The 55,484-nt window shown below is 64.1% G+C and carries 55 protein-coding genes and 1 tRNA gene (2 of these 56 cut by a window edge); 25 read left to right on the top strand and 31 right to left on the bottom strand.

From position 1 onward, the window contains the following. Positions 1-1,051, top strand: the 3' portion of a protein-coding gene (prfA, locus tag AC0X69_RS17400) for a peptide chain release factor 1 (protein ID WP_482609227.1). Its footprint begins 20 nt before the window's first position; only the last 1,051 of its 1,071 coding nucleotides appear in the window; the start codon falls outside the window, past its left edge; it ends in the stop codon at positions 1,049-1,051. 70 nt (positions 1,052-1,121) lie between these two features. On the opposite strand, the gene AC0X69_RS17395 is transcribed toward prfA, so the two are convergent. Next, entirely contained in the window at positions 1,122-1,451 is a 330-nt protein-coding gene (locus AC0X69_RS17395) for a cellulose-binding protein (RefSeq protein WP_482609225.1), read from the bottom strand. Positions 1,452-1,588: 137 nt separating this feature from the next. On the opposite strand from AC0X69_RS17395, the gene AC0X69_RS17390 reads away from it, so the two are divergent. Next, a complete protein-coding gene (locus AC0X69_RS17390) occupies positions 1,589-2,716 on the top strand; it encodes an IS630 family transposase (RefSeq protein ID WP_482607591.1) in 1,128 nt (375 codons plus the stop codon). A gap of 19 nt (positions 2,717-2,735) precedes the next feature. Here AC0X69_RS17390 and purH read toward each other — a convergent pair whose 3' ends face one another. Further along, positions 2,736-4,328 carry a bifunctional phosphoribosylaminoimidazolecarboxamide formyltransferase/IMP cyclohydrolase gene (gene purH / locus AC0X69_RS17385; protein ID WP_482609223.1) on the bottom strand — a complete coding sequence of 531 codons (1,593 nt, stop codon included), beginning with the start codon at positions 4,326-4,328 and terminating at the stop codon, positions 2,736-2,738. A 31-nt stretch (positions 4,329-4,359) separates the two neighbouring features. Further along, positions 4,360-6,075 (bottom strand): heparinase II/III family protein, encoded by a 1,716-nt coding sequence (locus AC0X69_RS17380; RefSeq protein ID WP_482609221.1) that lies wholly within the window; start codon positions 6,073-6,075, stop codon positions 4,360-4,362. Positions 6,076-6,289: 214 nt separating this feature from the next. On the opposite strand from AC0X69_RS17380, the gene AC0X69_RS17375 reads away from it, so the two are divergent. Next, positions 6,290-6,820: a gamma carbonic anhydrase family protein gene (locus AC0X69_RS17375; protein ID WP_482609219.1), complete on the top strand. Its 531-nt coding sequence runs from the start codon at positions 6,290-6,292 to the stop codon at positions 6,818-6,820. 7 nt (positions 6,821-6,827) lie between these two features. Here AC0X69_RS17375 and AC0X69_RS17370 read toward each other — a convergent pair whose 3' ends face one another. From AC0X69_RS17370 to ccmI, 8 genes are all read right to left on the bottom strand, one after another. Further along, positions 6,828-7,451: a transglutaminase-like cysteine peptidase gene (locus tag AC0X69_RS17370; protein ID WP_482609217.1), complete on the bottom strand. Its 624-nt coding sequence runs from the start codon at positions 7,449-7,451 to the stop codon at positions 6,828-6,830. A gap of 377 nt (positions 7,452-7,828) precedes the next feature. Continuing rightward, a complete protein-coding gene (locus tag AC0X69_RS17365) occupies positions 7,829-9,013 on the bottom strand; it encodes an FAD-dependent monooxygenase (RefSeq protein ID WP_482609215.1) in 1,185 nt (394 codons plus the stop codon). A 12-nt stretch (positions 9,014-9,025) separates the two neighbouring features. Next, positions 9,026-9,277: a zinc-finger domain-containing protein gene (locus tag AC0X69_RS17360; protein WP_482609213.1), complete on the bottom strand. Its 252-nt coding sequence runs from the start codon at positions 9,275-9,277 to the stop codon at positions 9,026-9,028. 120 nt (positions 9,278-9,397) lie between these two features. Then, positions 9,398-10,492, bottom strand: coding sequence for a lipase family protein (locus tag AC0X69_RS17355; RefSeq protein ID WP_482609211.1), 1,095 nt, complete (start codon positions 10,490-10,492; stop codon positions 9,398-9,400). A gap of 219 nt (positions 10,493-10,711) precedes the next feature. Beyond that, positions 10,712-11,242 (bottom strand): cytochrome c-type biogenesis protein, encoded by a 531-nt coding sequence (locus AC0X69_RS17350; RefSeq protein WP_482613432.1) that lies wholly within the window; start codon positions 11,240-11,242, stop codon positions 10,712-10,714. A 116-nt stretch (positions 11,243-11,358) separates the two neighbouring features. Next, positions 11,359-13,326, bottom strand: a complete 1,968-nt coding sequence (locus AC0X69_RS17345) for a heme lyase CcmF/NrfE family subunit (RefSeq protein WP_482609209.1) — start codon at positions 13,324-13,326, stop codon at positions 11,359-11,361. 217 nt (positions 13,327-13,543) lie between these two features. Then, the gene (gene ccmE, locus AC0X69_RS17340; protein ID WP_482609207.1) at positions 13,544-13,981 is read right to left on the bottom strand and encodes a cytochrome c maturation protein CcmE; all 438 of its coding nucleotides are present in this window, start codon (positions 13,979-13,981) and stop codon (positions 13,544-13,546) included. Positions 13,982-14,046: 65 nt separating this feature from the next. After that, the gene (gene ccmI, locus AC0X69_RS17335) at positions 14,047-15,162 is read right to left on the bottom strand and encodes a c-type cytochrome biogenesis protein CcmI (RefSeq protein ID WP_482609205.1); all 1,116 of its coding nucleotides are present in this window, start codon (positions 15,160-15,162) and stop codon (positions 14,047-14,049) included. A gap of 90 nt (positions 15,163-15,252) precedes the next feature. Between ccmI and AC0X69_RS17330 the strand changes: the two genes are divergently transcribed. Both AC0X69_RS17330 and AC0X69_RS17325 read left to right on the top strand, forming a co-directional pair. Beyond that, the gene (locus AC0X69_RS17330; RefSeq protein ID WP_482609203.1) at positions 15,253-16,407 is read left to right on the top strand and encodes an AAA family ATPase; all 1,155 of its coding nucleotides are present in this window, start codon (positions 15,253-15,255) and stop codon (positions 16,405-16,407) included. A gap of 70 nt (positions 16,408-16,477) precedes the next feature. Beyond that, positions 16,478-16,954, top strand: a complete 477-nt coding sequence (locus tag AC0X69_RS17325; RefSeq protein WP_482609201.1) for a DUF2721 domain-containing protein — start codon at positions 16,478-16,480, stop codon at positions 16,952-16,954. Here AC0X69_RS17325 and purB read toward each other — a convergent pair. Next, entirely contained in the window at positions 16,896-18,251 is a 1,356-nt protein-coding gene (gene purB, locus AC0X69_RS17320) for an adenylosuccinate lyase (RefSeq protein ID WP_482609199.1), read from the bottom strand. The two genes, AC0X69_RS17325 and purB, sit on opposite strands and share 59 nt — an antisense overlap. Positions 18,252-18,342: 91 nt before the next feature. Here purB and AC0X69_RS17315 point away from each other — a divergent pair, with 91 nt between their 5' ends. Next, positions 18,343-19,587, top strand: coding sequence for an NAD(P)/FAD-dependent oxidoreductase (locus tag AC0X69_RS17315; RefSeq protein WP_482609197.1), 1,245 nt, complete (start codon positions 18,343-18,345; stop codon positions 19,585-19,587). Between the two features lie 34 nt (positions 19,588-19,621). On the opposite strand, the gene AC0X69_RS17310 is transcribed toward AC0X69_RS17315, so the two are convergent. After that, entirely contained in the window at positions 19,622-20,029 is a 408-nt protein-coding gene (locus AC0X69_RS17310) for a DUF2794 domain-containing protein (protein ID WP_482609195.1), read from the bottom strand. A gap of 438 nt (positions 20,030-20,467) precedes the next feature. Here AC0X69_RS17310 and htpG point away from each other — a divergent pair, with 438 nt between their 5' ends. The 3 genes from htpG (at position 20,468) to AC0X69_RS17295 (ending at position 24,665) form a co-directional block, all read left to right on the top strand. Then, positions 20,468-22,366 carry a molecular chaperone HtpG gene (gene htpG, locus AC0X69_RS17305; protein WP_482609193.1) on the top strand — a complete coding sequence of 633 codons (1,899 nt, stop codon included), beginning with the start codon at positions 20,468-20,470 and terminating at the stop codon, positions 22,364-22,366. Between the two features lie 3 nt (positions 22,367-22,369). Continuing rightward, complete coding sequence (gene prmC, locus AC0X69_RS17300; protein WP_482613431.1) at positions 22,370-23,278, top strand: peptide chain release factor N(5)-glutamine methyltransferase; 909 nt, start codon at positions 22,370-22,372, stop codon at positions 23,276-23,278. Between the two features lie 526 nt (positions 23,279-23,804). Then, a complete protein-coding gene (locus AC0X69_RS17295; protein WP_482609191.1) occupies positions 23,805-24,665 on the top strand; it encodes a DUF4167 domain-containing protein in 861 nt (286 codons plus the stop codon). Here the strand turns inward: AC0X69_RS17295 and AC0X69_RS17290 are convergent. Beyond that, positions 24,662-25,423 carry an MOSC domain-containing protein gene (locus tag AC0X69_RS17290; RefSeq protein ID WP_482609189.1) on the bottom strand — a complete coding sequence of 254 codons (762 nt, stop codon included), beginning with the start codon at positions 25,421-25,423 and terminating at the stop codon, positions 24,662-24,664. The two genes, AC0X69_RS17295 and AC0X69_RS17290, sit on opposite strands and share 4 nt — an antisense overlap. Before the next feature lie 91 nt (positions 25,424-25,514). Between AC0X69_RS17290 and AC0X69_RS17285 the strand changes: the two genes are divergently transcribed. Further along, positions 25,515-25,919, top strand: coding sequence for a hypothetical protein (locus tag AC0X69_RS17285; RefSeq protein ID WP_482609187.1), 405 nt, complete (start codon positions 25,515-25,517; stop codon positions 25,917-25,919). A gap of 214 nt (positions 25,920-26,133) precedes the next feature. Beyond that, entirely contained in the window at positions 26,134-28,755 is a 2,622-nt protein-coding gene (clpB, locus tag AC0X69_RS17280) for an ATP-dependent chaperone ClpB (protein ID WP_482609185.1), read from the top strand. Between the two features lie 172 nt (positions 28,756-28,927). Here clpB and AC0X69_RS17275 read toward each other — a convergent pair whose 3' ends face one another. From AC0X69_RS17275 to hisB, 8 genes are all read right to left on the bottom strand, one after another. Beyond that, positions 28,928-30,538, bottom strand: coding sequence for a Na+/H+ antiporter (locus tag AC0X69_RS17275; RefSeq protein ID WP_482609183.1), 1,611 nt, complete (start codon positions 30,536-30,538; stop codon positions 28,928-28,930). Positions 30,539-30,601: 63 nt separating this feature from the next. Continuing rightward, the gene (gene coaA / locus AC0X69_RS17270) at positions 30,602-31,570 is read right to left on the bottom strand and encodes a type I pantothenate kinase (protein WP_482609181.1); all 969 of its coding nucleotides are present in this window, start codon (positions 31,568-31,570) and stop codon (positions 30,602-30,604) included. Next, positions 31,567-31,893, bottom strand: coding sequence for a phosphoribosyl-ATP diphosphatase (locus AC0X69_RS17265; protein WP_482609179.1), 327 nt, complete (start codon positions 31,891-31,893; stop codon positions 31,567-31,569). The genes coaA and AC0X69_RS17265 overlap by 4 nt, the downstream gene beginning before the upstream one ends. After that, the gene (gene hisF / locus AC0X69_RS17260; protein WP_482609177.1) at positions 31,890-32,669 is read right to left on the bottom strand and encodes an imidazole glycerol phosphate synthase subunit HisF; all 780 of its coding nucleotides are present in this window, start codon (positions 32,667-32,669) and stop codon (positions 31,890-31,892) included. The genes AC0X69_RS17265 and hisF overlap by 4 nt, the downstream gene beginning before the upstream one ends. Then, on the bottom strand, positions 32,669-33,418 hold the full coding sequence (hisA, locus tag AC0X69_RS17255; RefSeq protein ID WP_482613430.1) for a 1-(5-phosphoribosyl)-5-[(5-phosphoribosylamino)methylideneamino]imidazole-4-carboxamide isomerase: 750 nt from the start codon (positions 33,416-33,418) through the stop codon (positions 32,669-32,671). Before hisA ends, hisF begins: the two co-directional genes overlap by 1 nt. Then, complete coding sequence (hisH, locus tag AC0X69_RS17250; RefSeq protein WP_482609175.1) at positions 33,415-34,065, bottom strand: imidazole glycerol phosphate synthase subunit HisH; 651 nt, start codon at positions 34,063-34,065, stop codon at positions 33,415-33,417. The genes hisA and hisH overlap by 4 nt, the downstream gene beginning before the upstream one ends. Then, positions 34,062-34,484 (bottom strand): DUF2628 domain-containing protein, encoded by a 423-nt coding sequence (locus AC0X69_RS17245; RefSeq protein ID WP_482609173.1) that lies wholly within the window; start codon positions 34,482-34,484, stop codon positions 34,062-34,064. Before AC0X69_RS17245 ends, hisH begins: the two co-directional genes overlap by 4 nt. A 32-nt stretch (positions 34,485-34,516) precedes the next feature. Continuing rightward, complete coding sequence (hisB, locus tag AC0X69_RS17240; protein ID WP_482609171.1) at positions 34,517-35,113, bottom strand: imidazoleglycerol-phosphate dehydratase HisB; 597 nt, start codon at positions 35,111-35,113, stop codon at positions 34,517-34,519. A 351-nt stretch (positions 35,114-35,464) separates the two neighbouring features. Here hisB and AC0X69_RS17235 point away from each other — a divergent pair, with 351 nt between their 5' ends. From AC0X69_RS17235 to hslU, 3 genes are all read left to right on the top strand, one after another. Further along, positions 35,465-36,151, top strand: coding sequence for a hypothetical protein (locus AC0X69_RS17235; protein ID WP_482609169.1), 687 nt, complete (start codon positions 35,465-35,467; stop codon positions 36,149-36,151). 116 nt (positions 36,152-36,267) lie between these two features. Next, positions 36,268-36,831 (top strand): ATP-dependent protease subunit HslV, encoded by a 564-nt coding sequence (gene hslV, locus AC0X69_RS17230; protein WP_482609167.1) that lies wholly within the window; start codon positions 36,268-36,270, stop codon positions 36,829-36,831. 82 nt (positions 36,832-36,913) lie between these two features. Further along, positions 36,914-38,218 (top strand): ATP-dependent protease ATPase subunit HslU, encoded by a 1,305-nt coding sequence (gene hslU, locus AC0X69_RS17225; protein ID WP_482609165.1) that lies wholly within the window; start codon positions 36,914-36,916, stop codon positions 38,216-38,218. Here the strand turns inward: hslU and AC0X69_RS17220 are convergent, their stop codons facing one another. Both AC0X69_RS17220 and AC0X69_RS17215 read right to left on the bottom strand, forming a co-directional pair. After that, entirely contained in the window at positions 38,219-38,704 is a 486-nt protein-coding gene (locus AC0X69_RS17220; protein WP_482609163.1) for a GNAT family N-acetyltransferase, read from the bottom strand. Continuing rightward, positions 38,701-38,997 (bottom strand): type II toxin-antitoxin system TacA family antitoxin, encoded by a 297-nt coding sequence (locus AC0X69_RS17215; RefSeq protein ID WP_482609161.1) that lies wholly within the window; start codon positions 38,995-38,997, stop codon positions 38,701-38,703. The genes AC0X69_RS17220 and AC0X69_RS17215 overlap by 4 nt, the downstream gene beginning before the upstream one ends. Before the next feature lie 147 nt (positions 38,998-39,144). On the opposite strand from AC0X69_RS17215, the gene trpS reads away from it, so the two are divergent. Next, a complete protein-coding gene (gene trpS / locus AC0X69_RS17210) occupies positions 39,145-40,179 on the top strand; it encodes a tryptophan--tRNA ligase (protein ID WP_482609159.1) in 1,035 nt (344 codons plus the stop codon). Positions 40,180-40,183: 4 nt separating this feature from the next. Here the strand turns inward: trpS and AC0X69_RS17205 are convergent, their stop codons facing one another. From AC0X69_RS17205 to AC0X69_RS17185, 5 genes are read right to left on the bottom strand one after another with little or no spacing between them, the layout of a single operon-like run. After that, positions 40,184-40,522 (bottom strand): HepT-like ribonuclease domain-containing protein, encoded by a 339-nt coding sequence (locus AC0X69_RS17205; RefSeq protein ID WP_482609158.1) that lies wholly within the window; start codon positions 40,520-40,522, stop codon positions 40,184-40,186. Next, positions 40,519-40,809 carry a nucleotidyltransferase family protein gene (locus AC0X69_RS17200; protein ID WP_482609157.1) on the bottom strand — a complete coding sequence of 97 codons (291 nt, stop codon included), beginning with the start codon at positions 40,807-40,809 and terminating at the stop codon, positions 40,519-40,521. The genes AC0X69_RS17205 and AC0X69_RS17200 overlap by 4 nt, the downstream gene beginning before the upstream one ends. 25 nt (positions 40,810-40,834) lie before the next feature. Next, a complete protein-coding gene (gene glcF, locus AC0X69_RS17195) occupies positions 40,835-42,130 on the bottom strand; it encodes a glycolate oxidase subunit GlcF (RefSeq protein WP_482609156.1) in 1,296 nt (431 codons plus the stop codon). 5 nt (positions 42,131-42,135) lie between these two features. Beyond that, positions 42,136-43,350, bottom strand: coding sequence for a glycolate oxidase subunit GlcE (gene glcE / locus AC0X69_RS17190; protein ID WP_482609154.1), 1,215 nt, complete (start codon positions 43,348-43,350; stop codon positions 42,136-42,138). A 2-nt stretch (positions 43,351-43,352) separates the two neighbouring features. After that, entirely contained in the window at positions 43,353-44,846 is a 1,494-nt protein-coding gene (locus AC0X69_RS17185; RefSeq protein ID WP_482609152.1) for an FAD-linked oxidase C-terminal domain-containing protein, read from the bottom strand. Between the two features lie 473 nt (positions 44,847-45,319). Between AC0X69_RS17185 and AC0X69_RS17180 the strand changes: the two genes are divergently transcribed. The 9 genes from AC0X69_RS17180 (at position 45,320) to aqpZ (ending at position 53,087) form a co-directional block, all read left to right on the top strand. Continuing rightward, complete coding sequence (locus tag AC0X69_RS17180; RefSeq protein WP_482609150.1) at positions 45,320-45,694, top strand: response regulator; 375 nt, start codon at positions 45,320-45,322, stop codon at positions 45,692-45,694. Between the two features lie 14 nt (positions 45,695-45,708). Further along, positions 45,709-47,184 (top strand): PleD family two-component system response regulator, encoded by a 1,476-nt coding sequence (locus tag AC0X69_RS17175; RefSeq protein ID WP_482609148.1) that lies wholly within the window; start codon positions 45,709-45,711, stop codon positions 47,182-47,184. Positions 47,185-47,186: 2 nt separating this feature from the next. Beyond that, positions 47,187-47,262 (top strand) — tRNA-Ala (locus AC0X69_RS17170). A gap of 311 nt (positions 47,263-47,573) precedes the next feature. Then, on the top strand, positions 47,574-47,936 hold the full coding sequence (locus AC0X69_RS17165; protein WP_482609146.1) for a hypothetical protein: 363 nt from the start codon (positions 47,574-47,576) through the stop codon (positions 47,934-47,936). 198 nt (positions 47,937-48,134) lie between these two features. Then, on the top strand, positions 48,135-48,851 hold the full coding sequence (locus AC0X69_RS17160; RefSeq protein WP_482609144.1) for a glutathione S-transferase: 717 nt from the start codon (positions 48,135-48,137) through the stop codon (positions 48,849-48,851). A gap of 106 nt (positions 48,852-48,957) precedes the next feature. Continuing rightward, on the top strand, positions 48,958-50,256 hold the full coding sequence (gene egtB, locus AC0X69_RS17155; RefSeq protein ID WP_482609142.1) for an ergothioneine biosynthesis protein EgtB: 1,299 nt from the start codon (positions 48,958-48,960) through the stop codon (positions 50,254-50,256). Continuing rightward, the gene (gene egtD, locus AC0X69_RS17150) at positions 50,256-51,218 is read left to right on the top strand and encodes an L-histidine N(alpha)-methyltransferase (protein ID WP_482609140.1); all 963 of its coding nucleotides are present in this window, start codon (positions 50,256-50,258) and stop codon (positions 51,216-51,218) included. Before egtB ends, egtD begins: the two co-directional genes overlap by 1 nt. A 34-nt stretch (positions 51,219-51,252) precedes the next feature. Further along, positions 51,253-52,221 carry a DUF5996 family protein gene (locus AC0X69_RS17145; RefSeq protein WP_482609138.1) on the top strand — a complete coding sequence of 323 codons (969 nt, stop codon included), beginning with the start codon at positions 51,253-51,255 and terminating at the stop codon, positions 52,219-52,221. Positions 52,222-52,385: 164 nt separating this feature from the next. Next, complete coding sequence (aqpZ, locus tag AC0X69_RS17140) at positions 52,386-53,087, top strand: aquaporin Z (RefSeq protein WP_482609136.1); 702 nt, start codon at positions 52,386-52,388, stop codon at positions 53,085-53,087. Between the two features lie 233 nt (positions 53,088-53,320). Here aqpZ and AC0X69_RS17135 read toward each other — a convergent pair whose 3' ends face one another. Beyond that, a complete protein-coding gene (locus tag AC0X69_RS17135) occupies positions 53,321-53,530 on the bottom strand; it encodes a NepR family anti-sigma factor (protein ID WP_482609134.1) in 210 nt (69 codons plus the stop codon). Between the two features lie 424 nt (positions 53,531-53,954). Between AC0X69_RS17135 and AC0X69_RS17130 the strand changes: the two genes are divergently transcribed. Beyond that, entirely contained in the window at positions 53,955-54,722 is a 768-nt protein-coding gene (locus AC0X69_RS17130) for a carbonic anhydrase (RefSeq protein WP_482613429.1), read from the top strand. 78 nt (positions 54,723-54,800) lie between these two features. On the opposite strand, the gene lldD is transcribed toward AC0X69_RS17130, so the two are convergent. Beyond that, positions 54,801-55,484, bottom strand: the 3' portion of a protein-coding gene (lldD, locus tag AC0X69_RS17125) for an FMN-dependent L-lactate dehydrogenase LldD (protein ID WP_482609132.1). 447 nt of this gene lie beyond the right edge of the window; only the last 684 of its 1,131 coding nucleotides appear in the window; the start codon falls outside the window, past its right edge; it ends in the stop codon at positions 54,801-54,803.

Below are 55,484 nucleotides of genomic sequence, written 5' to 3'. Positions count from 1 at the left end.
CGACCTCATCCTGCGCCGCTATGACGAGATCGGCGACAAGCTCGCCGTCGGCGCGGACGGACAGGCGTTCGTCGCGCTATCGCGCGAACGCGCGACGCTCGACGAGGTCGTCGACAGGATCCGCGCCTACCGCGCCGCGCAGAAAGAATCCAACGACCTTTCCGCGATGCTCGCCGACGCCTCGCTCGACGCCGAAATGCGCGCGCTGGCCGAGAGCGAGACGGACGCCGCGCATGAACGCTTGGAGGCGGCGGAAAGCGCGCTGCGCCTTGCGCTCCTGCCGAAAGACGAGGCGGATGAGAAGGGCGTCATCCTTGAAGTCCGCGCCGGCACGGGCGGCGACGAGGCGGCGCTTTTCGCCGGCGATCTCTTTCGCGCGTATCAGAAATATGCCGCGCTCAAAGGCTGGCGCGTCGAGGTCGTCTCCGAAAGCCCCGGCGCGCTCGGCGGGTTCAAGGAAATCGTCGGCGAGATCATCGGCCGCGGCGTCTATGGCCGCCTGAAATTCGAATCCGGCGTGCATCGCGTTCAGCGCGTGCCGGAAACCGAAACTCAAGGCCGCATCCATACATCGGCCGCGACGGTGGCGGTGCTGCCCCAGGCGGAGGACGTCGACGTCGCCATCGACGACAAGGATTTGCAGATCGACACCATGCGCGCACAAGGCGCCGGCGGTCAGCACGTCAATAAGACAGAGTCGGCGATCCGCATCACCCATATTCCGAGCGGCATCGTCGTGATGATGCAGGAGGAGCGCTCGCAGCATCGCAACAAGGCCAAGGCGATGAACGTTCTTCGGTCGCGTCTTTACGACGCCGAGCGGCAGCGGCTCGATAAGGAACGATCAGACGATCGCAAGCAGCAAGTCGGCTCGGGCGACCGTTCGGAGCGAATCCGCACCTATAATTTTCCGCAGGGCCGCGTCACCGATCACCGCATCAATCTGACGCTCTACAAGCTCGACCGGGTGATGGAAGGCGAATTTGACGAGATCGTCGACGCGCTGACGACCGATCATCAGCAGAAGCTGCTCGCGCAAAGCGAGGCGTGAGAGCGCTTCGCGAACTCAGGAGAGCCATGAAGGCCGGCGCGCGCCCGCCTTCATTGAGCGCCAAAAACGCTCACCAGCCGTAATCGAAATACTGGCCGATCTCGTTGTAGCGCTGCGGATCCTGCAGCGTGAAATCCTGCTGCTCGAGGAAGTAATTGTCGTTGGCGTAACGGTTTGGCTGCAGATTTCCCTTCGCCGCCGAAGGCGCGGAGCCGTCGTCGAGCCAGTCCTTATTCGTCATCAAATTGTGCGGCAAGGGAACGGGAAAATCGTCGCCGGGGGCTGCGGTCACCTGGCCGGTCGCGGCCGGCGCGCGCTGCTTCGCCTTCGCCAACGCGTCGCTTGACGCCAGCGCGCAAATCAGGGCGAGACCCAACGACAGCTTCAAAGAATTACGCATTTTTGAACTCCATTTCCGCATTGGTGGGCAGTCTAGCCGGATCGCTCGCCGCTTTGCTAGTGTCCTGTCCCAGAAATTACTAGCCACGTTTTCGCGATTGTGATTCCTTCGGCCCAGGCGGGATTCGGGAGGGCGGCATGGCGAGGGACGGAGCGACCAAAGCGAGCAAGATTGAGCTCAGCGAGAACGAACGGGAATACCTCAAAAGGCTCGTCCGGCGACGCAAGGTGGCGCGTGGGCATGCGCAACGCGCGGAGATCGTGTTGCGGGCCGCTGACGGGCTCAACAACTGCGAGATCGCGGCTGCGGTCGGTGTAACGCGGCAGACCGTGCGCACATGGCGCGAGCGTTTCGCCAAGCACCGTCTCGATGGTCTCGACGATGAGCCGCGCTGTGGCGCGCCACGCAAGATCGGCGACGACCGCGTTGAGGAGATCGTGACCAGGACACTCGAAACGCAGCCCAAGAACGCGACGCACTGGAGCACGCGCGGCATGGCGAAAGCATCGGGCGTGTCGACTTCGTCGGTTCATCGCATTTGGCGTGCATTCTCCCTACAGCCGCATCGCACCGAGACTTTCAAGCTCTCGACCGACCCGCAGTTCGTCGAGAAAGTGCGCGACATCGTTGGCCTCTATCTCGATCCGCCCGACAAGGCGCTGGTGATATGCGTGGATGAAAAGAGCCAAATACAAGCGCTTGATCGAACGCAGCCGCTGCTGCCGATGCGCCCTGGACAAGTCGAGCGGCGCACGCACGACTACGACCGCCACGGCACTACGACGCTCTTTGCCGGCTTCATCGCTGCTGTCACGGCTGAGACGACCGTGAAGGCTGGCAGTGTGATCGGCACATGCATGCCGCGCCATCGCGCGCAGGAGTTCCGCAAGTTTCTCGACGAAGTGGAGAGCAACGTTCCCGCCGGCCTCGACATTCACGTCGTGATGGACAACGCTTCGAGCCATAAGACGCAAGTGATCCGCAACTGGTTCGCCAAGCGGCCCCACTGGCACATGCATTTCACGCCGACATCGTCGTCGTGGATCAATCAGGTCGAACGCTTCTTCGCGCTGCTGGCCGAAAAGCAGATCAAGCGAGGCGCGCACAAGTCCGTCAAAGACCTCATCGCCGCCATCAAGGCTTTCCTCGCCCAACAGAACGCTGATCCGAAGCCGCTGCGCTGGACCAAGTCAGCCGACGACATTCTGGCCTCCATCGAACGCTTCTGCCGTCGCACCCTCGACCTCCAAGCCAAAGCTGGATAGAAACTTCTGAATCAGGACACTAGTGCCGGAAGTGGCGCATCCCGGTTAAAACCATGGCGAGCCCCTGCGCGTTCGCCGCAGCGATGACGTCCTTATCGTTGATCGAGCCGCCGGGCTGAATGACGGCCGTCGCGCCCGCTTCCGCCGCGGCCAGCAAGCCGTCGGCGAAGGGAAAGAAGGCGTCGGAAGCGACGACGGCGCCTTTCGCGAGGCTTTCCGTTAACCCTTCCGCGCGCGCCGCCTCCATCGCCTTATGAGCGGCGATGCGGGAGGAATCGACGCGCGACATCTGACCGGCGCCAATGCCGACCGTCGCCCCATCCTTCGCGTAAACAATGGCGTTGGACTTCACGTGCTTCACGACGCGAAAGGCGAATTTGAGATCCGCGAGTTCCCCGGCCGTCGGCTGACGTTCCGTCACGACCTGCAGATCCATATCGTCGACGAGGGCGTTGTCGCGCGATTGCGCGAGAAACCCGCCCGACACCGACCGATAGGTCCATCCTGGCGCGCGAGGATCCGGAACGCCGCCCGTCAACAGCAGGCGCAAATTCTTCTTCGCGCCGATGATCGCGATCGACTCTTCGTCGGCGTCAGGCGCAATGATCACCTCGGTGAAAATCTTGACGATATCGCGCGCCGCCGCAGCGTCGAGCTTGCGATTGAGCGCGACGATGCCGCCAAAAGCCGAAACCGGATCGCAGCGCAGCGCCTTGGCGTAAGCTTCCGCAAGAGTTGGGCCTTCGGCGACGCCGCACGGATTGGCGTGCTTGACGATCACGACGGCCGCCGTTCGCGCCGGATCGAATTCCGCCACGCATTCGAAAGCCGCGTCCGTGTCGTTGACGTTGTTATAGGAGAGCTGCTTGCCCTGAAGCTGACGCGCGGTAGCGACGCCCGGGCGCTTCTCGCCGGTGAGATAGAAGCCGGCCGATTGATGCGGATTCTCGCCGTAGCGCATGGGCTCGGCGAGACGTCCCCCGAAAGCGCGCAGCGGCGGCGAGGCTTCGCCGAGCTCCTGCGCGAGCCAGTTCGAGATCGCGGCGTCATAGGCGGCGGTGCGCGCAAACGCCTTCTGCGCGAGTCGGCGACGCGTCGCGAGCCGGGTTGCGGCCTTCGTCTCGGCGAGCTCCTCGATGAGCGCGGCGTAATCGTCGGGATCGACGACGACGGCGACGTCGTCGTGATTCTTCGACGCTGCGCGGATCATCGCCGGCCCGCCGATGTCGATATTCTCGACGCATTCTTCGAAGGGCGCGCCCTTCGCAAGCGTAGATTCGAAGGGGTAGAGATTGACGACAAGAAGATCGATCGGCCTGATGTCATGCGCGAGCATCGCCGCTTCATGTTCCGGATTTTCGCGGATCGCCAAAAGCCCCCCGTGCACCTTGGGGTGCAGAGTCTTCAGCCTTCCGTCCATCATCTCGGGAAACTGCGTGAGGTCGGCGACGTCACGAACGGCGAGTCCCGCCTCTGCGAGCGCCTTACGGGTGCCGCCGGTGGAGACCAGCTCCACGCCATGCGTCGTCAGGACGCGCGCGAATTCGACAAGGCCTGTTTTGTCCGAAACCGAAATCAGCGCGCGCGCCACGCGGCGCAAATCGACGGGCATTGCATACTCCTGAAATGACGCCGCGCGCTTATCATACCTTGCGGTCGGGAGAAACCTGCTCGCCTGCGCGCCTGAAACGCCACCCGATCACAGCGCCCGAGGCCGCGGGCCCTCGAATAACGATCTGCGCGCATTTGCGCGCGCCGCCCGGCGCCGCGAAAAAAATGCTGTCTTCGATTTCGGGCGTCACGCCTTGGGCCTCGAAGATCAGGATTTCTCCATTGGCGAGATTGAGTTTGATCGCGCCGTCGGCCCGCAGCGCAACGCGCACGCGCGGATGAATATGAAATCGCAGGGCGAAATCGCCAGCTTCCGCATGTCTGCCGCCGCCCGGCGCAGCGACGAGCCGATCGACGCCCCGAAGCGCGGCGCCGTCGGCCGAAAGCGTCAATTCGCGCTCGTGGATGAGGCCGAAATCGCGCGCATAACCGTCGTGCGACAAGGCCAGCGTCGTCTCGCCTTCCAGACGGCGGCGCTCGACTTCCCTGTTTCGTGGGCCGGCGAGAATGCGCCCGGCGCGCCGGCGCGGCGCGCTTTGCGGCGCGATGCGGGCGCTGGAGCGGTCGCCGACAACGAGCGTCGAATGCGCGGCGGTGGCGCGCGCGAGTTCACGGGCGTCGAGATGCGGCGCGCAGGGGGCGCCGCAGTTGACGACGACCCGCTCGATTCCGAGCGAATATTCGAACGACAGGCAGCCCGCATGCGCGGACAGCGAGAACTCGAAAGGCGGCGGTCCGCCGGCGTCGACGATGACCAGCGCGTCGCCCGCCTCCATGCGCTGATAGCCGGCGTAAGGGGCGTTGACCGGCGGCGCGCCGCGCGTGTCCTCATGGGCGAGCGCGCTCGCGAGCCGATCCAGCGCCGTCGCGCCCATGCCGTTGAACAGCGCCAGCGAGCCGTCGCCATGCTGCAGCATCCGCAGCATCGGCATCATGCGGTCGATCGCGCGCAGCACCGCGGGCGGCGTTTGCAGGCCGCGCGCAGCGATCACCTGCCGCAGCGGCAGCAGATCGAGGAGCAGATCGACCGCGACTTGCGGATTGCGGCTGACGTGGCCGCCGTCGATGAGGATCTGGCGGTCGAGCTCGGCGCTGAGCGCGCGCGACACATGCGGCGCGATCTTGCGGCCGGTGTCGGCGCAAACGGCGAATTCGGCGAGCGCGATCGCGCAGAAGGCGCGGTCGACGCCGCGCGCGCCGTCGCCGGCCAGGGCCCGCCACAAGAGCCGCGCGTTGCGCGCCAGCGCGAGCATGAAGGCGTCGTAGAATTCGGCGTCCGCGCCGTCGAGCAGCATCGGCGATTGCGAAAGGAAAGAGAGCAGCCGTCGCGCGATGATCGCCGGCTCCATCGCCGGATCGTCGGCGGGCAGCTTGGGCAGCGACAGGAAATCGGCGACGAGCGCCTGCGCGGTCGCATGAGCCGCCTTCTTGTCCGACGCCTGCAGATGCCGCAGCCAGGCGAAGCCTGCGAGCGAGCGCCGCCAGCCCTCGGAAGGCGCCACGGCGAGAAAAGGGGACGCGCCCCGCGCCTGTATGGTCTTGCCTTCGAAGGAGAAATATCCGGCGAAAATCTGGTCGGCGACGGTCGAATCGGTCGTTCTGATGTCCGGAGGGGCGATGCGCAGCCGCTCCGGCGGCGCGATCGCCATCGACTTCACGAGGTGGTAGGGCGCGGCGGCGCCTCGCGCGAAGGCGCCCGCCGCCCGCGCCGCCGAGACGCCGGCCAACCGCACCCGATCCCGCAACATGATGGCGCTCAGTGGGCGTCCTCCGATAGCGGCTCGCGCGCGAATAAATCCGCGGCCGGCGGCGCGCCAGCCGGCAATATCAAACCCCGCCCTCCGCTTATAGTCCAAATTTCCGTGACTTCCGAATGAGATCCCGCCGGCTCCGGCGGCGGCGCCATTGCGCGCGAAAGGTTGGAAGTGGCAATGTCGCGCCTCATTTGAGGAGGCTTCGCCCATGCCGCTTTACACGATCGATGGAATCGCGCCGCGCCTGCCGGCCTTCGGCCGGTTCTATGTGGCTCCCGGCGCGCACATCATCGGCCGCGTCGAACTGAAGGAGGACGCCAACGTCTGGTTCGGCTGCGTCCTGCGCGGCGACAATGAATGGATCACGATCGGCGCGCGCACCAATATTCAGGAAAACAGCATCCTCCACACCGACATGGGCTTTCCGCTCGACATCGGCCCCGATTGCACGATCGGCCATGGCGTCATTCTGCATAGCTGCATCATCGGCGAAGCGACGCTGATCGGCATGGGCGCGACGATCCTCAACGGCGCGAAGATCGGGGCGAACTGCCTCGTCGGCGCCAATGCGCTGGTGACAGAAGGCAAGGAATTTCCCGACTATTCGCTGATCGTCGGCTCCCCCGCCAAGGCGATCCGCACGCTCGACGAGGCCGCGCGGGCGCGCCATCTCGAATCCGCGAAACATTACGTGGAGAACGGCGCGCGCTATGCAAAAGGACTGACGCCGATCGCCTGACAGCGCCCTACCGCGACACATAGAGCGGCGCGCTGGTCGGCGGGCCGATGGCCACCCAGGCGTTTTGATTCTGCTGCGACTGGCGCTTGACGAAGCGATAGGGGGCGCGCGTCCAGGGCCGCATCTCGTTAGACAGATTGTCGAGGATGAATTCGCCGCGGTTGGTCTTGACCGTCAGGACCGAATGGCCGTCGCCATTCTTCTCCTTCACCACCGTGAGCAGCAGCGCCTGCCGGGGAAAACCTTCCTCGATCAGCATGCGGCGCTTTAAAAGCGCGAAATCCTCGCAGTCGCCCTTGCCGTCGCTCGGGTAATCCCACTGATCGACGGAGCCCCAATGCTCCGTGTCGGCGACCGGGTCGATGTTCTCGTTCACCCAGGCGTTGATGCGCGCGATCTTGCGATAGACCGCGGCGGTAAGGTCGATCTCCTGAGCGGCGGTTTCATCGTTCCGGCATTCGCCGCGGTAGCGCTGGCAGAAGTCCACCCAGCCGTAGGGCACGCTGGTTTCCGCGCCGAGCGTCGCGAAGGTTGCCGTTTCCGGTCCGGCGAAGCTTTTCGCATTGACCGCGACGAGGGCCGCGCCCGCCATCCCGAGAGCCATAACCGCTTTGCCAACAACGCCCAACATGACCCGCCTCCGTGACATGAGGCGAGGTTAGTTTTCTTGTTTTGCTGTCCTTAAAAGTATTTCTGTCGGATTTTACGCGAAGTCGTTCAGATTTTCTGAGGTCTTCGGTAAGTATAATTTTGCGCTGTCGAAACGCATAAAATTTGATGCAATCTCGTAGCCTGTTGAATTTCCTCTGCTTTTCGCGCACGATCCTTTCGCCGCCGACGCCGGTTCGTTGCTTCTGCTTAAGCTTCCGGGAGCGAAGGTTAACTCATGCCCGATGCGGAGGTTAACGCGCCCGTTTCAGCGCGAAAAATTTTTTAGCGCGTGTGACGGCGCGCCTTTCTTGCAGCGCAAATTCGTCACAGAGGTTTACGCAGGCGCGCAGGGACTCTCTACCGATAGAGCCAGGCGTTGCGCGCCAGCATGCCGGGTCCGCCCAGAGCCCGGATCGCAAGATTGCGGGCGGCGGCCGGCAGGCCGCTCATATGGAAATAGCCGCCCTGGCGGCGCGAGGCGCGCACGACCTGCTCGGCGCGGGCCGAGCGGGCGTCTCCATAGGCGGCGAAGGCGGTCTCCACAGTCGCGCCCACGCGCATGAAGGCTTCCCCCAGCGCGTCGGCGTCTTCGATCGCCTGCGCCGCGCCCTGCGCGAGGAAGGGAACCATCGGATGCGCGGCGTCGCCAAGGAGCGTCACCGGTCCCCGCGACCATCGCTCCAGCGCCGGCCGCGTGAACAGCGGCCAGTGTCGCCACGCGTCGCCCGCTTCGATCAGCTCGCGCAACTCGCCAGCCGCGCGGCGCAGCGCGAACCGCCGGGCGAGCTCCGCGCCTGCCAGCGACAGGCTTGAATGGGCGTTCTCAGCCTCCGGCGGCTCTTCGATGATGACGACGGCGTTGATCAGCGAGGCGTCCCGCAGCGGATAATGCACCACATGCGCGCCCGGCAGCAGCCACAGGTTGGAGTCGCGCACGCGCAGCGCCGCGGGAACGCTGTCGGCGGGGAGCGTGGCGCGCCAGGCGACGCAGCCGGAATAGGCGGGCGCATCGCGCTCGGATGGAACGAGATGCCCGCGCACGCTCGAGCGCAGGCCGTCGGCGCCGATGAGGCCCGCCGCTTCGATCTCCTCGACGCCCTCCGGCGCGTGCACTCGGATGCGGACGCCGCGCGCGCTCGCTTCAAAATCGCCGACGCGGGCGCCGGCGCGGACATGGGTCTGCGGATTGTCCACCGCCGCCTGCAGCAGCGCGCCTTGCAGATCGGCGCGGTGGAAAAGCCGGAAGGGCGCGCCCCAGCGGGATCTGGCGTCGGAGAGATCGAGCCGCGCCAGCACGGCGCCGTCGCGCCCGCGGCGAATATTTATGGCCCGCGGCTCCAAAGCCACCGCGGCGAGCGCCGGCTCGAGCCCGAGCTTGGCGAGAATTCGCCCGGCGTTCGGCGCGATCTGCAGTCCGGCGCCGACCTCGTCGATCCGGGCGGCGCGCTCCAGCACCAGCGCGCGTTTGCCGGCGCGCGCCAGCGACAGGGCCGCAGCGAGGCCGCCAATGCCTGCGCCGGCGATGACGATCGGCGCGCTCACCGGCTACTTCTGTCAGGCGGCGGTGTCTTCAGAGACGCGGTAAACGCATTCGGCGGGGTCGGCGCCCCCGCGCAAGGCCGGATCGTAGACATAAAGCGTCGAGCAATAGGGGCAGATCGCCTCCGAGCCCGATCCCATGTCGAGGTAGACATGCGGATGGTCGAAGGGCGGGAGCGCGCCGATGCACATGAATTCCTTCGCGCCGATCCTGATCTGCGCGACGCCGGGCTGATTGTGGAAATGGGGCGTGTAATGCTGGGCCATAGTCCGCTCTTCAGTCACGCCGCGTTGAGCGGCTAGGAATTGCTCCGCTCCCTATATTGCAGCGCGAGCAATTTAGATAGGGGCGAACGCGGCGCCGGGGCCGCGGGCGCCCCACAACCCTCAGCGTTCCTTGAGCTTTAGCAGGAGATTTTCGGAACTCCTAATCTGCGACTGAAGGCGGTAGCGCGAGATGCGCCGCCGCCCGCGACCCCGCGCCAGCATGCTTGGGCCGATATCGATCGAGGTTCCGCCAAGGAGACGCATGTAAGTGCCGGTATGATGCTGCATCAAGGCCTGGGTGTACCAGTCGGCAGGATAGAGTTCGAAGCAGGTTCCTGGCAGCGGCGCGTTCATCGATTTTTGCTGGGAATAGCTCGCGCCCTCGACCCACATGGCGTCCGCCCAGGCGACGAGGAGCAAATAGGCTGCGTCGGGAATCGGAATGCCGCATGCGTCGTAGATCGTGGAGATCGCGTCGAGATCCCCCCAGGCTAATGGCGCGATGTCCAGCGTGTTGTAGTAGCGGGGGCAATAACCGAAAGTGGATGTGTAATAATCCGCGAAGGCGGCGTTGCCGGCCGTCGGAGCCGCGAAGGTCGCCGGCACGATCGGATTCGAAACGCCCGCCAGCGCCAGCGATGACTGTAGCCAGGGCGCCAGCACCGATGTCACGCATCCGCCGAGGCTGTGGCCCGTGCACACGAGAACCGGGTTCTGGTTCTCCGGCGCCTGGAGGAAGTTCGCGACGAAATCCAGAAGCGAGCCGTGGGTAGGGTCCGAAAAGCCCTGAATGGTCTCCAGCGCGTAAATCGTTCCGTCAGCGACAAGCGCGGAGCTTCCCGCGGGCAGCCATGGCGGAGACCGCGGGAAGATGACGTAAAAGTCCTCGAAGGCCTGCTGCAAAACGCCCCAGACGTCATCGACGTCAACGTCGGTGCCACGCGTGACGACAGCGGCGAATGTCGGCGGGAGATTGGGACCGTCATAATAGGCGGCCACGAAGACCAGATTGGCGAGATCATCGCTTTCGACCGGTCCCCAGACGCATTCCCATCTACCGTTAGCGCTCAAAGGCGGCATCTTGGTCTTGACGAGAGCCGGAATGGAGGACGGCAGCGCATAGGAAATCTGGCACAGCTGCAGATAGGCGACGCCGAAAATGTCTGTCGGGCCCGAAACAGGCTGCAACATGGCTTGGTTTAAGCGTTGGGACATATCGCTTCTCCTGAAATGATTTGAAAAGTCCGGCTGCGAAGGATGCCGGATCCCGTTATCGGCTCTCGCATCAGCGGCGCGCATTCACGCTAAATTCTTCAATTACGTCGCGAGGATAACACAATCTACACGGCAGAAGTAGCGTGTCTCTTAATTACGTCGCGGCTCGACCGGGCGCGCCCGATAGAAGCCTTCCAACCTTGAAAAAGGCGGCGCCAGTCAGCTCTCTTCGGACCGGCGCGCCACGCCCAGCGCTTCGAGCCGCGCGCGCTCCTCGGCCGTCAGCTCAGCCGGCGGCGCCGCGACAACCTCCCGGCGACGCCTGGCGGCCATCCAGACCGCGGCCGCGCCGGCGAGCAGCGCGATCAGCGGCGCGCTCCACAAGAGCAGCGTGCCCGGCTTCATGGGCGGGCGCAGCAGCACGAAATCGCCGTAGCGGGAATGAACGTATTCGCGCACCTGCGCATCGCTCATGCCTTCCTTGAGCTTTTCGCGGACCAGCACGCGCAGATCCTTGGCGAGCGAGGCGTCGGAATCGTCGATCGACTGATTCTGGCAGACGAGGCAGCGCAGCTCCATGGTGATGGCCCGGGCGCGGGCTTCGAGCGCCGGATCGGCGAGCATCTCGCCGGGCGTGAGGGCGTGGGCCGCGAGGGGCAAGAGGAGAGTCAAGAAAAACAAGACCAGCCGGAGCCTAAACCCCTGGCCCCTCACCTCACCTCTCCCCGTTTTCACGGGGAGAGGGGCCATCAGCGCATCGCCCCCGCGATGGGCGTTGAGCAGCGACGCCAGCCGCTCCCTCTCCCCGCTTGCGGGGAGAGGTGAGGTGAGGGGCTTGGGGGATTGGCCAAAGACGAAATCGACACTCATTCCGCCGGCTCCAGGGCTGGCGCCGCGGCCCGGCGCGCGACGCCGATGCGCAGCCGCCGGTCGGCGAGCGACAAGGCGCCGCCAAAGGCCATGATGAGCGCGCCGATCCAGATCAGCGTCACGAGCGGCTTCCAGTACAGCCGCGCGTCGATCGTGCCGTCCTCATGCGACTCGCCGATGGCCGCATAGACCTGTCCCAATCCCAGTGTGGCGATCCCCGCCTCCGAACGCGCCATGCGCCGCGCCTGATAGAAGCGCTTGGCCGGCTCGATCGTGGCGAGCGTCGCGCCGCCCTTGCGCACCGCCATTACGGCGTAGACTTCGGAATAGTTCGGCCCCTGGCGCGGCGACACGGATTCGATGCCGATCTGATATGGACCAACGTCATAGAAGCTCGACGGCTTCATCGCGACGATGGTTTCGACGCCCCAGCCGGTCGCGGCGAGGCCAAGCAGCGTCAGCCCCATGCCGGCGTGAGCGATCGACGTCCCGAAAGCCGAAAGCGGCAGGCCGGCGAGACGTTTGAAGCTCGGACGCCCTGATCTCCCTCGCGCACGGAAAACAAGATCGCTCAAGCCGCCGACGACGAGATAGATGGCGACGCCGCCGGTGAGGATAGAAAGAAACGGGGTTCCGTACCAGGCGCCGAAAACCGCCGCCGCCAGAACGCCGACAATGAAGGCGGCGCGCAGCCTCTGCAGCGCGGCGGCGAGATCGCCGCGCTTCCAGGCGAGCATCTGGCCGATCGGCATCAGCAAAGCGAGCGGCAGCGCGATCGGAATCAGCACGGTGTTGAAGAAAGGCGCGCCGACGGAAATCTTTTCCCCGGTGATCGCCTCCAGCGCCAGCGGATAGAGCGTCCCGACGACGACCGTGGCGCAGCACGCCGAAAGCAGCAGATTGTTGATAACGAGCGCGCCTTCGCGCGAGATCGGCGAAAACAGTCCGCCGACCGGCAGCGCGCCGGCCCGCAGCGCGAAGAGCGCGAGCGCCCCGCCGATGAAGAAGACGAGAATGGCGAGGATGAACACGCCGCGGTCGGGATCGCTCGCGAAGGCGTGCACAGAGGTGAGCACGCCGGAGCGCACGAGGAAGGTGCCGAGCAGAGAGAGCGAGAAGGCGAGGATCGAAAGAAAGATCGTCCAGACCTTGAGCGCCTCGCGCTTCTCCATGACGGCGGCGCTGTGCAGCAGCGCTGTGCCTGCGATCCAGGGCATCAGCGAGGCGTTTTCGACCGGGTCCCAGAACCAGAACCCGCCCCAGCCGAGCGTGTAATAGGCCCAGTAGGAGCCCATGGCGATGCCGAGCGTCAGCGCGATCCAGGCGAAGAGAGTCCAGGGGCGAATGACTCGCGCCCAGGCCGCGTCGATGCGTCCGCCGATGAGCGCGGCGGCGGCGAAAGAGAACACGATCGAAAAGCCGACATAGCCGAGATAGAGCAGCGGCGGATGAATCGCGAGGCCGGGGTCCTGCAGGATCGGGTTGAGATCGCGCCCTTCCCAGGGCGCCGGCGCGACGCGCGCGAAGGGGTTCGACGTCAGCAGAATGAAGAGAAGAAAGGCGGCGCCGAGCAGACCCTGAACGGCGAGCGCGTCGGAGCGCAGCCTGTCCGACATCGCGTTCGAGAACACTGCGATGAGCGCGCCGCAGAGCGAAAGCACCAGCACCCACAGCAGCATCGAGCCTTCGTGGTTTCCCCACACGCCGGAGATTTTATAGATGAACGGCTTCAGCGAATGCGAGTTCTCGATTACGTTGACGAGCGAGAAGTCGGAAACGACATGCGCATAGGTCAGCGCGCCGTAGGAAAGCGCGACGAAGAGGAATTGCGTGATCGCCGCGGGGCGCGCGACCCGCATCAGCGCCGCATCGTTCAGCCGCGCGCCGATCAACGGAATGGCGAATTGCGCCAGCGCGAGCGCCAGCGCCAGAACAAGCGCGTAATGTCCAGTTTCAACGATCATGCGGACCTTCCGAGGATTGCAAGAAAGGGCGCACATCCCTCCCCTTGACGGGGAGGGTCGAACCGCGAAGCGGTTCGGGGTGGGGTGAACTCACAGAGGGCTGAGATCTCCCCCCACCCGGTCGCCGCGCCGCCAAGTTTACGCAGGCTGCGCAAACTTGCCTGCGATGGCGACCGACCTCCCCGCAAGGGGGAGGTATGAACCCGGCAGCCGCCCCTCACTTCGTCTCTCCCTGCCAGACGCCCTGCTTCTTCAACGCGTCGGCGACGTCGCGCGGCATGTAGCGTTCGTCGTGCTTGGCGAGCACGCTGTCGGCCCGAAAGGCGCCGCCGGGCTGCAGCACGCCGTCGACGACGACGCCCTGCCCTTCGCGGAAAAGATCCGGCAGCAGGCCGGTATAGGAGACCGGAAGATCGCTCGTCTTGTCGGTGACGGTGAAGCGCACGTGCTGGCCGTCTTTCATCACCGTTCCTTCCTTCACCAGTCCGCCGATGCGCAGCCGCGCGCCAGGCGCCGTCTGCTTTTTTGCAAGCTCAGAGGGCGTGTAGAAGAACACGATATTGTCGCGCAGCGCGAACAGCATCAGCCCGGCGGCGACGCCGAGAACCGCCATCGCGCCGGCTATCAACGTCAGCCGCTTTCCCTTACGCGTCATCGTTTTTCAGAATGCTCCCATGCTGACCGCAGCGGTCCGTTCTCGTGAAGCGGCGAAGCTTCGCTTTACCCGCCGATATTCAGCTCCTTCGCCAGCGCCTCGATGCGCGCGACATCGCCCTGCTTGCTCGCGAGCGCCTTGCGCGCGTCGGTCACGGCCTGCTTGGCCTTTTCAGTTTCGGCGAGGACGCTGTAGGCGCGAATGAGCTTCAACCACCCCTCGACGTCGTCGCCCTTGGTCTCGAGCCGCGAAGCGAGGCGATCCACCATGCTGCGGATCATCGCCTGACGCTGATCGGCGGGCATCGCCGCGATCGCCTTCCCCTGCTCGCTTGACGGGCCGCTTGCGACCGCCGGCGCGCTCGCCTCGCCGCGGAGAATGGCGAGCTGCGCGTTGACCGCCTTCAGATAAGCGGCGTCAGCCGGCGCGTCAGCAGCCATTTTGGAAAAGATTTCGATCGCCTTGTCCTTCTCGCCGGCTTGAGCGGCGGCGACGCCAAGATAATACCGCGCCTCGGGCGCAGCAGGATCGAGCTCGAGCGCCGCCTCGAAATCCTTCCGGGCTTCCGGCGTCACTACGCCTTGAGCGAGGACGACGCGCGCTTCGCCAAGCGCCGCATGTCTCGCAGGGGTTGCGCCTAATAGTCGCAGCGCTTCGGCATAGGCGTGGAGGGCCTCTTCGCCACGGCCGGTGCGCAGCAGATAGGGGGCAATGACCTCGTAGCCCCGCCCGTCTTCCGGATGTTCGCGCAGGTGCTGCTCGATGCGCGCGACGGCGCCGGCGAGATCGTGGCGGTCCGGCGCGGATTCGAGTCGCGCCGTCAGCGGCATGTCCGGCATGTCGGAATTGCCGAGCCGCGCGTAGAGCGTCAGCGAAGTTGCGGGAATGGCGACAATCGCCGCGAGCGCCGACGCGAGCGCGAGGTTGCGCGAGGAGACGACCCTGCTCTTTGGCGCGGCTTCCGCGCGCAACAGTCGGCGCGCCGCCTCGGTCTTGGCGGCTTCGGCGTCAGCCGCGTCGAGCCGTCCTTCTGCGCGTTCGCGCTCGATTTCGACGATCTGCTCCTCGAAGAAGGCGACGTCGGCGGCGCTTTCATTCTCCGCCTGCCCACGCATGGCGAGCGGCGCCAGCACCGCCATGACCGCGGCCCCGGTAAGCAAGGCGAAGATGAGCCATATCATGGCTCGCTCTTTAAGGCTTTGCGCCCGCCATTGGAAGGGTGGCCGTTGCGCCGCGACGCCGATCCATCGATATTTCCGGCGGGAGGCTCCGTGATCACGCGGCTCGCGATTTACGGCTACCGATCGATTCGCGATCTGGTCCTTGCGCCGGGCCGACTGACGATCGTGACTGGCGCCAACGGCGCCGGCAAATCCAGCCTTTACCGCGCGCTGCGCCTGCTCGCCGATGTCGCGCAGGGACGTATCATCCAGTCCCTCGCCCTCGAGGGCGGACTGAATTCGACGCTCTGGGCCGGGCCCGAGAAATTCTCCCGCGCGATGATCGATGGCGAAACGCCAATCGAGCCGCTGGCGCGCCACTCGCACAAGGCGCTGAAGCTCGGCTTCGCTTCCAAGACTTATGGTTACGCGATCGACCTCGGCCCGTCTTCCAGCGCGACGAAAGCGTTCCCGCTCGACCCGCAGATCAAGCTCGAAGCGCAATGGACTGGAGAGCATCTCGACCGCGCCAGTCTTTTCGCCGAGCGACGCGGTCCGAGCGCGCGCATTCGCGGGGAGGATGGCGAATGGCGGCAGGCCGCGGCGTCGCTCGCCGGCGTCGACAGCATGATGACGCATTGCGCCGATCTGCGCGAAGCCCATGATCTTTCAATTTTGCGCGAGACGGTGCGGCGTTGGCGCTTCTATGACGATCTGCGGGCAGATCGTGAGGCGCCGGCGCGACGCCCGCAGATCGCCACTTTCACCCCGGCGCTGGCGGACGACGGCGCAGACCTCGCGGGGGCGATCGCAACCATTCTGGAAGTTGGCGACGCCGAGGGCCTGCGTGAGACGATCGCGGACGCCTTTCCCTCCAGCATGATCGATATTTCGATGTCCGACGGTTACGCGGAGGCTTTGATGCGCCAGCATGGGCTGCTCCGGCCGCTACGCGCCGCTGAGCTCTCCGAAGGCACGCTGCGCTATCTGCTGCTGGTCGCCGCGCTCCTGACGCCGCGTCCGCCGCCGCTGATGGTGTTCAACGAACCGGAATCGAGCCTGCATCCCAATCTGATAGGCGCGCTGGCGCGGCTGATGCGCAAGGTCTCGAAAGCAACGCAGCTTTTCGTCGTTTCGCATTCGGCAACGCTGCTTTCGGAACTGAGCAAGGACGATTGCTGCGTCGAAATCGCACTGGAGAAGCGTCTGGGCGAGACGCTTGCGCCCGATCACGAATCGCCTAAATGGCGCTGGCCGTCGCGGTAGCGCTTGACTAGGGAGCCCGCCAATCGGAATTGGACGGGTCCGCTTGCGAGCCCCATGCTTTGAGACCCTCATGCTCTTAGACACTCCCTCGATCGAACAGCTTTCCAATGTGATCTCGCAGGTCACCGGTCCGGCCTTTCTTCTGGCGGCGGAGGCGCAGCTCTTGTCCGTGCTCGTCTCACGTCTAGAGCGCATCGTCGATCGTTCGAGAACCATCGCCCGGGTGGAAGCGGACAACGTGGAATACGCCGACCTGCAGGCTGAGTTGCCGATTCTCAAAAGGCGCGGTTTTCTAATACATTACGCCATGTATTGGGGCGTAGCGAGCTGCATCGTGACGAGCGTTCTCGTCATCGTCAGCTTCACGGCGGCCTATCTTCACATGCGCCACGAGTATGGCGCGGCGATCCTGTTCGCCCTGGCGATGGCGCTCTTCACCGCCGCGCTCATCGCCTTCGCAAGAGAATTGCAGCTGGGATATTTGGAGATCAGCGGCGGCGCTCTGCCTCCCCGAAGACCCGCGCGAAAATCGTATCCACGTGTTTGAAGTGGTACGAAAGGTCGAAGAGCTCATCCAATTCGGCCGGCGATAATTTCGCGCTCACATCCTTGTCCTGACCGAGCAGCAAGCGGAAATCCCCCTCGCAATTTTCTTCTTGCGACGGGCGTCCTTCGAACGCCCTATGCCAGACCGGCATGGCGTTACGCTGCACCATGGCGTAGGCGTCTTCGCGCGAGACGCCTTTTTGCGTGAGCGCCAGTAGCACGCGCTGCGAATGGATGAGGCCGCCGAGCTTCTCCAGATTCTTGCGCATGTTTTCCGGATAGACGACGAGATTTTCGATTACGCCCGTCAGGCGCGCCAGCGCGAAATCGAGAGTCACCGTCGCGTCGGGGCCGATCATGCGCTCGACCGAAGAATGCGAAATGTCGCGCTCGTGCCAGAGCGCCACATTCTCCATGGCCGGAACCGCCATGCCGCGCACGAGCCGCGCGAGGCCCGTCAGATTTTCCGTCAGCACCGGATTGCGCTTATGCGGCATGGCGGAAGAGCCCTTCTGCCCAGCAGAAAAATACTCTTCCGCCTCAAGCACCTCGGTGCGCTGAAGATGGCGGATTTCGATGGCAAGCCGTTCGACCGACGACGCGACGACCGCGAGCGTCGCAAAATAGGCGGCGTGGCGGTCGCGCGGAATGACCTGCGTCGAGATCGGCTCGACGGTCAGGCCCATCTTATGCGCCACATATTCCTCGACGCGCGGATCGATGTTGGCGAAGGTGCCGACGGCGCCTGAAATCGCACAGGTCGAAATCTCTCGACGCGCGTCGACCAGCCGTTCGCGCGCGCGGGTGAATTCAGCATAGGCCTGCGCAAGTTTCAGCCCGAAGGTCGTAGGTTCGGCGTGAATTCCGTGCGAGCGTCCGATGGTGGGCGTATATTTGTACTCGAAGGCGCGCTTCTTCAGCGCAGAGAGCAGCGCGTCGACGTCGGCGATCAGGAGATCCGCCGCGCGCGATAGTTGCACGGCGAGACAGGTGTCGAGCACGTCCGAGGACGTCATGCCCTGGTGAACGAAGCGCGACTCGGCGCCGATGAATTCGGCGAGATGGGTCAAAAAAGCGATGACGTCATGCTTCGTCACCCGTTCGATCTCGTCGATCCGCGCGACGTCGAAAGTGACGAAATCCGCCTTGTCCCAGATCGCCTTGGCGCTCTCGCGCGGAATGACGCCGATCTCGGCGAGCGCGTCGCAGGCGTAGGCCTCGATCTCGAACCAGATGCGAAACCGCGTCTGCGGCTCCCAAATGACGGTCATCTCGGGTCTGGAATAGCGGGGGATCATCAGGCGCGCTCGGAATTTTCGGAAAGAGAGAGGCGCCTAGCATGCGCGTTGCATCAAAGTCCATATATGAGGCGGTCAGTCGGGAGGATCCATGAAATCGACGGATGTCGTCGTTCTTGGCGCGGGGATCGTCGGCGTCAGCGCCGCGCTGCATCTGCAGGCGCGCGGCCGCGAGGTCGCGCTCGTCGATCGCGCCGGCGCCGCGGGACAGGAGACGAGCTTCGGCAACGCCGGCCTGATCGAACGGTCTTCGCTTATCCCCTATCTCTTCCCGCGCGATCCCGCGAAGCTCATCAAATATGCGCTGAACCTGCTGCCGGAGGCGCATTATCACTTCTCGGCGCTGCCCGCGGTCGGGCCCTGGCTGCTGCGCTATTGGCGCGAGAGCGCGCCGGAGCGCGTGCAGCGAAACATTGAAGCGCGGCGGCCGCTGATCGAAAACAGCCTCAGCGAACATGAGGCGCTCATCCAGCAGGCCGGGGCCGGCGAACTCCTGCGCAGAAACGGCTGGCTCAAGCTCTTTCGCAGCGAGGCGACTCTCGCGCTCGGATTCGCCGAGGCGGAGCGACTGCGGGCCTATGGCCTGCATATCGACTCGCTCGATTCGGCCGGGGTCGCGGCGCTGGAGCCGGATCTCGCCCCCCTTGCCGGCGGCGTGCACTATCGGGACACCGCCGCGATCATCGACCCCGCCGCTCTCTCGAAAGCCTACGCCGATCTCTTCATCGCGCGCGGCGGGCAGTTTCTCTCCGGCGACGCGCGCAGCCTCTCGCAAGAGGTGGACGGGCGCTGGCGCGTCGAGACGACGCAGGGGCCGCTCGTCGCCGGCGCAGCGGCGGTGGCGCTCGGCCCCTGGTCGGACCTCGTCTATGGGCCGCTCGGCTACCGCATTCCGCTCGGCTGGAAGCGCGGCTACCACATGCATTACGCCGCCAAGGACGGCGCGCGGCTCAATCACCCGATTCTCGACGCAGACATCGGCTATCTGCTGGCGCCGATGCGCCGCGGCGTCAGGCTGACGAGCGGCGCGGAATTCGCTCGCCGCGACGCGCCCCAGACGCCGGTGCAGATCGAACTCTGCGAGCCGACGGCGCGCCGCCTGTTTCCGCTCGCCGAACGTCTCGACCCCGAGCCCTGGCGCGGCGCGCGGCCGTGCCTGCCCGACATGCTGCCGATCGTCGGGCCGGCGCCGCGTCATCGCGGTCTTTGGCTCGATTTCGGCCATGCGCATCACGGGCTGACGCTCGGGCCGGTGACCGGCCGGCTTCTCGCCGAGATGATGACCGGCGAGACGCCGTTCATCGATCCGACGCCCTATCGCGCCGATCGATTCTGATCTTGTGAAGACAGCTCGTGAGAATCTCGCGAGCCTATTCGGCGCCGACGAGCTTCAGCGCGCGATCCAACACGCGCACGACGCGCGCGAGATCATGGCCGCGACGAAGCACGAGCCCCGTCGCTGCGATGACGGCATAGGCGCCCTGACGGCGCGCCAGCGAAGGATTCTTCTCGATGCGGTAAAGCGGCGCCTCGCTGGCGCGGCGAAAGATCGAGAACACGGCCTTAGCGGGCGTGAAGTCGATCGCGTAGTCCCGCCATTCGCCCTGCGCGACTTTCGCGCCGTAGAGATTGAAGATGACGTTGAGTTCCGGCCGGCTGAATGAAACCGCCACGCCGCGCTTATCGCCCCGACCTCCCGCCGCGTCCGGCGGAGCGCCGTTCACGACGACGAGCGCGGGTCGAGCCCGGCTGGGCTCCGTCGCCTCCGACTCCGCCATGCGTTCGCTCTCCTCGATCTCTTATGAGCCATGTTGGCAAGCGCGGATGCGTGGGGCAAGACTTAATGATTGGTTTACGACGAGAATCTTTTCGAACCTGCGCTCAGACAAGACTTCGCTTGTAATAATCATACTTTCGCCGACATGGCGCCCCTTGCCAGCCAAACGCGCCGCCCAAAATGAAGTTCATTGCCTCGACAGCTCGGGGCTGCGTGTTTTCGGTTTCGTCAGCCCCCCAGCCCCCCGAAAGCGTGCGGTTCCGAGATATAGAGGTCGTGGCGATGGTCGGGCCGGCCGGGAGTTTCGCTCCCGCGCCGGCTCGTCTAGTTTTGGGCGCCGGCCAGGCGGCCCTTGCAAATTGCGCGACAATGACGAACTCAGATGCGCTGTCGCGAGGTCCGCGACGCCCATTCCCTTTTGCTATTCATTGGAGAGAACATGACCGACGACGCCGCGTCCGTCGAAACGGCGGCTCCCGCCGCCGAACCGCAAGCCGCCGCTGATTTCGGTTTCGAGGCCGATGTCGCGCGGCTGCTCGAACTGATGACGCATTCCGTCTATTCGGAGCGCGACGTATTTTTACGTGAGCTTGTCTCGAACGCCGCCGACGCCTGCGAAAAGCTGCGCTACGAGGCGCTTTCCGACGAAAAGCTCGCGGCTCAAGCGGGAGCGCCGCTCGTTACGATCGCGCTCGATAAGGACAAACGCACGCTGACCGTGGCGGACAATGGCGTCGGCATGTCGCGCGAGGAGCTGATCAGCGCGCTCGGCACGATCGCCAATTCCGGCACCCGCGCCTTTCTCGACAAGCTTGGAAAGGAAAAGGACGCCGGCTTCATCGGCCAGTTCGGCGTCGGATTCTATTCGGCCTTCATGGTCGCCGACCGCGTCGAGGTCGCAACGCGCCGCGCCGGCCAGGATGAGGCCTGGCTTTGGCGTTCAGAGGGCAAGGGCTCTTACCAGATCGCGCCCCTGCCGCTCGACGAGGCGCCCACGGTCGGCGCGCGGGTGACTCTGCACCTCAACGCCGAGAGCGACGAGTTTCTCGAAAGCTGGCGCGTCGAAAGCGTCGTGCGCGAGCACTCGGGCGCGATCGCGGCGCCGATCGACCTCGTCTCCGCGCCGGGCGAAGAGCCCCGCCGAATCGCCGAGGGCGTCGCGCTTTGGACGAAGCCGAAGTCTGACATCACGCATGAGCAATATGTCGACTTCTATCGGCAGCTGTCCGGGCAGTTGGACGAGCCTGCGCTGATCGCCCATTGGCGCGCCGAAGGACGCACCGAATATACGGTGCTCGCCTTTGTTCCCGGATCGCGGCCGTTCGATCTTTTCGACCCGGCGCGCAGGAGCAAATCCAAGCTTTACGTCCGCCGCGTGCTGATCTCGCGGGACATGGAGCTGCTCCCCGCCTGGCTGCGGTTCATGCGCATCGTCGTCGACAGCGCCGACATCCCGCTCAACGTGTCGCGGGAGATGGTGCAGAAAAGCCCGGTCGTCGCCGCGATCGGCAAGGCGATCGCGACGCGCATTCTGCAGGAGCTGAAAAAGCTCGCGGATTCGGAGCCGGAGAAATTCGCGGAAGTCTGGAAGAACTTCGGCGCCGTGCTCAAGGAAGGTCTGCACGAAGACCCGAGCCGCCGCGACGCGCTGTTCGAAATCGCGCGTTTCGCCTCGACCAAAACCGAGGAAAAGACCCGCACGCTCAAGGATTACGTCGCCGATCTGAGGGAAAATCAGACGGCCATCTATTATCTCGTCGGCGACGACATGAAGCGCCTGCGCGCCAGCCCGCAGCTCGAGGGATTCCGCGCGAGAGGCGTTGAGGTGCTCCTGCTCGACGACGCGGTGGACGCTTTCTGGGTGACGAGCGCGCTCGGCTATGAAGGCAAGCCGTTCAAATCCGTGACGCAGGGACAGGCGATCGCGCTCGTCGACGAGCCGAAGACAGAGGCCGAAGCGCCCGCCGACGTCGGCGACCTGCTGGCGACGCTCAAGGAGACCCTCGCCGAATATGTCGACGACGTGCGCGCCTCGACCCGACTCACCGACAGCGCCGTCTGCCTCGTCGCCCCTGACAGCGGGCTCGATCGCCAATTGTCCCGCCTTCTGGCCGAACATGGCCAAGAGGCGGCCTTCGGAAAGCCGGTTTTGGAGATCAACCCGAGGCATGAGGCGATCGTCGCGCTGACGACGTCGTTACGCGCGAAAGGGCGGGAAGCGACCCGCGACGACCAGCTGCTGCTGCTGGATCTGGCCCGAGTCGCCGACGGCGAGCATCCGATCGACGCGGCTGCTTTCGCGAGGAGACTGACGGCGCTGCTCGCCAGCCGGGAATAGGAAATTGCTTTGGGCGCCGAGAGCAAAACCGCAACGACCAGCGAGCCGCCGCTGACCCGCGCGCAGGCGATCGCGACCGTTGCGGATTGTCTCGAAGCCGCAGGGATCGGCGAGGCGCAGGACGACGCGCGCGCGCTGCTGCGCGCCGCCGCTGGCCTGACGCGGCTCGAACTGACGCTGGCGCCGCGCGCCCCGCTTTCGCAGGAGGAGGCGCGCGCGCTGTCCCGCTACGCGGCGCGGCGCGCCGCCCGCGAGCCGGTGTCGCGCATCATCGGAGAGCGCGGATTCTGGACGCTCGACCTTGCGGTCGCGCCGGACGTGCTCGATCCCCGCCCCGACACCGAAACGCTGGTCGAAACGGCGCTGAGACTCGTTGCGGAAAGACGCGACGCGGCCCTCTCGATTCTCGATCTCGGGGCGGGCTCGGGCGCCATCGTCTGCGCGCTTCTCAGCGAGCTTTCGGCGGCGCGGGCCGTCGCGGTGGATCTTTCGGCGCAAGCTTGCGCGGCGACCGCCGCGAACCTCGCGCGCTGCGGCCTCGCCGGTCGCGCGAGCGTCGTGCGAGGACGCTGGGCGCAGGCGCTTCAGGCGCGCTTCGACCTCGTGGTCTCTAACCCACCCTACGTGCGCACGGGCGATATCGAGGGGCTTGAACCCGAAGTGCGGCTCCATGATCCGGCGCTGGCGCTCGACGGCGGCGCGGATGGGCTCGACTGCTATCGAGAAATCATCGGCGATCTACCGAGGCTGCTCGCCGAAGACGCGGTCGTTCTGTTCGAAGTGGGCTTCGATCAGGCCGCCAGCGTCGCCGCGTTGCTTGGCGCCCAAGACTTCAACATCGAGCGCGTGACGCGCGACGCAGGCGGCCACGAGCGGGTCGTCGCGGCGCGTTTTTCCCCGCCAAGGCCGTGACATATTGGCTACAGTAACCCCTTTTTTGGCTCCCTGCCCGGCGCTCGGCCTTGTTGGGGGGCGCCCCCTCCACTATAGTCATCCTAGGTCCAGCCGATCGCCGCATTCGAGAGAGACCCTCGAACCTTTGGCTCCGCTTCGCGAACGGAAGCCCGAAACGACCGGCCAGGAGCAACGTCGAAATCGACATCAAAGCGCCGGAGTGAAGGCCACTTCGATTGTCGCGGACGTTGTGCGTCCGGTAGGCAGACGGCATGCAGTCGCGCTATGCGCCTTGCAGCCGCGCTGAAGGGGTTGGCGCAGAGCTAACTGGAGCCGCCGATTGCGGCCGACTTGAGGAACATCGACTCGCGCGCAGCGCTATCGACGCTCGCGGTCTGGAGACGGATCGCTGTCGGCTGTCCGTTCGGCGGTGGCGCAGTCGGCGAAGGCATTTAGCGGCGACGTTGTTGGAAACGCCGCGCAGGCGGGGATCGGGCGCAGCGAGATTTCGGGGAGTTTGATGAGACCAGGACAAAACAAAAGAATGCGTGGACGCAGCGGCCGCAAAGGCCCCAATCCGCTCACGCGATCCTACGAGTCGAATGGCCCCGACGTGAAGATCCGCGGCACGGCTCAGCATATCGCTGAGAAATATCTCCAGCTCGCGCGCGACGCGCAATCGTCCGGCGACACCATCATGGCCGAGAGCCTGCTGCAGCATGCGGAGCATTATTTCCGGTTGATCGCGGCCGCCCAGCAGCAGCAGCCGGTGAACGGCTATGGCCGTCCGCAGGTGGAAGCTGAAGTCGAGGCCGCAGAGGACGACGACGATTTCACCCCTCTGCCCGACCGCTTCGCCCCGTTGTCCGAGCGGCTGCCGGCCCCGGCCTACCAGCCGCCGCCGCAGCCCTTCGCCCCGCAACCCCATTTTGCCGCGCCGCAGCCGCAGCCCCAGCCGTTCGAAGAGCGCCCAATCGGCGAGATGCGGGTCAGCGATCGGGGGGAGCGTCCCGAACGCCCGCAGCGGCCTGATCGGCCATTCAACCGCGACCGCAACGCCGAGGGCGGCGACCGTCCGCGCCACCAGGGATATGAACGCGGCCGCGACCGCCGCTTCCCGCCGCGCGCCGAGGCCGCTGCGCCCGAGAGCGACTCGGGAGCAGCGCTCCCCTCGTTCATCACCGCGCCGCCGGCGACCCGCGCCGCGCCGACCGAGAGCGCCGCGGCGGAGCCCTTCGCCGAGCGCGAGAGCGCGCCGCGCGAGCATGAAGGCGGCGTCAATTACCATTTGAGTTCGCGGCGCCGCCGTCGCCCACGTCCGCCGATGGACGAGGTCAGCAGCGGATCGCGCGAGGGCGATGCGCCGCAGGTTGGCGAACTGCCGCTGGAGCCGGACCGGTTCTAGGCGCCGACGACGCGGATGGCGTCGCCGGCGGCGATTCGGCCCCCCTGCGTCACCCGCGCATAGACGCCGCAATCGATGTGGCCGAAGGCCTGGCGAAGGGTCTGGACCAGATCCATGTCGCGCCGGCCGGTTCCCGGCTCGACGCCCGTCGCCGCGCAGCGGTCAGTCATTTTCAGGATCTCCAGCCGCGCCCCGCCTATGGAGAGCGTGCGCCCGAGGAGCGCCGCCTCGGCCCAGGGCGCCATGTCCTCGATATAGAGATTGGCGCGAAATCTCAGCGGATCGATCGCGGCTCCTTGCGCCTGCGCGATGGCCCCGACGCTCGCCAGATTGACGAGCGATACGAAGCCCGACTTTGAGTCCGTGAAGCGGAACCCGTCGGGCGCAGCCAGGAGCCGCACGGGGCCCCGAATTTCTGACGAAAGAAAGCCGCAGAGGAAGGCCTCGATCGCTCCCCGCCCTTCCGCCGATCGCAGCTCTCCCCTGGCGACCTCGCGCCCGTCCTGAGCGATGGTCAGCGCGGTGGTCTCCGCGTCGTAGCGCGTCTTCAGGCCCGCGAGACTGGCGTTCTTCATCAGCATCAGGAATTTGATCTTGGGCTGATGCTCGGGCGCCGCCGGATCGAAGCCCGACGGCCCGTTCTCTAAGGCGAACAGCCGATCCCCGGGAAAGTAGCCGTCGACTTGAAGATTCGCGGCCTCCAGCAGCTCGGGCGAGAGCCCCTTGACGGGATAGCGGTAGAGAGCGGCGAGTCGCATGAATTCTCTGCTTCGGTGACAAGTCGAGGCGAAATGCCTACACCTGCTTCGCCGTCACGAAAACCGTCGCCGCTGTTCGAGGAGGCCCGCCATGCCGGACAAAACGCTCACGGTCCTTGTTTTTGTCGCGATCGCGTTTGCCGCCGCGCACGACCTCGACCATCTGTTGCGCGATGATTTGTCGTCGGCTTGGGCGTTCGCCGCCGCGTTCCTGACCATTAAATACGCGCTCATAGGCGCCGCGCTCTATTTCTATTTTCGCGGCAAGATCGGCGCCTCCTTTTGGGCCGTCATCGGTGGCCTTGGCGCCGTCGCGCTGTGGTTCGCGCACTTGAGCCCCGCCGCCGAGCAGCGGCCATCGGATATTTACGCCATGTATGGAAGTCCGATTGCAGGCCTTATCGCCGCGAGCCTCGTCTATGCGATGATGGCGTCGCTAATCCTTCTGGGGCTCTACGGGGGATGGCGAGCGTTCCGGCGGCGCGAAGCCGATTAGCGCTTTTCTGCATGCGCGCTGAGCGCTGTCGCCGAACCGCGATCGAGGCTAGGTGCGCCGGCCGAGTTCGCGCTTTCGAGCCGCACCCCCTTTAACCTTGCGCGGCCCTTCCCATATCGACCACGAGGGCGGCCGCAAGGGGCCTTCATGAAATTTTGGACGCGGGGCGCGCCGCTTAAATCAAAGGGCCGCCTCATGGTCAGAGGGGCTTTGAATGAACTTTGAGAAATACACCGAACGCGCGCGCGGATTCGTTCAGTCGGCGCAGTCGCTGGCGACGCGCGAAGGCCACCAGCAGTTTACGCCCGAACATATCCTGAAAGTCCTGCTCGACGACGATCAGGGCCTTTCCGCCGGGCTGATCGACCGCGCGGGCGGACGCTCGCGAGAGGCGCTGGCGAAAACCGAGGCCGCGCTCGCGAAAATGCCGAAAGTCGGCGGCTCAGGCGCTGGCCAGCTTTATCTCGCGCCGGCGACCGCGCGCCTCTTCGACAACGCCGAGAAGATCGCTCAGAAGGCGGGCGATTCCTACGTCACCGTCGAGCGACTGCTCCTCGCGCTGGCGATGGAGAAGGATTCCGAGGCCGCGCGCATCCTCAAGGACGCGGGCGTCACGCCGCAGACGCTGAACGCCGCGATCGAGGATCTGCGCAAGGGCCGCACCGCGGATTCGGCCTCCGCAGAAAACGCCTATGACGCGCTCAAGAAATACGCTCGCGACCTCACTGAAGCGGCGCGCGAGGGCAAGCTCGATCCGGTGATCGGCCGGGACGAGGAGATCCGCCGCACCGTGCAGGTGCTGTCGCGCCGCACCAAGAACAATCCGGTGCTCATCGGCGAGCCCGGCGTCGGCAAGACGGCGATCGTCGAAGGCCTGGCGCTGCGCATCGTCAATGGCGACGTGCCGGAGTCGCTCGAGGACAAGAAGCTGCTCGCGCTCGACATGGGCGCGCTGATCGCCGGCGCGAAATATCGCGGCGAATTCGAAGAGCGGCTCAAGGCGGTGCTTAACGAAGTCACCGCCGCCGAAGGCAATGTCATCCTGTTCATCGACGAGATGCACACGCTCGTCGGCGCCGGCAAGGCGGATGGCGCGATGGACGCCTCCAATCTGCTGAAACCGGCGCTCGCGCGCGGCGAACTGCATTGCGTCGGCGCGACCACGCTCGACGAATATCGCAAGCATGTCGAGAAGGATGCGGCGCTGGCGCGGCGCTTCCAGCCGGTCTTCGTCGACGAGCCGACCGTCGAGGATACGATCTCGATTCTGCGCGGCCTGAAAGAGAAATACGAACTCCACCATGGCGTGCGCATCACCGATAGCGCGATCGTCGCCGCGGCGACCTTGTCAAACCGCTACATCTCCGACCGCTTCCTGCCCGATAAGGCGATCGACCTCGTCGACGAGGCGTCGTCGCGCCTGCGCATGCAGATCGACTCGAAGCCCGAGGAGCTCGACGAACTCGACCGGCGCATCATTCAGCTGAAGATCGAGCAGGAAGCGCTCAAGAAGGAAACGGACGCCGCCTCGAAGGATCGACTGGCGAAGCTCGAAGGCGAACTCGCCGACTTCGAAGAGAAGTCGGCGGCGCTCACAGCGCGCTGGCGCGCAGAGAAGGACAAGCTCGGAACCGCGCAGAAGATCAAGGAGCAGCTGGAAGCGGCGCGCAACGAACTGGCGCAGGCGCAGCGGCGCGGCGAATATCAGCGCGCCGGCGAACTCACCTATGGCGTGATCCCCGATCTCGAAAAGAAGCTCAAGGAGACCGAAAGCGAAGCCGACACGCTGGTCGACGAGGCGGTCACCGCCAATGACGTGGCGCAGGTCGTCTCGCGCTGGACCGGCGTGCCGGTCGACAAGATGCTCGAAGGCGAACGCGAGAAGCTGCTGCATATGGAAGACGAGCTTTCAAAGCGCGTCGTCGGGCAGCATGACGCGGTCGTCGCCGTGTCGACGGCGGTGCGCCGCGCGCGCGCCGGACTGCAGGACCCGAACCGTCCGATCGGCAGCTTCATCTTCCTTGGCCCGACCGGCGTCGGCAAGACCGAGCTGACCAAGGCGCTCGCGAGCTTCCTCTTCGACGACGAGACCGCCATGGTGCGGCTCGACATGTCGGAATATATGGAGAAGCACTCGGTGGCGCGGCTGATCGGCGCGCCGCCCGGCTATGTCGGCTATGAGGAAGGCGGCGCTCTGACCGAAGCCGTACGCCGCAGGCCCTATCAGGTCGTGCTCTTCGATGAGATCGAGAAGGCGCATCCCGACGTCTTCAACGTGCTCTTGCAGGTGCTCGACGACGGGCGCCTCACGGACGGCCAGGGCCGCACCGTCGACTTCAAGAACACGCTGATCATCATGACGTCGAATCTCGGCTCGGAATTCCTCGTCATGCAGAAGGAGGGCGAGGATTCATCCGCCGTGCATGACGAAGTGATGCAGGTCGTGCGGGCGCATTTCAGGCCGGAATTCCTGAACCGTGTCGACGAGATCATCCTGTTCAACCGCCTGCAGCGCGAGGACATGGGCGCGATCGTCGACATTCAGATCAAGCGGCTGCAGAAGCTCCTCGAAGATCGCAAGATCACGGTGCATCTCGACTCGAAGGCGCGCGACTGGCTCGCGGCGAAGGGCTACGACCCGACCTATGGCGCGCGGCCGTTGAAGCGCGTCATTCAGAAGGAGCTGCAGGACACGCTCGCCGAGCGCATCCTCGCCGGCGAGATCATCGACGGCGCGACAGTCGAAGTTTCAGCCGACGCTTCGGGTCTGATCATCGACGGCAAGTCGGCGCATGGACGCGCCGCGCCGCTGCTGCGAACCGTCGGGAACGCCTGACCCTCACCCCAGCCCTCCCCCGCTTCGCGGGAGAGGGAGCAAGATTCGGCGCCCGATTGGAACCGCGCAAGCGCCGATCGCATGGGTTCCTCTCCCGCGAAGCGGGGGAGGACAAGGAGGGGGCTCGGCTCTTCATAATTCCGAGCGCCACTTTCTGACGCAGCGCATCGCGCTACCCCAGCCGCTCGGCGCGGCGGTTCAGCACATCCGACTCGCGCAGATCGAGTTCGCGCTCGATGCGCCGGCGCGCCTCGTCCTTGAGTTTGCCTTCCCGCAGCATGGCGTTGATCAGATCGCGCTCCTCGGCGATGAGCAGCAGTTCGATCTCATCGTGCAACGCCATCAAGGCGCGGCGGTCTTCGCTTGTCTCGCATTTCATGCGCACGCGTGAGAGGAAGTACTCCTGCTGCGCGAGAAGCGACGTCATCGCCTCTTCTGGCACGTCATGCTCCTCGCCAAAACGCGCGAGCTTCGCGCTCGAGGCCTCGATCGCCGCGTGGCGCGCGCGCAATTCCTCCCCGCGATCGAGAACGTGCTCCTCCCTGCCCGTTCTCGCGAGGCCGAGTCCGCGGATGATCCACGGCAACACGGAGCCCTGGAAGACGAGCGTCACCATCACGACGCAGAAAGTGAGAAAGAAGATCGAATCGCGATAGGGAAACGGCTCCCCCTGCGCCGTCACGAGCGGAATCGCCAGCGCCGCGGCAAGTGAGACGATCCCGCGCACGCCGGTGAAGGAAATGATGAAAGGCCATTGCCAGGGCGGCGGAGGATCGCGTCGCGCGAGCGGCGGAATAAGCCAACGCGGCGCATAGGTGAGCGGAAAGATCCACACGAAGCGGGCCAGAATCACGACGAGCGAGACAATCGCCGCCGACGTCATCAGCTCATGCATCGAATGATTCTGAATGCGCGCGACGAGTGCCTGCGCCTGCAGTCCCGTGAAGAGGAAGACCAGCCCTTCGATCAGGAACAGAAAGAAATTCCAGAAGAACACGCCCTGAAGGCGCGTCGCGGCGCTGATCAGTCGGGGCCCGTTCCAGCTGATGTAAAGGCCGGTCACGACGGTGGCGATGACTCCCGAGCCGCCGAGATGTTCCGGCGGCCAGTAGGCCAAGAACGGCGTGATCAGCGAAAGGGTGATTTCAATGCGCGGATCGCGCATGAAACGGCGCAGCCGCAACATCGTCCAGCCGACGACGAGGCCCCACAGGATCTCGCCGGCGATGATTGCGACGAACGTCTCGGCCCCCTGCGCCAGGGAGAAAGACCCCACGCTGACTGCCACGACCGCGAAGCGGTAGAGAACGAGCGCCGTCGCGTCATTGGCGAGGCCCTCCCCTTCCAGAATGACGAGGATGCGCCGAGGCAATTGCATCCGCCTCGCGATGGCGAGCGGCGCGACCGCGTCGGGCGGCGACACGATCGCGCCGAGCACAAAGCCGACCGCCAGGGGCCAGCCGAGCAGCCAGTTCGTCGCGACCGACACGGAAATGGTGGTGAAGACCACGCAGCCGACGGCGAGCAGGAAGATCGGCCGCAGATTGGAGCGAAATTCCCGCCAGCTCATGTTGATCGCGGAAATGTAGATCACCGGCGGCAGCACGAGGAGCAGCACGAACTGGGGCTCCAGTTCGAATGCCGGGACGCCAGGCGCCACGGCGATCAGCACGCCCGAGGCGACTAGCAGAATCGGCAAGGCGAAGCCGGAGCGCAGAGCGATAAAGGCGACGAACGCCACCGCCGCGAGAAGAAAGACGAGGATTTGCAGACCCGCGAGCATGCGCTCACCTCTATGACCGCGCTCAGTGGCAGGGGCAGCTCCGCGGCGCCGATGAAGCCAAGCTTATAACTTCCGAAGCGCCACTTCCTCGATCCTGTGATCGGCGTCCTTGGTCAGGATCAAACTCGCGCGCGGGCGGGTCGGCGCGATATTCTGGCGCAGATTCTCGAGATTGATCTTTGTCCAAATGTCCTTGGCGACGCGCGTCGTCTCGTCTTCGTCGAGGTCGGCATAGACGCGAAAATAGGATTTCGGATCTCGGAACGCCGTCTGCTGGAGCCGGCGAAAGCGCTCCACATACCAGCGCTCCAGCACGTCTTCGGGGGCGTCGAGATAGACCGAGAAGTCGAAGAAGTCGGAGACGAAGGGAATCTCCCGGCCGTCGCGCAGGCGCGGGGCGAGCAGAACATTGACGCCTTCGACGATGAGAATGTCGGGCCGGTCGACGCACGCCATTTCGCCTTCGATGACGTCGTAGGTCATGTGCGAATAGACCGGCGCGCAGACGTTGCGGCGGCCCGCCTTCACATCGGAAAGAAACCGCAGCAGCGACTTGTTGTCGTAGCTTTCGGGAAAGCCCTTCTTGTCCATCAGACTTTCGGCTTCGAGAATTCTGTTGGGCAAGAGAAATCCGTCGGTGGTGACGAGCTCCACCTTCGGCGTGTTCGGCCAGCGCGACAGCAAGGCGCGCAGCACGCGCGCCGTCGTGGATTTTCCCACCGCGACCGAGCCCGCGACTCCGATGATGTAGGGAACCTTGCCGTCCTCGGCGCCCAGAAAGCGCTGGGTCGCCTTGAAGAGACCCTGCGTCGCGGCGACGTAAAGCGCGAGCAGGCGCGACAGCGGCAGGTAGATTTCGATGACCTCTTCGAGAGAGATGGGGTCATTGAGCGATTTCAGCCGGGCGAGATCGTCGAGGGTCAGAGTCAGCGGCGTGTCGGCGCGCAGCGACGCCCATTCGGCGCGGGTGAAGTGCCGGTAAGGCGAAAGAAGAACCTCATTGCTCTCGGGGACGAGCTCGGCGGCCGTCATTCCTTCGCTCCGCGCGCGGCTTTCTCCGCAAGGCCGGACTGTTGGGTGCGCCGCTCCAGCTCATGCAACACCTCGGCCAGGGAAATGTCACGCGCTTCGAGCATCACGAGCAGATGATAAAATGTGTCGGCGACTTCATTGATGAGCGCCCTGCGGTCGCCCTCCATCGCCGCGATCACCGTTTCGACCGCCTCTTCCCCGAATTTCTTGGCGATGCGCGGCATTCCCGCGTCGAGCAGCGTTTTCGTATAGGAGGTCGAAGCGCTGTCATTGCGCCGCGATCTGATCAGCGCGGCGAGGTCGTCGAGGGTGAATTCCGTCATGCCGCCGCCTCCAGGCCGTCGAGCCGCATCGGCAGCCCCGCCGCCGCCATGTGAAGCTTCGCCTGCGGGATCGAATATTCGCCGAAATGGAAGATCGACGCGGCGAGCACGGCGCTTGCGTGGCCTTCCTTCACGCCGGCGACGAGATGATCGAGCGTTCCGACGCCGCCGGAGGCGATGACCGGCACCTGCACGGCGTCGGCGACGGCCCGCGTCAGCGCGATGTCGAAGCCGCTCTTCGTGCCGTCGCGATCCATCGAGGTTAAGAGGATTTCGCCTGCGCCGAGGTCGGTCACCTCGCGCGCATAGTCGATGGCGTCGATCCCCGTCGGGCGCCGTCCGCCGTGGGTGAAGATCTCCCAGCGGCTGTCGGCCGTGCGCTTGGCGTCGATGGCGACGACGATGCATTGCGCGCCGAACTTCTCCGAGGCTTCGCGCACGAAGCCGCGATTGGCGACGGCGGCCGAATTGATCGAGACCTTGTCGGCGCCCGCGAGCAGCAGATTGCGGATGTCGTCGAGCGTGCGCACGCCGCCGCCGACCGTGAGCGGCATGAAGCAGGCTTCCGCCGTGCGCTGCACCACGTCGAGGAGAATGCCGCGGTTTTCGTGGCTCGCGGTGATGTCCAGAAAGCAGAGTTCGTCCGCGCCGGCGGCGTCATAGGCGATGGCGCATTCGACCGGATCGCCGGCGTCCCGCAGATCGACGAAATTGACGCCTTTGACGACGCGGCCTTCCTTCACGTCGAGACAGGGAATGACGCGCGCTTTGAGCATCACGCGTCCTCCGCCGCCGCGCGCGCCCGGCGGATCAGCGCCAGCGCCTGCGCCGGGTCGAGCCGTCCGTCGTAAAGCGCGCGGCCGGTGATGGCGCCCGCGAGCTTGCGGCAGTCCGGCTGCAGCAGCCGCTCGACGTCCGCGAGCGAGGCGAGGCCGCCCGAGGCGATGACGGGGATCGTTAGCGCGTCGGCGAGCGCCAGAGTGGCCTCGATGTTGAGGCCGGTCAGAACGCCGTCGCGCGAGATGTCGGTGTAAATGATGGCGCTCACGCCAGCGTCTTCAAAGCTCTTGCCGAGGTCGAGCGCCGACATGCGGGTCGCGCGCGCCCAGCCGTCGACGGCGACAAAGCCGTTCTTGGCGTCGACCCCGACCGCCACGCGGCCCGGATAGAGGCGCGCCGCCTCGCGCACGAAGGAGGGGTCCTTGACGGCGGCCGTGCCGATAATGACGCGCGCCACTCCCTTATCAAGCCAGCGCGACAGCGTGCGCATGTCGCGAATGCCGCCGCCAAGCTGCACGGGAATGGTCAATGCGGCGAGAATCGATTCGACCGCCTGAGCGTTGCGCGGCGCGCCCGCGAAGGCGCCGTCGAGATCGACAACATGCAGATATTCGAATCCGACGCGCTCGAAGGCCCGCGCCTGCTCTGCGGGATCGTCGTTGAACACGGTCGCGCGGTCCATGTCGCCCTGCGCGAGGCGCACGCACTGCCCTTCCTTCAGATCGATTGCAGGAAACAGAATCACGGTCGCCACCTGAGGAAATTGCCGATCAGCGCTAGGCCGAGCCTCTGGCTTTTTTCGGGATGAAACTGCACGCCGACGAGATTGTCGCGCGCGACGGCCGCCGTGAGCGGCGCGCCATAGTCGGTCGTCGCCAGGACATGATCCGGCGACGTGGGGGTCAGCTGAAACGAGTGCACGAAATAGGCGTGCAGGCCGCGCTCTCCAGTGGGAACTCCAGCGAAAAGCGGATGTTCGCGACTCAGCGTCAGCGTGTTCCAGCCCATATGGGGAATTTTCAGCGAGGGATCGGCAGGCTCGATCGCGGCGACGTCGCCCGCGATCCAGCCAAGCCCCGGCGTCTCGCCGTGTTCGAGACCGCGCGCGCCCATGAGCTGCATGCCGACGCAAATGCCCAGGAACGGCCGGCCGCGGTCGATGACCGTCTCCTGCAGGGCTGCGTAAAGGCCGTCGATCGCCATCAGACCGCGACGGCAATCCGCGAAGGCGCCGACGCCCGGCAGGACGACGCGCTCGGCGGCGCGCACCGCGTCAGGATCGCTGGTGACGAGAATGTCGCCGTTCCCCTGCGATTCGCGCGCGGCGCGCTCGAAGGCTTTCAAAGCGGAATGCAGATTGCCCGACCCGTAGTCGATGATGGCGGTCGTCAAGGAGCGGGCTCCCGAACGTCTCTCGCTGCGGTCGGCGGCGCGGGGCGATGGCGATGGAAGAAGGCCGCCTCCGCCTCATCCATGTCGTCGCCGATGACGAGATCCCGTTCGACATAGCCGCGACGCGCCAAATTCCAGGCGACGAGCCGCTCCCCCTCGAAGCCGAGCCAGACGGCGAAGGCGAGCGTCAGCCACGACATCGCCTCCCGCGACACCCGCAGCTGCCAGGCGACCAGCGCCAGGACGACGAGAAGAAGCGTCCACAAGCCGGCCACAATCCAGGCCCGCCGCCAGGCGAGCCAGAACGGGCCGAAAATGAAGGCCGGCCAGGAAAAGCCGTCGCGCAGGAAGACGATCTTTTCGGGCGTCGGAGGCTTGCCCGGCCCGGTCGGCGGAAAATGAACAGTGAATATCGCCATCGGCCGTCCCCTCTCGGCGTCACTCGCCTCTTTCAGGCGGTGAGCGTTCCCTTGGTGGAAGGCGCTACGCCCTGAATGCGGCGTGGGTCGATCGCGACCGCCTTGCCGAAGGCGCGCGCGAAGCCCTTGAAGGCGCTCTCGGCGATATGGTGGCTGTTGACTCCCTTCAGGCGCTCGATGTGCAGCCCGACGCGGGCGTGGACCGCGAAGGCCTGAAAGAATTCGCGCATCAGTTCCGTGTCGAACGCGCCGATTCGCTCCGCCGGAAAAGTGACGTCGTAAACGAGAAAGGGCCGGCCCGAGACGTCCACGACGACGCGGGTCAGGGCTTCGTCGAGGGGCACATGGGCGTCCCCATAGCGGGAAATGCCGCTGCGGTCGCCGAGCGCGCGATCCACAGCCTGGCCGACGGCGATGCCGACGTCCTCGACCGTGTGGTGGCCGTCGATATGCAGATCGCCTTCGGCGCGGACGGTGAGATCCAGCGGCGCATGGCGGGCGATCTGATCGAGCATGTGATCGAAAAAGCCGATTCCGGTCGAGATCTCCGAGCAGCCGGCCCCGTCGAGGTCAACGGAGACCGAGATCCTCGTTTCCTTCGTATTGCGCTCGATCGTCGCGCTGCGCATTTCCCGCCTTTTCCTGGCCACCCGGCGACGCCGGAACTCCGGCGATCGGCGCCGGGGCTAGAGCAATTCCGCCCTGGATAAGCACCCGCGCCGCTTCCCCGTCAAGGAGAAGCGAGATGCGCGCCAACGCGCGCCTCTCATCGGCCGGATTGCCGGCGAAGCCGGAAGATGGTCCATATGTTCGCGCTGATTCCTCGCCCAAGCGCGACCACGACAATACAACCGACGCCGAAGAGCGCTTATAGCTCGGCGAAGAGCCCCTAAGAAGTCGCTCACATGCGCATAATGCCGCACGCGGCGCGACTTACCTGTCGCACAGCGACATGAGGGCGACGACGAGGACAATGGAAAATGCGACTTGGATTCGTCCTTGGCCTCAGCGCGGCGGCGTCAGCCTTAGCTCCGGCGGCCGCGGAACCCTGGCGGGACGGATTCGTGCCGCGCATCGAAGCGCTGGCGCTCATTCAAACGCTCAACGCTTCCTTGCTCGCAAGCCGCAGCGCCACGGCCACGCTCGAAAAATGGTGCGCTGACCACAGGATGTCCCCGGACCCCAAAATCGTCGCGCGCCGCGTTTCCGGGAGCGAGAAGCCGCCGAGCGAAGAGACGCGCAAACGTCTTGAGGTCGGCGCCGAGGAGCCGGTGAAATACCGGCGCGTGCAGCTCGCCTGCGGCGACCATGTGCTCTCCGAGGCTGACAATTGGTATGTGCCTCGACGGCTCTCCGATGAAATGAATCGCGCGCTGGAGACGACGGACACGCCTTTCGGCAAGGCGATCGCGCCGCTGCAGCCGTTCCGTCGCACCATCGAGATGAAGTTGCGCTGGTCGCCCCTTCCCGAGAGTTGGGAAACGTCGCTCAACGCCGCGGCGTCGCCTGAAAAGGCGACGGGGCCTCTCGCCATTCCGCACGAGCTCTTCGAGCACACGGCGGTCGTTTATGGGCGCGATCAACGACCCGTCTCCGAGGTGCATGAGACCTATACGGGCGAGATCTTGGACTTTCCGGCTCCGCCCGCCGGCGCGCCGCGGGAGTAGCTGTCGTCGCGCGCGGCGTCGTCTCGACGGCGGATTGGCCCGCCCAGCGCTCCGGCCTTGCTCAAAGGCCCGCCGAACCTTACATCGGCTGGACATCTCAGGCTGGATAACCGCGAATGGATAGCGAACAAAAACGCTCGGCGACCATGCACGCGACGACGATCATTCTCGTGAAGAAAGCGGGAGAAACGGTGATCGCCGGCGACGGCCAGGTCAGCCTCGGCCAGACGATCATGAAGGGCAACGCCAAGAAAGTTCGCCGCCTTGGCAAGGGCGACGTGATCGCGGGTTTCGCGGGCGCCACGGCCGACGCCTTCACGCTCTTCGAACGGCTCGAATCGAAACTCGAGCAATATCCGGGGCAATTGATGCGGGCCTGCGTCGAACTCGCCAAGGACTGGCGGATGGACCGCTATCTTCGGCGACTCGAAGCGATGATGCTCGTCGCCGACAAGAGCGTCGGTCTCGTGCTCACCGGGTCCGGCGACGTGCTGGAGCCGGAGGGCACAGGCGAGGGCGCCGTCGCCGCCATCGGCTCGGGCGGCAACTACGCGCTCGCCGCCGGACGCGCCCTGCTCGATACGCCGCTCGACGCCGAAGCCATTGCCCGCCGCGCAATGACGATCGCCTCCGAGATTTGCGTCTACACCAACCAGAATGTGGTGGTGGAAAAGATTTAGGCAGTCGGTGTTCGGCGGCTGGCGGTCGGATGATACGACCGCCGACTGCCGACTGCCTACTGCCGCTCCAAAGGAACTCACCATGTCCGACTTCTCGCCGCGCGAGATCGTTTCCGAACTCGATCGCTTTATCGTTGGGCAAAACGACGCCAAGCGCGCCGTCGCGATCGCGCTGCGCAACCGCTGGCGCCGTCTGCAGCTCGAAGGGCAGATGCGCGAGGAGGTGCTGCCCAAGAACATCCTCATGATCGGCCCGACAGGATGCGGCAAGACCGAGATCGCCCGCCGGCTCGCCCGTCTCGCCGGCGCGCCTTTCCTGAAGGTCGAAGCGACGAAATTCACCGAGGTGGGCTACGTCGGCCGCGACGTCGAACAGATCGTGCGCGATCTGGTCGAAGTCGCCATCGTGATGGTCAAGGAGCGCCGCCGCAAGGACGTGCAGGCGCGCGCGCAACAGGCCGCAGAAGAGCGCACGCTCGACGCGCTGGTCGGCCCCGCCGCTTCGCCGGGCACGAGAGAGACGTTCCGGCGCCGCCTGCGCGCGGGCGAACTCGACGACAAGGACATCGAGATCGAACTGACCCAATCGGGTTCGTCCATGCCGATGTTTGAACTTCCGAACATGCCCGGCGCGAGCGTCTCCGCCTTTTCGCTTGGGGACATCTTCGGCAAGGCGATGCAGCGCGGCAAGCCGCGCAAGCTCACCGTGAAGGAAGCGCAGGGACCGCTCGTCGCCGAAGAGAGCGACAAGCTGATCGACCAGGAGGCGAGCGTCCGCGAGGCGGTCCACGAGGTCGAGAACAATGGCATCGTCTTCATCGACGAGATGGACAAGATCTGCGCGCGCGAAGGGCGCGGCGGCGCCGACGTATCGCGCGAAGGCGTGCAGCGCGACCTCCTGCCGCTCATCGAAGGCACGACCGTCGCGACGAAACATGGGACGGTGAAGACGGATCATGTGCTGTTCATCGCCTCCGGCGCCTTCCATGTGGCCAAGCCGTCAGATCTGCTTCCCGAACTGCAAGGGCGCCTGCCGATTCGCGTCGAACTCGCTTCGCTCAACGAAGAGGATTTCCGCCGCATTCTCACCGAAACCGAGGCCTGCCTGACGAAGCAATATTCCGCGCTGCTCGGCACCGAGGGCGTCAACCTCGAATTTTCGCCCTCCGCCGTCGACGCGATCGCCAAGGTCGCCGTGCAGGTGAACACTTCCGTCGAAAATATCGGCGCGCGGCGCCTGCAGACCGTCATGGAGCGCGTGCTCGACGACATCAGCTTCTCGGCGTCCGACCGCGCCGGCGAAAAGATCGTCATCGACGGCGCCTATGTCGAGGAGCACATCGGCGATCTGGCGAAGAACAGGGATCTGAGCCGGTTTATTCTGTAGTCAAGTCAGATCCTTCATGCGCGCGACGAGCGTCATCGGGTGATGCGGACATTCGATGAAGCCGTGTCGCAGATAAAATTGCTGCGCGCGCTCAGAGATGGCGTGTACGAGCACGCCCGCGACGCCGCCGAACTCGGCCGCTTTACGGCTACGCAAGATCGCATCCCGCAGAAGCAAGGCGCCCAGCATTTTGCCTTGCTCGCTGCGATCAACCGCCAGCCGCCCTAGAACAAAGACCGGAATAGGATCGGGCATATTTCGGCGCAGGCGGCTCGGGGCCTTGCTCGAGGCGATGGCGCCCGCGGCCAGTGCGTAATACCCGATGACGCGAGTTCCACGCGCCGCCACAAACGTACGCGACGCGCCGCTGATCTGGTTCGCGCGTGCGCGCCGCTTCAACCAGTCATCAAGTGACGGTTCGCCGCTACAGAAATCGTCGATGTCGTGCGCATCGGTCAGCGCCTCCGGCGCCGTAATCGGCGTCACGTCCGATCCCACGGCGCCTTCATGTTCATGAGCTTCCGCAGACGCGCGTTTGGTTTCGCCGGCGCGTCAAACAGACTTCGGAATCGATCGAAAGTCTTCTCGTCGACAACGATTAGATTCGTATCAAGCAGCGTCTCATGGGCCGCCCGGCGGGAAGCCTCGACCATGAACTCGGTTCGAGTCTTGCCCGCGACTTTCGCGGCGCGGTCGATGATGTTCCGGTCCTCCTGCGCCATGCGAAGGTTCACGAGACCGCGCAATGCGGCTTTGGGCTGCTTTCGCGCCTGAGCCATATTGGCCCCCTAGCAGTAAAGACATTGTCTATCTACACTATGCCTGCCGAATTTCAACACGTTCTCGGCTGCACGCCCCGGAGCCACTTGCGCCTGCGCGCGCTTCTCGCCATAAGACCGGCCAAACCCAAAACCTTGGCCAATCCCATGTCCACTTTCCCTCAGCGCGTCTTCTCCGGCGTGCAGTCCACCGGCAATCTGCATCTCGGCAACTATCTCGGCGCGATCGTCAAATTCGTCGAGCTGCAGAAGAGCTTCGATTGCATGTATTGCGTCGTCGACCTGCATGCGATCACGGTCCCGCAGGACCCGATCGCGCTGAAGGCGAATACGCGCGAGATCGCCGCCGCCTTCATCGCCTGCGGCATCGACCCTAAGGAGAACATCGTCTTTAACCAGAGCCAGGTGCCGGAGCACGCCGAGCTCGCCTGGGTGTTGAATTGCGTCGCGCGCATCGGCTGGCTCAATCGCATGACGCAGTTCAAGGACAAGGCCGGCAAGGATCGCGAGAACGCCTCCATGGGTCTGCTCGATTATCCGGTGCTGATGGCCGCCGACATCTTGATCTACCGGGCGACCCATGTGCCGGTCGGCGACGACCAGAAGCAGCATCTGGAGCTCGCGCGGGATATTGCGCAAAAGTTCAACAATGATTTCTCGGAGTCGATCGCGCGCAACGGCTTTGGCGAAGCGTTCTTTCCCCTGCCCGAGCCGCTGATCTCCGGGCCGGCGACGCGCGTCATGAGCCTGCGCGACGGCACGAAGAAAATGTCGAAATCCGACGCTTCCGACTATTCGCGCATCAATCTTTCGGACGACGCCGACCAGATCGCGCAGAAGGTGAAGAAGGCGAAGACCGATCCCGACGCGCTGCCCTCCGAGGAAAAAGGCCTCGAAGGACGCCCGGAAGCCGACAATCTCGTTGGCATCTTCGCGGCGCTCTCCCAGCGCAGCAAGGCGGATGTGCTCGGCGAATTTGGCGGCGCGAATTTCTCGACCTTCAAGAGCGCGCTCGTCGATCTCGCCGTCGCCAAGCTCGCGCCGATCACCGACAAGATGCGCCGCATCCGCGAGGACGAAACCTATGTCGACGGCGTGCTGCGCGACGGCGCGGAGCGCGCCCGCGCCATCGCCCGCGAGAACATGAATGCGGTGAAGGACATCGTGGGGTTTTTGCGTTAGGCCGCTACTTGTTTCCCACTTCTCTGAGAAGACGCTCGACCTCAGATTTGAGAGGCGGGAGTTCATTTCTGATGACATCCCAGACAAGTACGAGATCGACGCCCCAATATGCGTGAATTAGTCGGTTGCGGAACGCAATGATCCTTTTCCAAGGGATCGGCGTTTCCGCCCGCACGTCAGGCGCGAGTCGGCTGGCCGCCTCTCCTATAATCTCGAAATTGCGTATCACCGCATCTTGAATCATTCTCTCGCTTATAAACGCTTGTTCTCCCCCGGAGACATAGGTCTCGATCGCGGCGATGCTGTCGAGAATATGTTCGAGATATAAGCGATCGGATCTCACAGAGTGATCATTTCCTCGTCGATGAGCGGCTTCAAGTAAGGACTGAGGCCGCGCGAAGTGATCAGATCGACCTCTCGACCGATGAGCCGTTCCAGTTCCTCGGCGAGCGCTAAAAAATCGGAGAAGCCGCGGTCGCCAGCCAGATCGATCAAAATATCCACATCGCTGGATGGCGTTTCAGACCTTCGAGCGACCGACCCAAAAAGCCGGACATTCGACGCTCCGTGCCGACTGGCGGCCTTAAGCACTTCCGCGCGTTTGGCGAGCAGGGTGTCGAGCAGTGGCATCGTTAGTTCCTCTGCCGCGATCGTATCAGCTTTTTTGCCTCGCCGCTGCGGGCGCCTGCCCCCCGCTCGCCCAGTCAAGCAATTCGACGGTGTGAACAACCGGAATCTCAGTGCCCGACCTGATCTGAACGATGCAGCCGATATTGCCCGCGGCGACGATATCCGGCGCGACGCTCTCGATATTCGCGACCTTGCGCGACCGCAGCTCTCCCGCAAAACGTGGTTGCAGCACGTTGTAAGTGCCTGCGGAACCGCAGCAGATGTGGCCCTCAGGAACGCCGACGACGTCAAAGCCCGCCGCGCGGAGAAGTCCTACCGGCTCTTGCGATATCTTCTGACCATGTTGCAGAGAACAGGCCGAGTGGTAGGCCACCCGAAGTTTCGGCGCATCGCCCGATGGCGCAAAGCCGACCATGTCGAGAAGTTCCGTCACGTCCTTCGTCATCGCCGAGATACGCGCAGCCTTGTCCGCAAGAGTCGGGTCATCGCGGAACATATGGCCGTAGTCCTTCACGCTCGTTCCGCAGCCTGACGCGTTGACGACGATATGATCCAGCCCGCCGTTCTCAATTTCACGCCACCAGGCGTAGATGTTCGCACGCGCATAGCGTAAGGAATCGTCGACCTTGCCGAGATGATGCGGCAGCGCGCCACAGCAGCCGGCGCCTCTCGCGACGACGACCTCAACGCCATGGCGCGTGAGCAGCCGTATCGTCGCCTCATTGATCGACGGGTCGATGACGGTCTGCACGCAGCCGCTGAGCAGCGCCACGCGCATCTTGCGCGCACCTTGCGCGGAAAAGACCTGCGGAGAGTCGACCGCTGAAGGAGGCTGCAGCCGCTCCGGCGCGAGCGCAAACGGCGCCGCCAAACGGCGCGGCAGCAAGCGCGCCAATGCGCGCAAAGCCGCCGTCAAGCGGAACAGCGGGCGCGATAGCGACGGACGCGGCAGCACAAAGGCAAGACCGGTCCGCATGACGCGCTCCACAAAGGGCCGCCGATATGTTGTTTCGATATGCGCCCGCGCGTGGTCGACAAGATGCATGAAATGCACGCCCGAAGGGCAAGTCGTCATGCAGGAAAGGCAGGAGAGACAGCGATCGATGTGGCGCGCGGTTTGGACGTCCGCGGGCCGCTCCTTCTCGAACATTTCCTTGATGAGGTAGATTCGGCCGCGCGGCCCATCGAGTTCGTCGCCGGTGAGAAGATAGGTGGGGCATGTCGCCGTGCAGAACCCGCAATGCACACAGGCGCGCAGGATCTTCTCCGTCTCCGCCATGTCGGGATCGGCCAGCGCCTGCAGCGAGAAAAACGTCTGCATTGGCTTTAGAAATCCGCGCGCATGCGACCGCGCTCCAGAATATGCGCCGGATCGAAGCTTTCCTTGACCCGGCGCGTCAGCGCGGCGAGCGCCGCCGGCTGCGGATGAAACACGTCAACCGTCGCGCGTGTTTCTTCGCTCGCGCGGATGAGCGTCGCATGGCCGCCGCCGGCGTCGACTGCTTCGCGCACGATGGCTGCGTGTGCGTCAGGCGCGGTCTCAACGCACAGCCAGATCAGACCGCCCGCCCAATCGTAGAAATGCCCCAGCACGGGCGCGCCGGCGCGGCGGATGCGTTCGACGACCGCGAAGCCCTCAGTCGGCGCCACGGAAATGCGCCAGATCTGACCGATCCGGTCGGCGACGGGCGCGGCGTCGCGCAGCGCTTTCCAAAGCGCCGCCGAGTCGCGCGCGTCGAGCGCCTCGAACCGGACACCATCGCTCGCCAGTCGCCGGATGAGATCGTCGCGGCGCGCCGTCACGGAAATCGCCGGACCTTCCAGCCGTATCGCTGCGGCGTTGGCGTCCAGCGTCAAGGGGGCGGCGCCGGCGGGCAGCATCGCCAGCGAGGAGGGCTCGCAGGGCGTAGCGGTGGCGCGGCGCAGGAGCGCGAGGCTTTCCGCCTCGTCCGCGCCGATCGCCAGCAGCGTGCGTTCAGTCTCAGGTTTCGGCAGCACCTTGAGCGTCAGCTCCGTCAGGAGCGCCAAAGTGCCATATGAGCCGCAGACAAGCTTCGACACATCATAGCCGGTGACGTTTTTCATCACGCGGCCGCCGGACTTCACAAGCTCTCCGCGTCCGGTGACGCAGCGGAACCCGAGCAGATGATCGCGCGCCGCGCCGGCTTTGATCCGCCGCGGACCGGAGGCGTTCACGGAGATGACGCCTCCGATCGTGGCGCCAGCCACGTCTGCGCTGAGGAGCTGTCCGTAGTCCATCGGTTCGAAGGCGAGCTGCTGGCCATGCTGATCCAGCAACGCCTCTATGTCGCTCAAACGCGTGCCGGCCCGCGCCGAAAGCACGAGTTCATTGGGCTCGTAGAGCGTCACGCCGGTCAGCGCGGTTGTGGAGAGCGCCAGCGCTTGCGGCGCGTGACGGCCGAGCCGGGACTTGGAGTCGCCGCCGACGACCGCGCAAGAGGTTCCTTTCGCATTCGCCGCGCAGATCGCGTCGACCGCTTCCGCCTCGTCGCGGATCTCAAGCGTCGCCGAAGCCGACATCGTCAAAATCTCGGCAGATCTGGAAACGACGTTTTTCCGCCGGAGACATGCATCATCCCGAACTCGGCGCACCGATGCAGCGTCGGAAACACCTTGCCCGGATTGAGACGTCCCGCCGGGTCGAACGCGCATTTGAGCCGCATCTGCTGCTCGAGGTCGACGTCGGAAAACATTTCGCCCATGAGGTCGCGCTTCTCGACGCCGACGCCATGCTCGCCTGTCAGAACGCCGCCGAGTGAAACGCAGAGCCGCAAGATGTCGAAGCCGAGCTTTTCCGCCCGTTCCACATCGCCCTCCTTGGAAGCGTCGTAGAGAATCAGCGGGTGGAGATTGCCGTCGCCGGCATGAAAGACATTGGCGACGCTTAAGCCTTGCTCTTTGGCGAGCCGATCCATGCCGGCGAGCGCTTCCGGCAGCCGCGCCCGCGGAATCGTGCCGTCCATGCACAAATAGTCGGGCGCAATGCAGCTCACCGCCGGGAAGGCGTTCTTGCGACCGGCCCAGAACTGCAGCCGCTCTGCTTCGCTCGTCGACGCGCGTATCGTCGTCGCCCCTTCCTCGCGCGCAATGTCCTGCACCACGCCGACGAGATGATCGACTTCCGCCTGCGTCCCGTCGAGTTCGACGATGACCAGCGCTTCGGCGTCGAGCGGATAGCCGCAAGGCTGAAAGCGCTCCACGGCGTGGATCGTCGCCCTGTCCATCATTTCCAGGCCTGCAGGAATGACGCCGCGCGCGATGATCGCGCCGACGCAGCGCGCGCCTGCCGCGACGCTCGCAAAGCCGAGCAGCAGGCCCCTTGCGACGGGCGGTCTTTGCAGCAGCCGCACCGTCACCTCGGTGACGACGCCGAGCAATCCTTCGGAGCCAGTCATCAGGCCAATAAGATCGTAGCCCTCGCTGTCGAGATGCTTGCCGCCCAGCCTGATAAGGTCGCCGCCCATCAGCACGACCTCGAGTCCGAGGATGTTATTGGTCGTCAGGCCATATTTCAGGCAGTGAACGCCGCCGGCGTTCTCGGCGACATTGCCGCCGATCGAACAGGCGATCTGCGATGACGGATCCGGCGCATAGTAGAAGCCCTGCGCTTCGACGGCTTTGGAGATCGCCAGGTTCTGAACGCCAGGCTGGACGCGCGCGCAGCGGTTTTCATAATCGATTTCGAGAATGCGATTGAACTTGGACATGCCGAGAAGAATGCCGTCTTCAAGCGGCATCGAGCCGCCGGAGAGCGATGTGCCGGCGCCGCGAGGCACGACCTTGACATTCATTTCGGCGGCGAGCGCCATGACGGCCCGCACCTGCTCGACGCTTTCGGGCAGCGTGACGACGAGCGGGAGCGCCCGATACATGGTGAAGGCGTCGCATTCGTAGGCGCGACGCGCGACCTCGTCCACGATCAGGCTCTCGCGAGGCAGAATGGCGCCGAGCCGCGCGATCAGTTCAGTGCGCGCCGCCATGATCGCCGGCTCAGGCGCCGGCATGAGGAGCGTCATGGACCCGCGAGCCTCCAACGCGAGCGAGAGCGCCGCTGAACGCCGCAGCCCTATAGCGGACCACGACTTCGCGTCGGACCGCGCCCTACGATCCAACCCGTTTAGTCGAGCCGGCAATTCGGCGCAAGCGTCCGCACTGGCGGCTCCTCTTCGGCGACTGCCTTCAAGGCGCCGGATAACCCTTTCTTTACGATCTTTGTGACTGGCGACGCATTCTCGAAAGAGCGCTTCCGTCGAATGTCCTCGCCCGTAGACTCAAAAGTCCTGACGCTTTCCGAAAGTCTACCCGGACATGACAGAAGTCACTCGACGGGAGGGTTATCTTGCGCCACAAATAAACTCCGTAGGTGAATGAAAGCGCGCTTGCCGCCATGGCGCGGCGGATAGCGGCGCCGCAGACGGTCGCCGCCTTTCATTAATCTTCGCATGTTACGCCGACATCGGCGCGTATGCAGGAGACAGGCCCAAGGGCGATGACCAAAACCATCCTCATCGTCGAGGATAATGAGCTCAATATGAAGCTCTTCAACGACCTTCTGGAATCGAACGGTCATGCGACTTTGCGCACGAAAAGCGGGCTTGAGGCGATCTCCCTGGCCCGCAGCCATCGGCCGGATTTGATCCTGATGGACATCCAGCTGCCGGAGATCAGCGGGCTGGAAGTCACGCGCAGGCTCAAGGAGGACAAGGACCTGCGCGATATACCCGTCATCGCCATCACCGCCTTCGCGATGAAAGGCGACGAGGAAAAAATCCTTCAGGGCGGTTGTGAAGCCTATTTGTCAAAACCCATTTCAGTGGCGAAATTCTTGGAGACAGTGAATTCCTTCCTCGCAGCAAAACGCTGAGAGGCGGTCTTCACATGAGCGCGCGCATTCTCGTCGTTGACGATCTGCCTTCGAACGTCAAACTGCTGGAAGCGAAGCTCGCTGCACAATATTTCGAAGTTCTCTCTGCGACGAATGGAAAAGACGCGATCGAACTCTGCCGTGACGGGCTCTGCGACCTGCTGCTGCTGGACGCGATGATGCCGGGGATGGACGGGTTCGAAGTCTGCGCGCGGCTCAAGGCTGATCCCGCAACCGCGCATCTCCCGATCGTGATGATGACGGCCTTCGATGAGCCCGGCGATCGAGTTCGCGGGCTTGAGGCGGGCGCAGACGACTTCATCAACAGACCGATCGATGATCTGGCCCTGCTCGCGCGCCTGCGTTCGCTGACGCGGCTCAAATCAATGTTTGATGAGCTTCAGGCGCGCGCCCAGGTTTCAAATGCGCTCGGCCCCGTTGATGGCCCGATGGGGCGGGAAACCGGCGATCTCGCGAGAGGACGCATTCTCCTTGTCGAAGAGCGCGCCAATTCTGCGGCGCGCATCATGGCGGGCCTGCGCTTTTTCCACCACGTCGAGGTCGAGCCTTCTCCGCAGGAGGCTTTGTTCCGGGCGGCCGACAGCGACTACGACGCGGCGATCATCAGCCTCGATCTCTCGGGATTCGACGCCCTGCGCCTATGCAGTCAGTTGCGCTCGCTCGAACGGACGCGCGCGCTGCCGATGCTGCTCCTCGCCGATTTGCACGAGCGGCCACGCCTGCAACGCGGGCTCGACCTCGGCGTGAATGACTTCATTCTGCGGCCGGTCGAACGCAACGAGCTGGTCGCGCGGGTGCGGACCGAAGTTCGCCGCAAAAGATGTGCGGACAGACTCCGTCTCGACGTGCAGGCGGCGATCGAACTCGCGACGGTCGACTCGCTTACGGGACTGAACAACCGCCGATTTTTCGAGAGTCAGCTGAGCCAAGCGCTCGATCGGGCCTTTCGCGCCGGCGCGCCGCTGTCGCTCATGATCCTGGATATCGATCACTTCAAATCGGTCAACGACACTTATGGACATGATGCCGGCGACCTAGTTCTGAAAGCATTCGCGCAGCGCATCCGAAGCGCGGTGCGTAGCGCCGATATCGTCTGTCGTCTTGGCGGCGAAGAATTCGTGGTCATCATGCTCGACACATCGCTGGATCATGCAAAGGGCATCGCCGAGCGGGTGCGTGGAGTCGTCGAAAGCGCCCCCTTCCCCGTCGACCCGACTGGCGAGCAGAAAATCAGCGTCACGAGTTCGATCGGGGTTGCGGCGCGGGGCGCCGACGCCAGGGCCGACGCGCTGATGCGCCGCGCCGACAAGGCGCTCTACCGGGCGAAGGCCGCGGGCCGCAATCGGGTCACCGCCGCAGCGATGGAGCGCAGGCCGGGGGCAGGCGGGCTTGCAGGCGACGCGCGGCTGAACTATACAGCCGGCGACGACGTCACGCCGTCCGGCCTCCCCCAAGAGGCGTCCGAATGAACGGGGCCATAGCTCAGTTGGGAGAGCGCTTCAATGGCATTGAAGAGGTCGTCGGTTCGATTCCGTCTGGCTCCACCATTTCGCTAAGCTTATGTTTTTAAACGACTTAGCGAAGTCAGAAAATTTCCCGAAGAAGTACGCGGCTTACCCGCAACGCCGCGATGAACGGCTCGGCGCCTTGCTCCGACCGACCGCCCTTGCGCGACGCAGCCTTTTCGGAGTCATGCTGGCGGCATTCGGGCGGCGCCGACGAATCGACGCCCCCTCCCCTCCGGAAGCCACGCAGCTAGTTGACCGATGGGCCCTCGCCAAGCTGCCGCCACGCTCATGTCGAACGTAATGGATCAGCGGGATGCTGACATCGCGATTCCCAGGAAAGGAAACCTCGAATGAAGTCCAGCCTGTCGATTGTGGCGATCACATCATCTCTGCTGTGTCCCGGTTGGGCTGTCGCCGAAGACGCGCCTGTGACCTTTCAGTGCGACGCCTCAGCCCAACGGGACTCTTCAACGCAATCGGAGCCCTTTTCGATAGAAATCAAAGGCAGTGCGGTTAAACTCAACAATGTGAGCGCCTTGGATAGCGGCTTTTCTCTCCTTCGGAAGAATGACGCCTACTACGTCTTCAAGAACAAGAAAAATCAGGGCGGCAACATCAACCGCGCCAACGGCGCCGTCGAATTGTACGCGGTGGACGCAGCTTCGCATAAAATGACGGTGTCCATCACCGGCGTTTGCGCTGAACAAAAGTAGGTCGAGACATCGGAGGGAGTATACGGCGGGCCCAAGCGCTACCCTTAACAGCATCCGCGCCGCAGAAATTTCAACGGGCGACGCTACTTTGATGTGAGCGGCAAGAGAATTTCGCCCAGGCGATCGCAAGCAATTGACGCCTGAGGCGCGCCTCAGCCGCAGCAAAACGTCCGGCGCAGCCAAACCGCGGGCCTCGCGATGACCTATGAGCTCTATTATTGGCCAGGCATCCAGGGACGCGGAGAGTTCGTCAGGCTCGCTTTGGAAGAAGCCGGCGCCAGCTATATCGACGTGGCGCGTCAAGAAAACGGAGAGGATGCGCTCGCGGCGTTTCTCGAACGCCCCGACGTTGTCCATCCGCCTTTTGCGCCGCCGTTCCTGAAAGACGGAAACGTCATCATTGGTCAGACCGCGGCGATACTCCTCTATCTCGGCGATCGTCATGGTCTCGCCCCGAAGGATGCGACTGGCCGGCTTTGGGTTCACCAGATCCAGCTGACCATTGCGGATCTGGTCAGCGAGGCCCACGACGTCCATCATCCCCTGGGCGCCGACCTGTATTACGAGGAGCAGAGATCCGAGGCGCTGCGCCGCGCGAAGGGATTTCGCCGTGATCGAATGCCAAAATTTCTTGACTGGTTTGAATCGATCCTCGCGCGCAATCCGGACGGCGATGCCTATCTCGTAGGCGGTAACTTAAGCTACGCGGATTTGTCTCTTTTCCAGGTCGTTGAAGGCCTGCTCTATGCGTTCCCCAGGAAAACGAAAGCGCTTCTCCACGAAGATCAACGGGTCGCGAGCCTCCACAAGATGGTCGCCCGGCTTCCGCGCATCAGCGCCTATCTTCATAGCGACCGCCGGTTGAAGTTCAGCGAGCAGGGGATATTTCGTCATTATCCCGAACTTGAGAAGTGACTGGCGCGATTTGGCCATCCGCTACGCCTTGCGCTGACCGCCCGCCCTATATGCTCATCTTGCAGGTCGCAGCGGCTCGGGTTCGGCTTGCTTCGGAGAGATGTCGATGGGTGGAGTCGTTATGGCCACGGAAGCGCCGCGCTCAACGAGCGCTTGCGACGCTTTCCGGCATCGCCTTTTTCAAACCCGCAAGCTTTCGATCGAGCTCGCGGCGCCGCTCAGCGCGGAGGATATGGCCGTCCAGGCGATGGACGACGCCAGCCCGACCAAGTGGCATCTCGCCCATACCACCTGGTTTTTCGAAACCTTTGTCCTGACGCCCTATCTCCCCGGCTATCAGCTGTTCGATGAAGCGTTCAACTACTGCTTCAACTCGTACTACGAGCACCAGGGCCCGCGACAGCCAAGACCGAAGCGCGGCCTTCTGACCAGGCCGCCGCTCGAAAGAATTCTCGCCTATCGCGAGCATGTCGATCTCGCGTTGGCGCAGCTGCTTGCCGAGCAGCCTGCCGCTTCGCCAGCCTGGATGCGCCGGCTCGAAATCGGCATCAATCACGAGCAGCAACATCAGGAGCTCATCCTTACGGACATTCTCGCCCTCTTTGCCGCGAATCCCTTGAGGCCGGCGTATCGGGCTGCGCGCGTCGGCTCTGACCGGGCGCGGCTTGAACCGGCGCGATGGCTGGACTTTCCTGGCGGCGTCTTCCGGATCGGCCACGAAGGAAGCGGCTTCGCGTGGGATAATGAGCAACCCCGTCACGATGCGCTGCTCCGGCCGTTCCGGCTCGCCGACCGCCCGGTCACGAACTGGGAATGGGTGGAATTCATCGCCGACGGAGGGTACGAGACGCCTACCTTATGGCTGTCCGACGGCTGGGCCACGGTGAACCGCGAGAACTGGCGTGCGCCGCTCTACTGGGAACGGCGCGACGCAGAGTGGCTCGAGATGACGCTTGAAGGCCTGCAGCCTCTCAGCCTCGGCGCGCCGGTTGCGCATGTGAGCTACTACGAAGCCGACGCCTTTGCGCGCTGGTCCGGCGATCGATTACCGACCGAATTCGAATGGGAGGTCGCGGCGGCGACGGCCCGTGAAGAAGGAAATTTTCTTGAAACGGCGGCGCTGCGTCCTCGACCCGCCGAGGCCGAACCGGATGGCTCCCCACGTCAGATGTTCGGCGATGTCTGGGAATGGACCCAAAGCGCCTATCTGCCTTATCCGGGCTATCGGGCTCCCGAAGGAGCGCTCGGAGAATACAACGGCAAATTCATGGTTGGACAACAGGTGTTGCGCGGCGGCTCCTGCGCGACGCCGGAACGTCACATCCGCGCGAGCTACCGCAATTTCTTTTACCCGCATCAGCGCTGGCAGTTCACGGGCCTGCGCCTCGCTTCGGAGGCCGCCTGATGTCGGAGGCGACGGAACGCTTCGCGCCGCACCTGCAGCAAGCAGACGACTTCGCTCTCAGCGTGTTGGAAGGACTGTCGCGCGCGCGGAAGAGTCTTCCCTGCCGCTTTTTCTATGACGCCAGAGGCAGCGCGCTTTTCGAAGAGATTACGAAACAGCCGGAATATTATCCGACGAGGGTCGAGCTTGCCATTCTCGAAGCCAATGCGACTCAAATTCTTGAGGGAGCGCCCCTCGAATCTGTTCTCGTCGAATTCGGTTCCGGCTCGAGCCTCAAGACTGAAATCCTGCTTCGACACATGCGACGGCTCAGCGCCTATGTGCCGATCGATATTTCGCAAAGCGCGTTAATCGACGCCAAGCGCCGACTCACGTTGAGGTTCTTCAGCCTCAATATATCGCCGCTAGTGGGTGATTTTTCCCGCCGGATCGAGCTTCCTCGAGAGCTGGCGGAACAACCGAAGCTCGGATTTTTTCCGGGATCGACGATCGGCAATTTCTGTCCCGCAGAGGCGACGCAGTTGCTGCACGCCATGCGCGGAACGCTTTCGCCGGGCGGCAGGCTGATCGTCGGCGTCGATCTGAAGAAAGACGTTCGCCAGCTTGTTCAAGCCTATGATGACGCCAATGGCGTCACTGCCGCATTCAATCTCAATCTGCTCACGCGCATCAATCGCGAACTCGATGGGACATTCGATCTTGGAGCATTTCGTCACGCGGCGACGTACGAGCCCTTCGAGGGCCGTATCGAAATGCATCTCATCAGCGAGAAGAATCAGGACGTCTGGGTGAAAGGCCGAAGATTTCGCTTTCGCGCAGGAGAAACGATCCACACCGAAAATGCTTACAAATTCACGGTCGAGGAGTTTCATCTGATCGCGCGGGCGGCGGGGTGGACGCCTGTGCGCGTGTGGACAGACGATCTGGGCTTGTTCAGCGTGCACGAGTTGGCCGCGCCTTGAGCCCGCGCCTGTGAATACGGCGGGAAGAGCTGCGATGACTGCATCGACGTTGAGTGAGGCGGACGGAAGCGCCTGGCCCGTATTGCCCTACTCGGCCTGGCGGGATACCTACCTCACTCTGCATCTCTGGACCCAGATCGTCGGCAAGATCCGATTGTCGCTCACCCCCTGGCTGAATCACTCCTGGCACGTCGCGCTCTACGTGACGGCGCGCGGCCTCACCACCTCGCCGATCGCGTTTGACGCAAGAATTTTTCAGATTGATTTCGACTTCGTGGACCACGTGCTTCGCATATCGTCCAGCGACGGCCGATACCGGCAGATGCCGCTTCGCAGCCAGGCGGTCGCCTCCTTCTATTCGGAACTTATGGAACGGCTCGAAGAGCTGAACATCTTTGTGCGCATCAATGAGCGCCCCAATGAAATTCCGGACGCGATTCCCTTCACCAAGGATCGGGTTCACGCCGCCTATGATCCTCACTACGCGAACAGTTTGTTTAAATTGCTTGTTCAAGCCGACCGCGTTTTCAAGATTTTCCGCACAGGCTTCATCGGCAAAGCGAGCCCCGTGCATTTCTTCTGGGGCAGCTTCGATCTGGCGGTGACCCGGTTTTCCGGTCGCCGAGCGCCGCCGCACCCCGGAGGCGCGCCCAATCTCCCAGACGCCGTTGTGCGTGAAGCGTATTCGCATGAGGTGAGCAGCGCCGGCTTTTGGCCAGGAGGCGGCTCGGTCGATTTTCCTGCTTTCTATTCGTATGCTTATCCAGCGCCGCGGGGGTTTGATAGCGCGTCCGTGAGACCGGAGGGCGCATTTTTCAGCCGAGATCTGCAGGAATACATTCTGCCTTACGATATGGTGCGGACCGCTCAGCAACCGGACGCGACGCTGCTGAGCTTCTTGCAGAGCACATATGAGGCGGCAGCAGTCGACGGCGGGTGGGACCGCGCGGCGCTCGAATGTCCGTTTAGATCTGTTGGCGTTCCGGGGCCGGCTCGCCGATAAGGTCTCCCCCAGGGACCTGAATCCTCCACAACTTCCTGTGTTTCCTCCGCTCCTGGAGAGACCAGCGCCGAGACGCTGCGCGGGCTCTCGATCCGACCAAGGCTTTGCGCTAAGCTTCCCCCTTCAATTCGCATCATTTGTTGCAGCAAAAATGGAGGCCTGGAATGCGGCATTCTCTTAAACGCAGACTTCTCGCGGAATTTCTCGGGACTTTCTGGCTTGTTTTCGGAGGCTGCGGCAGCGCGGTCATTTCAGCCGGCTTTCCGCAGCTTGGGATCGGCTTTCTTGGCGTGTCGCTGGCGTTCGGGCTCACCGTGCTGACGGGCGCTTACGCCTTCGGCCCGGTGTCCGGCGGCCACTTCAATCCGGCTGTGACGCTCGGCGTCGCAACGGCGGGCCGTTTTCCCTGGAAGGAGGTCGTGCCGTTTTGGGTGGTCCAGCTTCTCGGCGCGACATTTGCCGCTTTCGTGCTGCTCAAGATCGCTCAGGGCAACATTGATTTTTCACTCGCCAACGGCTTCGCCGCCAACGGCTATGACGAACATTCGCCCAATGGCTATACATGGCAGTCCGGTCTGCTTGCAGAGATCGTGCTGACCGCCTTTTTCCTGCTTGTTATTCTCGGAACCACCGAGGGCCGCGCGCCGATCGGCTTCGCCGCGATCGCGATCGGACTGGCGCTGACGCTGATCCATCTTGTCGACATCCCGATCACCAACGCTTCCGTGAACCCGGCGCGCTCCACGAGCCAGGCGCTCTTCGTTGGCGGATGGGCGCTCGAACAGCTCTGGCTGTTCTGGGTCGCTCCGCTGCTCGGCGCCGTCATCGGCGGTCTTCTTCACCGCTTTACGCTTGCCGATGATTGACGAGGAATGCGCTGTTAGCAGAAACTGACGGGAACGGCGGCTACGGATTTGGCTTCGCGCCACTTCTACGATCGCCTTCCCGCAGTCGCCTTTACGCGGGAAGCAGCCAATGTGCGCCTGTGAGGAGACGTCCAGCTTTAACGCTGGTCGGAGACCCGCCTGACGGGTTTCTGTCATTGAAGCCGAGGACTCGGACGGCGCTTCACATTCAGCCGGCGACCAACGATACGGCGTCAGCGCTCTTCGAGCGCTAATGGCGGGCCGCTATTTTCAGTGGTGGCTCGCGCATCCCCAAAAAACAATGTCCTGTCGCCTTCAAGCTTCTCGATGAGATCACGCAATCGATCCGGCAGCGGCTCTCGGAGAACATCATCGTACGTTCGTCGTAACAGTTCGCCGAGTTGGTCGCCGACCTTTTGGTCATGTAAGCTGGGCCGACGCATGATTGCATCTCCACTCGTCAACAGAGAACGCTGAGACCCTCGACTTAGGTTGCGGCCACAATGTGGGCGGACGCTGCGCAGCGCGCCCGCCAAGGGTGATTTGTAAAATTTATGGTAAATTTGACACATCACGTCCCGCCCTGTCGCCCTGTAATTAGGCGCCAGCCTCTGGCCTCGAAGCCATGAAAGGCGAGATGCGCGTCGGTCGCTCGCCGCGCGCCACATGCCGATATTCATAGCCCTGCGCGCACAACAAGAGCGGCCGGACGATGTGAACCGCGCCTGGGACTGATGGCGCAGGCGCGGCTGCTTCCATCGGTCCGCGTTAAGCCCGACGGCTCCGAACTCAATTCTCGATTGACAACTGCTCATGGTAGTTTGGCGATCGACGGCGGAGATTGACGACGCCGAGGAGGATCGCGCCATGTGTCAGGCCTGCGGGTTTACCGATATCTCTCATCGAAACACGATCGGCCGCAGGACCTTTTTGTTCAGCGCGGCCGCGGCGGGAGCGCTGGCGGCTGTCCCGAGCGCAAATGCGAAGAGCCGCAGATCGCAGCCGAAGGAAACAAGGCAGAATAGCGCGCCGCCCAAGCCTGAGAACGTCATGACGCCTGATGACGCGTTGGCGCGGCTGATGGAGGGAAATAGGCGGTATCAGAAAGGCCTCGCGAGACGACACGACTTCGTCGCGGAACGCGAGGCGCTGGTTGGCGGACAGAACCCATACGCCGCGGTTCTCAGCTGCGCGGATTCGCGGATCGCGCCAGAATACGCCTTCGATAGTTCGCGCGGAGATCTATTTGTGGTTCGCGTCGCGGGCAATGTCGCCAATCCCTACAACGTCGCCAGCCTGGAATATGCCGTGGAGGTGCTGAAGACGCCTCTCATTCTGGTGCTCTGTCACGAAGCCTGCGGCGCGGTTAAATCGGCGATCTCCTCGATACAGGACAATACGACCTTGCCTGGGCATCTTCCGTCGCTCGTCGCCGCTCTCACGCCGGCGGTTCAAGCGATAAAGGGACGTCCGGGCGACCCGTTGGAGAACGCCACGATGGAGAATGCCCGGCTGTGCGTCGAACAGCTCAGAACCGCGACGCCTCTGCTGAGCGCCGCAACCAGCGAAAAGCGCGTCAAGGTCGTGAGTGGAATTTACCGCCTCGCCGATGGCCGGGTCGATCTTTTTTCGTGACGCGAGGCCCTGAAGCTTACTGACCGGCGCGAGCGCAGACGCAGTGGGTAGTTCCGCCCTGCGCAAGCAGCAAAGCAATCAAGCAAGAATCCGCCGGTCGATTTGAGCGATCGACGTAACGCCGGTCAACGTCATCGCGACCCGCATTTCTTTGGCGAAGATCTCAAGCATATTCTCGACGCCGGCCTGTCCGGAGGCCGCCAGCGCATATGCCGCCGCCCGACCGAGCAGGACGCCCTTCGCGCCAAGCGCCAACATGCGGACGACGTCCAGTCCGGAGCGAACGCCTGAATCGACAAAAACTTCAAGATCGTTACCGACGGCGTCGGCGATGGGCGGCAGAGCTTTGACCGTCGACAGCGCGCCATCGAGTTGCCGTCCGCCATGGTTCGAGACGACAATTCCGTTCGCGCCGAACCGCACTGCATCGCGCGCGTCCTCGGGATCCAGGATGCCCTTAAGGATCAGCGGTCCTTTCCAGAAATCGCGGATCCACTCCAGATCCGACCAGCTGATCGAGGGATCAATATTCTTGCCCAGCCAGCCGATATAGTCCTGCAAGCCCGTCGCCTTGCCGAGATAATTCGAAATATTGCCGAGATCGTGCGGTCGCCCCCTGAGCCCAACATCGAAGGCCCATCGGGGTTTCGTTATCGCCTGCAGCAGCCGCCGCTGCATGGCGTAGGGGCCTGACAACCCTGAGTGCGCGTCGCGGTAGCGCGATCCATGCACGGGCAGATCTACCGTAAAGACAAGATTTTT

This window comes from Methylocystis sp. Uni0008, assembly GCF_056838045.1.
This window is presented reverse-complemented; position numbering and strand designations above follow the sequence as displayed.

Excerpts from the sequence above, each read along its gene's own strand:
- hslV (WP_482609167.1), top strand. The coding sequence starts at position 36,268 with ATGGATAGCGAACAAAAACGCTCGGCGACCATGCACGCGACGACGATC.
- AC0X69_RS17275 (WP_482609183.1), bottom strand. The coding sequence starts at position 30,538 with ATGCTCGCGGGTCTGCAAATCCTCGTCTTTCTTCTCGCGGCGGTGGCG.
- trpS (WP_482609159.1), top strand. The coding sequence starts at position 39,145 with ATGTCCACTTTCCCTCAGCGCGTCTTCTCCGGCGTGCAGTCCACCGGC.
- glcE (WP_482609154.1), bottom strand. The coding sequence starts at position 43,350 with ATGTCGGCTTCGGCGACGCTTGAGATCCGCGACGAGGCGGAAGCGGTC.
- AC0X69_RS17395 (WP_482609225.1), bottom strand. The coding sequence starts at position 1,451 with ATGCGTAATTCTTTGAAGCTGTCGTTGGGTCTCGCCCTGATTTGCGCG.
- AC0X69_RS17175 (WP_482609148.1), top strand. The coding sequence starts at position 45,709 with ATGAGCGCGCGCATTCTCGTCGTTGACGATCTGCCTTCGAACGTCAAA.
- AC0X69_RS17235 (WP_482609169.1), top strand. The coding sequence starts at position 35,465 with ATGCGACTTGGATTCGTCCTTGGCCTCAGCGCGGCGGCGTCAGCCTTA.
- AC0X69_RS17360 (WP_482609213.1), bottom strand. The coding sequence starts at position 9,277 with ATGGCCCAGCATTACACGCCCCATTTCCACAATCAGCCCGGCGTCGCG.
- AC0X69_RS17355 (WP_482609211.1), bottom strand. The coding sequence starts at position 10,492 with ATGTCCCAACGCTTAAACCAAGCCATGTTGCAGCCTGTTTCGGGCCCG.
- AC0X69_RS17130 (WP_482613429.1), top strand. The coding sequence starts at position 53,955 with ATGTGTCAGGCCTGCGGGTTTACCGATATCTCTCATCGAAACACGATC.
- AC0X69_RS17315 (WP_482609197.1), top strand. The coding sequence starts at position 18,343 with ATGAAATCGACGGATGTCGTCGTTCTTGGCGCGGGGATCGTCGGCGTC.
- AC0X69_RS17160 (WP_482609144.1), top strand. The coding sequence starts at position 48,135 with ATGACCTATGAGCTCTATTATTGGCCAGGCATCCAGGGACGCGGAGAG.
- egtD (WP_482609140.1), top strand. The coding sequence starts at position 50,256 with ATGTCGGAGGCGACGGAACGCTTCGCGCCGCACCTGCAGCAAGCAGAC.
- AC0X69_RS17310 (WP_482609195.1), bottom strand. The coding sequence starts at position 20,029 with ATGGCGGAGTCGGAGGCGACGGAGCCCAGCCGGGCTCGACCCGCGCTC.
- AC0X69_RS17325 (WP_482609201.1), top strand. The coding sequence starts at position 16,478 with ATGCTCTTAGACACTCCCTCGATCGAACAGCTTTCCAATGTGATCTCG.
- purB (WP_482609199.1), bottom strand. The coding sequence starts at position 18,251 with ATGATCCCCCGCTATTCCAGACCCGAGATGACCGTCATTTGGGAGCCG.
- AC0X69_RS17180 (WP_482609150.1), top strand. The coding sequence starts at position 45,320 with ATGACCAAAACCATCCTCATCGTCGAGGATAATGAGCTCAATATGAAG.
- AC0X69_RS17165 (WP_482609146.1), top strand. The coding sequence starts at position 47,574 with ATGAAGTCCAGCCTGTCGATTGTGGCGATCACATCATCTCTGCTGTGT.
- AC0X69_RS17135 (WP_482609134.1), bottom strand. The coding sequence starts at position 53,530 with ATGCGTCGGCCCAGCTTACATGACCAAAAGGTCGGCGACCAACTCGGC.
- AC0X69_RS17380 (WP_482609221.1), bottom strand. The coding sequence starts at position 6,075 with ATGTTGCGGGATCGGGTGCGGTTGGCCGGCGTCTCGGCGGCGCGGGCG.
- coaA (WP_482609181.1), bottom strand. The coding sequence starts at position 31,570 with ATGACGGCCGCCGAGCTCGTCCCCGAGAGCAATGAGGTTCTTCTTTCG.
- hslU (WP_482609165.1), top strand. The coding sequence starts at position 36,914 with ATGTCCGACTTCTCGCCGCGCGAGATCGTTTCCGAACTCGATCGCTTT.
- AC0X69_RS17285 (WP_482609187.1), top strand. The coding sequence starts at position 25,515 with ATGCCGGACAAAACGCTCACGGTCCTTGTTTTTGTCGCGATCGCGTTT.
- AC0X69_RS17375 (WP_482609219.1), top strand. The coding sequence starts at position 6,290 with ATGCCGCTTTACACGATCGATGGAATCGCGCCGCGCCTGCCGGCCTTC.
- AC0X69_RS17185 (WP_482609152.1), bottom strand. The coding sequence starts at position 44,846 with ATGACGCTCCTCATGCCGGCGCCTGAGCCGGCGATCATGGCGGCGCGC.
- AC0X69_RS17215 (WP_482609161.1), bottom strand. The coding sequence starts at position 38,997 with ATGGCTCAGGCGCGAAAGCAGCCCAAAGCCGCATTGCGCGGTCTCGTG.
- ccmI (WP_482609205.1), bottom strand. The coding sequence starts at position 15,162 with ATGATATGGCTCATCTTCGCCTTGCTTACCGGGGCCGCGGTCATGGCG.
- AC0X69_RS17295 (WP_482609191.1), top strand. The coding sequence starts at position 23,805 with ATGCGTGGACGCAGCGGCCGCAAAGGCCCCAATCCGCTCACGCGATCC.
- AC0X69_RS17145 (WP_482609138.1), top strand. The coding sequence starts at position 51,253 with ATGACTGCATCGACGTTGAGTGAGGCGGACGGAAGCGCCTGGCCCGTA.
- AC0X69_RS17390 (WP_482607591.1), top strand. The coding sequence starts at position 1,589 with ATGGCGAGGGACGGAGCGACCAAAGCGAGCAAGATTGAGCTCAGCGAG.
- AC0X69_RS17370 (WP_482609217.1), bottom strand. The coding sequence starts at position 7,451 with ATGTTGGGCGTTGTTGGCAAAGCGGTTATGGCTCTCGGGATGGCGGGC.
- egtB (WP_482609142.1), top strand. The coding sequence starts at position 48,958 with ATGGGTGGAGTCGTTATGGCCACGGAAGCGCCGCGCTCAACGAGCGCT.
- hisB (WP_482609171.1), bottom strand. The coding sequence starts at position 35,113 with ATGCGCAGCGCGACGATCGAGCGCAATACGAAGGAAACGAGGATCTCG.
- AC0X69_RS17345 (WP_482609209.1), bottom strand. The coding sequence starts at position 13,326 with ATGATCGTTGAAACTGGACATTACGCGCTTGTTCTGGCGCTGGCGCTC.
- clpB (WP_482609185.1), top strand. The coding sequence starts at position 26,134 with ATGAACTTTGAGAAATACACCGAACGCGCGCGCGGATTCGTTCAGTCG.
- AC0X69_RS17350 (WP_482613432.1), bottom strand. The coding sequence starts at position 11,242 with ATGGCCCCTCTCCCCGTGAAAACGGGGAGAGGTGAGGTGAGGGGCCAG.
- hisF (WP_482609177.1), bottom strand. The coding sequence starts at position 32,669 with ATGCTCAAAGCGCGCGTCATTCCCTGTCTCGACGTGAAGGAAGGCCGC.
- AC0X69_RS17245 (WP_482609173.1), bottom strand. The coding sequence starts at position 34,484 with ATGGCGATATTCACTGTTCATTTTCCGCCGACCGGGCCGGGCAAGCCT.
- AC0X69_RS17290 (WP_482609189.1), bottom strand. The coding sequence starts at position 25,423 with ATGCGACTCGCCGCTCTCTACCGCTATCCCGTCAAGGGGCTCTCGCCC.
- purH (WP_482609223.1), bottom strand. The coding sequence starts at position 4,328 with ATGCCCGTCGATTTGCGCCGCGTGGCGCGCGCGCTGATTTCGGTTTCG.
- htpG (WP_482609193.1), top strand. The coding sequence starts at position 20,468 with ATGACCGACGACGCCGCGTCCGTCGAAACGGCGGCTCCCGCCGCCGAA.
- ccmE (WP_482609207.1), bottom strand. The coding sequence starts at position 13,981 with ATGACGCGTAAGGGAAAGCGGCTGACGTTGATAGCCGGCGCGATGGCG.
- aqpZ (WP_482609136.1), top strand. The coding sequence starts at position 52,386 with ATGCGGCATTCTCTTAAACGCAGACTTCTCGCGGAATTTCTCGGGACT.
- AC0X69_RS17265 (WP_482609179.1), bottom strand. The coding sequence starts at position 31,893 with ATGACGGAATTCACCCTCGACGACCTCGCCGCGCTGATCAGATCGCGG.
- AC0X69_RS17200 (WP_482609157.1), bottom strand. The coding sequence starts at position 40,809 with ATGCCACTGCTCGACACCCTGCTCGCCAAACGCGCGGAAGTGCTTAAG.
- glcF (WP_482609156.1), bottom strand. The coding sequence starts at position 42,130 with ATGCAGACGTTTTTCTCGCTGCAGGCGCTGGCCGATCCCGACATGGCG.